Source organism: Streptomyces sp. NPDC111507 (assembly GCF_055638955.1).
Genome location: NZ_JBVKBU010000001.1, coordinates 305,090 through 362,339, shown reverse-complemented (window position 1 = coordinate 362,339; position 57,250 = coordinate 305,090). Strand labels below are relative to the sequence as shown.

Below are 57,250 nucleotides of genomic sequence, written 5' to 3'. Positions count from 1 at the left end.
CGGACCGAGCACGGTGAGGATCGGCTCGATGATCGCCATGTCGACCACCTGGCCGCGGTCCGACGCGTCGCGGGCGCGGAGCGCGGCCATGACGGCGTACGCCGTCGCCAGGCCCGCGATCGAGTCGGCCAGGCCGAAGGGCGGGAGGGTCGGCGGGGAGTCCGGTTCGCCGGTGATCGCCGCGAAGCCGCTCATCGCCTCGGCGAGGGTGCCGAAGCCGGGGCGGTGCGCGTACGGGCCGAACTGGCCGAAGGCGGTCACGCGGGCGAGGACGAGGCGGGGGTTGGCGGCCGACAGCTCCGCCCAGCCCAGGTCCCACTTCTCCAGGGTGCCGGGCCGGAAGTTCTCGATGATCACGTCGGCGGTGGCGGCGAGGCGCAGGAGGGTGGCGCGGCCGCCGGGCCTGGACAGGTCGAGGGTGATGGTGCGTTTGTTGCGGCCGAGGAGTTTCCACCACAGGCCGATGCCGTCCTTCGACGGGCCGTGGCCCCGGGAGGGGTCGGGCTTGGCCGGGTGCTCGACCTTGACGACCTCCGCGCCGAAGTCGCCGAGCATGGTGGCGGCGAGCGGTCCGGCGAACAGGGTGGCGAGGTCGAGGACGCGCAGCCCGGTGAGCGGACCGCGATCCGTCTCCGTCCGCGCACCCGTATGCCCGCTCATGAGGTGTGCCGGGTGTGCGAGGCGGCCTGGGCGTCGATCTCGGAGCGGTACGGCATCGAGGGCGAGGCGCCGACGCGCTGCACCGACAGGGACGCGGCCGCCGACGCCCATGCGAGGGCGGCGCGCATCGGCCGGCCCTCGGCGAGTGCGACCGCCAGGGTGCCGACGAAGGTGTCGCCCGCGCCGGTCGAGTCCACGGCGGTGACCCGGGGCGCGGGCACGCTGAGGGGTTTGGCGCCGCGGGCCGCGTACAGACTGCCCGCCGCGCCCAGGGTGACCACGACTTCCGGTACCTGGTCGAGCAGGGCGGTGGCCGCTTCGTGGGGGTCGGTGACGCCGGTGAGCGCGGCGGCCTCGTGCTCGTTGGGCACCAACAGGTCGATGGAGGCGAGGAGTTCGGGCGGCAGGGACTGTACGGGGGAGGGGGTCAGGATGGTCCGGACGCCGTGGCGGCGTGCGGCCTCGGCGCCCGCGAGGACGGCGGCCAGCGGGATCTCCAGCTGGAGCAGCAGTGCGTCGGCGCCGGCGATGAGGGCCTCGTCGCCGGGGGCGAGGTGGTCGACGGTGGCGTTGGCGCCGGGGATGACGACGATCGCGTTGCCGCCCTCGTCTTCCACGACGATGTGCGCGGTGCCGGACGGGCCCTCGGTGGTGCGCAGGTGGTCGGTGTCCACGCCCGAGTGCTCCAGGGTCGTACGGAGCTGGGAGCCGAAGGTGTCGGCGCCCACCGCGCCGATCATCGAGACGTCGGAGCCCGCGTGGGCGGCGGCCACCGCCTGGTTGGCCCCCTTGCCGCCGGGGATCGTACGGAACTCCCGTCCCGTCACGGTCTCTCCGCGCTGCGGGGCCTTCGCGACGTACGCGACGAGGTCCATGTTCGTGCTGCCGAGCACGGCGATAAGGGTCATGGGTGACGGGTCTCCCGATGCGTGAGCTGGTGGGTCAGCCGGTGGGTCAGCTGGGCGAGGGTGTCGAAGCCGACGCCGTCGAAGTCGGCGACGGAGGTGGCGAGGCGGTTCTTGAGGGGGGTGGTCCAGCGGTCGGGGAGCGCGGCGGGGGCGCCGGTGAGCAGGCCCGCGACGCTGCCCGCCGTCGCGCCGTTGGAGTCGGTGTCCCAGCCACCGGACACCGCGCGACAGATGGAGCCGGAGAAGTCACCGTTCGCGTGGGTGAGGGCGGCGGCGATGAGGGCGGTGTTGGGGAGGGCGTGGACCCAGTGGTAGGCGCGGTGGGTGGTGTGCAGCGCGTCGACGACCGTGTCGAAGTCCTCGGTGGCGCGGGCGAGGTGAACGGCGTGGCGGATCGCCTCGGCCAGCCGGGAGGCGGGGGGCACGACGGTGAGGCCGGTGCGCAGGCAGGCGTGGATGTCGCCGTGGCCGGTGGCCGCCTCGGCGATGGTGGCCGCCGTGAACATCGCGGCGTACACGCCGTTCGCGGTGTGGGTGAGGGCGGCGTCCCGGTGGGCCGCTTCCGCGGCGGCGGCCGGATCGCCCGGGTTGGTCCAGCCGTGGACGTCGGCGCGGATCAGGGCGCCGATCCATTCGCGGAAGGGGTTGCGGTGGTGGGCCGTGTGCGGGGGTTCGATGCCGGTGAGCAGGTTGCGGTAGGCGACGCGTTCGGCGGTGAACGTGCGGCCGGCGGGGAGTTCGTCCAGCCAGACGCGGGCCACGTCGGCGGTCGTGAAGTCCCTGCCGTGCCGCTGGAGCAACAGGAGGTTCAGGAGGGGGTAGTTGAGGTCGTCGTCCTCGGGCATGCCGTCGATGTTCTCGGCGAGGGAGGTGAGGGCGGAGCGTCTGTTCCAGGGATGGGCCCGCAGGAGGTCGTCGGGTACGCCCCGAGCGGTGAACCAGGTGCGCAGGGGCCAGTTTCCGCCGGCCCGGGCCAGGTCGCGGATCCCTTCGAGGGGGAGCTTCTCCACCGGTTTGCCGAGCAGACAACCGACCGCTCTACCGAGCCAGGCGGCTTCCAGGCGGGCCTGGGCGGGAGCCGGTGCGGGCCCCGGCCGAGCGGGCCAGTCCGGGCAGTGGGCCTTGATCCGCTCCAGGTCCGTCGGCTCTGTGTCCGCCAACCCGCTGGGCAGCTCCGCCAGTTCGTCCAGGAGGTCTCCCGCCAGTGCGCGCAGATACCGCGAGGCGGGAGTCGGGGACGTGCCCGCGCGCGGTGGGGCCTTTGCCCCGCCCGCCGCGTGCCAGCGGGCGGCGATCGCCTCCGGTGCGCGACCGTCCTGGTACGCCTGGGCGAGTTCGTGGCCGAGAAGGTCCTCGGGCTGGACCCAGGTCAGTCGGAGCGTCATGGGGTCCCCGTCAGCTCGGCGTACGCGGACTCGTGGGCGCGGCGACGGCCCACGTCACGGGCGAAGATCTCGCGGGTCACCCCGGTGAGGGTGGTCGCCGGGGCGTGCAGATCCAGGCGGCTGGACTCGGCGACCGTCTTGGCCCAGTCGTGGGGGATCTCGGAGCCGAGGGCACCGGCGAGGGCGCCGGACATGGTGGCGATGGAGTCGCAGTCGCGGCCGTAGTTCACCGAGCCGAGGACCGCGTGCCGGTAGTCGCCCCCGGAGACCACCAACATGCCCAGGGCCACGGGGAGTTCCTCGATCGCGTGGAGGCGGGAGGGGCGGCGGGCGGCGAGGGAGGGGGAGCGGTAGTCGGGGCCGACCGTGTCGTAGGGGGCCACCGCCTCGCGGAGCGGGATCAGCGCCGACTCGAAGTCCGTGTGACGGGCGGCGACTTCGCAGACCGCCTCGATCGCCGACCGGGTGCCGTCCTTCGCCAGGGACAGGCAGGCCGCGACGACCGAGTCCGGGCTCGCCCCGGGCGCGCACGCCGCCGCGACCCCCGCCGCGAAGACGCCCGCCGCCTCCCGACCGTACGACGACTGGTGGGCACCCGCGACGTCGAGCGCCTCGGTGTACGCGCCCGCCGGGTTGGCCGCGTTGACCAGGCCGACCGGCGCCATGTACATCGCGGCGCCGCAGTTGACGATGTTGCCGGTGCCGGCCTCCCGGGGGTCCACATGGCCGTAGTGGAGGCGGGCCACCAGCCACTTCTCCGCCAGGAAGATCCGCTGGAGGGGGATGGCGTCGGCCTCCAGTTCCGGGATCCAGCGCGGGCCCGTCATGAGGTCGGGGACCAGGTGCTCGGCGACGGCGTACGCGTCGAGGTGGTCGCGGACGGTGGCGTAGACGCGTACCAGCGCGTGGGTCATCAGGGTGTCGTCGGTGACGTGTCCGTCGCCCTTGTGGTACGGGGCGATGGGGCGGGCGGTGCGCCAGGCGTCGCCGTTCCAGGGGCCCACGATGCCGTGGATCCGGCCGCCGTGCCGTTCGACGATCTGCTCGGGGGTGTAGCCCTCGACGGGGCCGCCGAGCGCGTCGCCGACGGCGGCTCCGACGAGGGCTCCGGTGATGCGTTCGTCGAGGGTTCCCGATCCTTCTCCTTTGGGCGTCATGCCCGAATCATCCCTCTGGGGTGGCCAGTTCCGTCGCTTCCAGGAGGTCGGCGAGTCCGATCAGGTCCGTGCCCGTGAGCCGGGGCAGCGCGCAGCCGGACAGGATGCGGCAGGCGTCACGCCAGGAGGCGGGGATCGCGGCGCCGCCGCCCAGCGCGCCGGTGAGCGCGCCCGCGAGGGCCGGGGCCGAGTCCGCGACCCGGGACAGACAGGCGGCGGCGGGCACCGCCTCCGCGATCCGGCCGCGTGCGGCGGTGGCCAGGGCGAGGGCGACCGGCACGGTCTCCGCCGCCGCGATGCCGTAGCTGTAGACGTGGTCGACGATCTGGTGTTCCAGGAGGGGGACCAGGGCGAAGGTGTCCTCGCTGGCGCGGGCGAGCCGCAGTGCGTGCCGTGCGTTGCGGCCGATCTCCGTCGACTCGGGGAGCTCGGCGAGGGCGGCGTCCGCGCAGGCGTCGACGTCGGCCCCGGCGAGGGCGAGCGCGAGGGCCGCGGCCATCGCGCGGGCGCCGTGCACCCCGTCGCCGTCCTGGGTGTAGCGGGCGTCGAACTCGGCGAGTTCCGCGGCGAGTCGGGGGTCGCCCGGATGTGCCACGGCGAGCACACAGGCCCGTACGCAGGCCGCGTCGTCGAAGTAGTGCGGGTTGTCGTGGCCGGTGGCGGGCGGGCGCAGCCCGGTGGCGAGGTTGCCGAGGCCCGCCCGTACGGAGATCCGGGCGCGGAGGGGGAGCAGCGCGGACTCGACCTCGGGGGCGCGCTCGGCGGCCGCGGCGACCTCGCTGGCGACGGCGTTCCAGGACAGGTCGATGGACGCCCGCATCCGGCGTTCCCGGCTCAGGTCGCCGAGCGCGCTGCGGTCCCCGGCGCGCAGCACGGCCTCCGCCGCGAACGCCGCCCATTCCGCGTCGTCCGACGGGCCGAGCCGCAGGGGTTCCGGCGGCTGGTTCAGCGCGATGGGCACGGGCAGGGTCGTCGTCGCGTTCTGTTCCGCGAAGGTGTCCAGTTCGCGGGTCAGCCGCCGGGTCCACTCGGGCATCCGGGCCGCGCGGTGCCGGCCGGCGGGCCAGCCCGCGGCGTCGCCCGCGGCCAGCCCGAGCAGGAGGCCCTCGATCCGGCGGGGGCGCGGGGCCGGTGCGGGGGCCGCGTCCGGTTCGGTACGGGGAGCCGCGTCCGACGAGAGTGAGTCCCCGGTGCCGGTCGTCGTGGGGGAGTCCTCGATGTCGCGGATCGAGACCGATCCCCCGGCTTCCGGTGCCGAGGCCGATCCCGTACCGGGTTCGGCGCCCACCAGGCCGGGTCTCATGGCTGCACCTCGTCATCGTCGTCGGCAAGGATGTAATCGCTGGTGAGGGCGTACAGGTCGGGGGGAGGAGGTGCCGTGCTCCCGGTTCCCCACTTCCCGTCGTCCCCCGGTGTGAGCAGTTCCGCCACGTCCAGTACGTGGTGGCCCGCCATGGAGGGCAGGCAGCTGCCGCGTGCCGGGCCGATCGCCGCCGCCCAGTCCGCCGGGATCGCGGCGGCGCCCTGGGTCGACCCGGCCAGCGCGCCCGCCACCGCGGCCGTGGTGTCGGCGTCGCGGCCCATGTTGACGGCGGTCAGGACGGACTCGGTGAAGTCGCCGTCGGCTGCGGCGTACGCGCCGAAGGCGAGGGCGACGGCCTCCGGGGCCAGGTCGGTCCAGGGGTAGCCGCCGATGACGACCGCCGAGCGGACCGCCCGTTCCCCACGGTGGGCGACGGCCACCGCCCGGCGCAGGGAGCGGGCCGTCCAGGAGTCGTCCGGGATCACGGCGAGCGCGGAGGCGACGACCGCGATCGTGGCCGCACCCGCCATCGCCGCCGCGACCCCCGCGGCGACCGCCTGGCCGCCGTAGATGCCCTCGCCTTCGTGGCTCACCGAGCCGTCGATCGCCACCAGCCGCGCCGCCTCCGCCGGGCGGCCCGCCGCGAAGACGCCGAACGGGGCCGCGCGCATCGCCAGACCGTCGCTCCAGGCGTGCCGGTGCTGGGCGGAGATGGGGGCCGCGAGTCCCCGGCGCAGGTTCTCCAGGGTGCCGCGCTCGCTGAAGCCGGCGCCCCGGAACGGCCCCTCGTCGCGGTCGGCGATCCACTGGTGCCAGGCCGCCTCGACATGCGTCACGGTGAGCGCCGAGCCGTGCCGGGCCAGCAGCAGCCCCGAGAAGATCGCGTACTCCGTGTCGTCCGTCCCGGCCGGGTGCTCGGCGACGTACCCCGTGATCCGTCCCCACTTCGCGCGGATCTGCGACGGCCTCATGTTCTCGGCGGGCGCGCCCAGCGCGTCCCCGACGGCGAGGCCGAGCAGCGCGCCGCGGGCCCGCTCGCGCAGAGCGGCCGAGTCCCCGGGTGCCGGGACGGAGGGAATGCAGGCGATGGAAGCCATACGGTGCCTCTCCTCTCAGGGCGCAGAGCCCTTTGGGGATGTGTCCCACGGGAGGGGGCGGGGAGAGCCGTCCGCGGCTCCTCATTCACCCGGTCGACATCTGTGCATGATCCATCACGGATGAGCGCTTGAGGGTAAAACCGCAGGTTAGCCCAGCCTTTCCTTGCTGGCGGAGAAGAAATTCCAGGCGTAGTTTCGTGGTTGTCGAAAAGTAGAAACAGTCCAATCGAACGGATCCTGGGGGACCGGTATGTCCATCATCGAGACCGAAGCGACGCTGCACGAGGCGCACCGCGACAACCACACCCACCGGGATGTGAACGGCGGATGGCTGCGCCCGGCCGTGTTCGGCGCGATGGACGGGCTCGTGTCCAACCTCGCCCTGATGACCGGTGTCGCCGGCGGGTCCGTCTCCCATCGGACGATCGTCATCACCGGGCTCGTGGGCCTGGCCGCCGGCGCCTTCTCCATGGCCGCGGGCGAGTACACCTCCGTCGCCTCGCAGCGCGAACTCGTCCAGGCCGAACTCGAAGTCGAGCGCCGTGAGTTGAGAAAGCATCCGCAGGACGAGGAGCGCGAGCTCGCCGCACTGTACGAGTCGCGCGGCGTCGATTCCGCGCTCGCCCGCGAAGTGGCCAAGCAGCTCTCGCGCGACCCCGAACAGGCCCTGGAGATACACGCCCGCGAAGAGCTCGGCATCGACCCCGGCGACCTGCCCTCCCCGGCCGTCGCCGCCGTGTCGAGCTTCGGCTCCTTCGCCCTGGGCGCCCTGCTCCCCCTGCTGCCGTATCTGCTCGGTGCGACCGTCCTGTGGCCCGCGCTGCTGCTCGCGCTGATCGGGCTCTTCGCGTGCGGCGCGATCGTGGCCCGGGTGACGGCTCGAACCTGGTGGTACAGCGGAATCCGGCAGCTCGCGCTCGGGGGTGCCGCGGCGGGTGTGACATACGTCCTGGGCAGCCTGTTCGGTACCGCCGTAGGATGATGTCTCGCGCACTTATGCATGGGGCTGTATAAGTAGCCGTTACTCGCTGGTTTCGATTGCTTAACCACTGGGAATGAGCCGTAAGCGCTGCGGGCAATGAGGCCTGCGCCGCGCCAGTGCGGTGGGTGACGTTGCCCGCCGTACTCCGGGCCCACGGACACCGATCTGTCCGCTTAGGCCCCCTTAACTTCACTGTCGTGCGAGGTGCCCCCACGCCACCCCTGGGTGTCCGCATGTTGGAACGCAGTATCCGGTTCCCGAGAACCACTCCATCATGTAACCTGCACGAAATTTTGCACCCCTAAGCAGAGGGCCAACGTCGTCCCTCGGCACATGCATATGCCACGACGACGACGGGAGAGCCGATGCGTACGCCGCGCCAGCCGTCCCAGCACTCCACGAATGGCCAGAACTGGTCCTTCATGGATGCTCGCCCTGCTGCGCAGGGTATGTACGACCCCCGCAACGAGCACGACGCCTGTGGCGTCGGCTTCGTGGCCACCCTCACCGGTGAGGCGAGCTACGCGCTGGTCGAGCAGGCGCTCACCGTGCTGCGCAACCTGGAGCACCGGGGTGCCACCGGCGCCGAGCCCGACTCGGGCGACGGTGCGGGCATCCTGTCCCAGGTCCCCGACGCGTTCCTCCGTGAGGTGGCCGGATTCGAGCTGCCCGCGGCCGGCGCGTACGCGGTCGGTATCGCCTTCCTGCCGAAGGACGGCACCGAGGACGCCGTCTCACGGATCGAGACGATCGCCGGCGACGAGGGCCTGACCGTCCTCGGCTGGCGCGAGGTCCCGGTCGCCCCCGAACTGCTCGGCGCCACCGCCCGCTCCACGATGCCCGACTTCCGCCAGATCTTCGTCACGGACGGCGTCTCGACCGGCATCGAGCTGGACCGCAAGGCGTTCGTGCTGCGCAAGCGTGCCGAGCGCGAGGCCGACGTGTACTTCCCGTCGCTCTCCGCGCGCACCATCGTCTACAAGGGCATGCTGACCACCGGCCAGCTGGAGCCCTTCTTCCCGGACCTGTCCGACCGCCGCTTCGCCTCCGCGATCGCGCTCGTGCACTCCCGGTTCTCCACCAACACCTTCCCGAGCTGGCCGCTCGCCCACCCGTACCGCTTCGTCGCGCACAACGGCGAGATCAACACGGTCAAGGGCAACCGCAACTGGATGAAGGCCCGCGAGTCCCAGCTGGTCTCCGACCTCTTCGGTGACAAGGGCCTGGAGCGGGTCTTCCCGGTCTGTACGCCCGACGCGTCCGACTCCGCCTCCTTCGACGAGGTGCTCGAGCTCCTCCACCTCGGCGGTCGCTCGCTCCCGCACTCCGTGCTGATGATGATCCCGGAGGCGTGGGAGAACCACGACTCCATGGACCCGGCCCGCCGCGCCTTCTACCAGTTCCACTCCACGATGATGGAGCCCTGGGACGGCCCGGCCTGTGTCACCTTCACCGACGGCACCCAGGTCGGCGCGGTCCTCGACCGCAACGGTCTGCGCCCCGGCCGCTACTGGGTCACCGACGAGGGTCTCGTCGTCCTCGGCTCCGAGGTCGGCGTCCTCGACATCGACCCCGCGAAGGTCGTCCGCAAGGGCCGCCTCCAGCCCGGCAAGATGTTCCTCGTCGACACCGCCGAGCACCGCATCATCGAGGACGACGAGATCAAGGCCGCCCTCGTCGCCGACAAGCCGTACACGGAGTGGCTGGAAGCCGGCGAGATCGAGCTCTCCGACCTCCCCGAGCGCGAGCACATCGTGCACACCCACGCCTCGGTAACCCGCCGCCAGCAGACCTTCGGCTACACCGAGGAAGAGCTGCGCATCATCCTCGCGCCGATGGCCAACACCGGCGGTGAGCCGCTGGGCTCCATGGGCACGGACTCCCCGATCGCGGCCCTGTCCGCGCGCCCGCGTCTGCTCTTCGACTACTTCACCCAGCTGTTCGCGCAGGTCACCAACCCGCCGCTGGACGCGATCCGCGAGGAGCTCGTCACCTCGCTGCGCTCCTCGCTCGGCCCGCAGGGCAACCTCCTGGAGCCCACCGCCGCGTCCTGTCGTAGCGTCACCCTGCCCTTCCCGGTGATCGACAACGACGAGCTGGCCAAGCTCATCCACATCAACGCCGACGGCGACATGCCGGGCATGAAGGCCGCGACCCTGTCCGGTCTCTACCGGGTCAGCGGTGGCGGCGACTCCCTCGCCGCGCGGATCGAGGAGATCTGCGCGGAGGCCGACGCCGCCATCGAGAACGGCGCCCGTCTGATCGTCCTGTCGGACCGCCACTCCGACGCCGAGCACGCGCCGATCCCCTCGCTGCTGCTCACCGCGGCCGTCCACCACCACCTCATCCGCACCAAGCAGCGCACCCAGGTGGGCCTGCTGGTCGAGGCGGGCGACGTCCGCGAGGTCCACCACGTGGCCCTCCTCATCGGCTTCGGCGCCGCCGCGGTCAACCCCTACCTGGCGATGGAGTCGGTCGAGGACCTGGTCCGCGCCGACACCTTCCTGACCGGCATCGAGGCCGAGCAGGCCATCCGCAACCTGATCTACGCGCTCGGCAAGGGCGTCCTCAAGGTCATGTCCAAGATGGGCATCTCCACCGTCGCCTCCTACCGCGGCGCTCAGGTCTTCGAGGCTGTCGGCCTCGACCAGGCCTTCGTCGAGAAGTACTTCAACGGCACCGCCACCAAGATCGGCGGCGCAGGTCTCGACGTCATCGCCAAGGAGGTCGCGGCGCGGCACGCCAAGGCCTACCCGGCCTCCGGCATCGCCCCGGCGCACCGCGCCCTCGACATAGGCGGCGAGTACCAGTGGCGCCGCGAGGGCGAGCCGCACCTGTTCGACCCGGAGACGGTCTTCCGCCTCCAGCACTCGACGCGCTCCGGCAGCTACGACATCTTCAAGAAGTACACCGACCGGGTGAACGAGCAGTCCGAGCGCCTGATGACGCTCCGCGGCCTGTTCGGCTTCACGTCCGACCGGCAGCCGATCCCGCTCGACGAGGTCGAGCCGGTGAGCGAGATCGTCAAGCGCTTCTCCACCGGCGCCATGTCGTACGGCTCCATCTCCAAGGAGGCGCACGAGACCCTCGCCATCGCCATGAACCAGCTGGGCGGCAAGTCCAACACCGGCGAGGGCGGCGAGGACGCGGACCGGCTCTACGACCCGGCGCGCCGCTCGTCGATCAAGCAGGTCGCCTCCGGCCGCTTCGGCGTCACGTCGGAGTACCTGGTCAACGCCGACGACATCCAGATCAAGATGGCGCAGGGTGCCAAGCCCGGCGAGGGCGGCCAGCTGCCCGGCCACAAGGTCTACCCCTGGGTCGCCAAGACCCGGCACAGCACCCCGGGCGTGGGCCTGATCTCCCCGCCCCCGCACCACGACATCTACTCCATCGAGGATCTGGCCCAGCTGATCCACGACCTCAAGAACGCGAACCCGCAGGCGCGGATTCACGTCAAGCTGGTCTCCGAGGTCGGTGTCGGCACGGTCGCCGCGGGTGTCTCCAAGGCGCACGCGGACGTGGTGCTCATCTCCGGCCACGACGGCGGTACGGGCGCCTCCCCGCTGACCTCCCTGAAGCACGCGGGCGGCCCCTGGGAGCTCGGCCTCGCCGAGACCCAGCAGACGCTGCTGCTCAACGGCCTGCGCGACCGTATCGTCGTGCAGACCGACGGCCAGCTGAAGACCGGCCGCGACGTCGTCATCGCCGCGCTGCTCGGCGCCGAGGAGTTCGGTTTCGCGACCGCGCCGCTCGTCGTCTCCGGCTGCGTCATGATGCGCGTCTGTCACCTGGACACCTGCCCGGTCGGCATCGCCACCCAGAACCCGGTGCTGCGCGACCGCTTCGCCGGCAAGGCCGAGTACGTCGTGAACTTCTTCAAGTTCATCGCCGAAGAGGTTCGCGAGATCCTCGCCGAGCTGGGCTTCCGCACCATCGAGGAGGCCGTCGGCCACGCCGAGAACCTCGACGTGGAGCGGGCGGTCACCCACTGGAAGGCGCAGGGCCTGGACCTGTCCCCGCTCTTCCACGTGCCCGAGCTGCCCGAGGGCGCGGTGCGCCACCAGGTCGTCACCCAGGACCACGGTCTGGAGAAGGCGCTCGACAACGAGCTGATCAAGCTCGCCGCCGACGCGCTGGCCGCGAACACCCAGGCCGACGCCCAGCCGGTGCGCGCCCAGGTCGCGATCCGCAACATCAACCGCACGGTCGGCACCATGCTCGGCCACGAGGTGACGAAGAAGTTCGGTGGCGGGGGCCTGCCCGACGACACCATCGACATCACCTTCACCGGCTCCGCGGGCCAGTCCTTCGGCGCTTTCCTGCCGCGCGGTGTCACGCTGCGCCTGGAGGGTGACGCCAACGACTACGTCGGCAAGGGCCTCTCCGGCGGCCGGGTGATCGTCCGTCCCGACCGGGGCGCCGACCACCTCGCCGAGTACTCGACCATCGCGGGCAACACCATCGCGTACGGCGCGACGGGCGGCGAGCTCTTCCTGCGCGGCCGCACCGGCGAGCGCTTCTGCGTCCGCAACTCCGGCGCGACGGTGGTCTCCGAGGGCGTGGGCGACCACGGCTGCGAGTACATGACCGGCGGTCACGCGGTCGTCCTCGGCGAGACGGGCCGGAACTTCGCGGCCGGCATGTCCGGCGGTATCGCGTACGTCGTCGACCTGAACCGCGACAACGTCAACGCCGGCAACGTGGGCGCCGTCGAGGCCCTCGACGAGACCGACAAGCAGTGGCTGCACGACGTGGTGCGCCGCCACCAGGAGGAGACCGGCTCGACCGTAGCCGAGAAGCTCCTGGCCGAGTGGGACAGCATCGACGGGGGCGCGTCCCGCTTCAGCAAGATCATCCCCAGCACGTACAAGGCAGTGCTCGCCGCCAAGGACGCCGCCGAGCGAGCCGGACTCCCCGAGTCCGAGATCACCGAGAAGATGATGGAGGCGGCGACCAATGGCTGATCCCAAGGGCTTTCTGAACCACGGCCGTGAGGTCGCCAGGACCCGCCCCGTCGCGGAGCGCGTCAAGGACTGGAACGAGGTCTACGTTCCCGGTTCGCTGCTCCCGATCATCTCCAAGCAGGCCAGCCGATGCATGGACTGCGGGATCCCGTTCTGCCACAACGGCTGTCCGCTGGGGAACCTGATCCCCGAGTGGAACGACTACGCCTACCGCGAGGACTGGGGGGCCGCGTCCGAGCGTCTGCACGCCACGAACAACTTCCCGGAGTTCACGGGCCGCCTGTGCCCCGCTCCCTGCGAGTCGGCGTGTGTGCTCGGCATCAACCAGCCCGCCGTGACCATCAAGAACGTCGAGGTCTCGATCATCGACAAGGCGTGGGACACGGGCGACGTCGCCCCGCGGATCCCCGAGCGCCTGTCGGGCAAGACCGTCGCGGTCATCGGTTCGGGCCCGGCGGGTCTGGCCGCCGCCCAGCAGCTCACCCGGGCGGGCCACACGGTCGCCGTGTACGAGCGTGCCGACCGCGTCGGCGGCCTGCTGCGCTACGGCATCCCCGAGTTCAAGATGGAGAAGCGGCACATCAACCGCCGCATCGAGCAGATGCGCGCGGAGGGCACCCGCTTCCGCACCGGCATCGAGATCGGCCGCGACCTCAAGGCGACGGACCTGCGCAAGCGGTACGACGCCGTGGTCATCGCCGCCGGCGCGACGACCGCGCGTGACCTCCCGGTCCCCGGCCGCGAGCTCAAGGGCATCCACCAGGCCATGGAGTACCTGCCGCTGGCCAACAAGGTGCAGGAGGGCGACTACGTGGCGCCCCCGATCACGGCCGAGGGCAAGCACGTCGTGGTCATCGGCGGCGGCGACACCGGCGCGGACTGCGTGGGCACCGCCCACCGCCAGGGCGCGGCCTCGGTCACCCAGCTGGAGATCATGCCGCGACCGGGCGAGGAGCGGAACCCGGGCCAGCCCTGGCCGACGTTCCCGATGCTCTACAAGGTCACCTCCGCGCACGAGGAGGGCGGTGACCGCGTCTACGCGGTCTCCACCACCCACTTCGAGGGCGACGAGGACGGCAACGTCCAGTGGCTGCACCTCACCGAGGTCGAGTTCGTCGACGGCAAGCTGAACCAGAAGCCGGGCACGGAGCGCAAGATCCCCGCCCAGCTGGTCACGCTGGCCATGGGCTTCACCGGCACCGACGTCGAGAACGGCGTGGTCTCGCAGTTCGGCCTGGAGCTCGACGCGCGCGGCAACATCGCCCGCGACGCCGAGTTCGCGACCAACGTGCCCGGCGTGTACGTCGCCGGTGACGCCGGCCGCGGCCAGTCGTTGATCGTCTGGGCCATCGCGGAGGGCCGCTCGGCCGCCCGCGGGGTCGACCGCTTCCTGACCGGGGCCAGCGACCTGCCGGCCCCGATCCGCCCGACGGACCGCTCGCTGATGGTCTGACGCTCCACCCCGACAAACGTCCCGTACAACGGCGTACGGAACTGAACGCGGCGCCTGCCTTGTCCCCGACCGGACGGTGGTGGGCGCCGTGGTGCGTCGTCGGCAGGTCGGGCCGGCGGCGGGGCGTCGTGGTGGCCGGACTCAGTCGGCCGGGCGCCCGGTGTCGTCCGGCCAGACCCCGATGTGGTCCTGCTCCAGTTCCAGCATCACCCGGTCCTCCATCCCGAGGGCCGCGGTGTACTCGGCGGGCAGCTGGAGCCGGCCGGCCCGGTCCAGCGTCGCGAACTCCCGTGCCACCAGGGACTCCTGGCCCTGCGCGTCGACCTCCGTGCGGCGCAGCACCTCCGTCGAGGTACGGCCGTCACGGATCGCGACCGCGCGCCGGACCTCGCCGGCGACCGCCTGGTCGTGCGTGACGATCACGATCGTCGTGCCCAGCTCCTCGTTGGCCCGGCGGAACGCCGCGAAGACCTCCGCGCCGGTCGCCGAGTCGAGTTCGCCGGTCGGCTCGTCGGCGAGCAGCACGGACGGCGCGTTGGCGAGGGCCACGGCGATCGCGACCCGCTGCTGCTGCCCGCCGGACATCTGCGACGGACGGCGGCCGTGGCAGTCGGCGACGCCGAGCATCGCGAGCAGCTCCTCCGCCCGCTCGGCCCGCCGCTTCCCGCGGCCCCGGCCACCCTTCAACTGCATGGGCAGCGCCACGTTCTGGGCCGCCGTCAGATAGGGCAGGAGATTGCGGGCCGTCTGCTGCCAGACGAAACCGACCACCTCACGGCGGTAGCGCAGCCGGTCCTTCGCGTTCATGGTGAGCAGATCGCGGCCCGCGACCCGCGCGGCGCCCGCGGTGGGCACGTCGAGGCCGGCGAGGATGTTCATCAGGGTCGACTTGCCGCTGCCGGAGGCCCCGACCAGCGCCATCAACTCGCCCTCCCGGACCAGCAGATCGAGCCCCTGGAGCGCCTGCACCTCCACCCCCGCGGAGCCGCCGCGACCGGGGGAGCCGCCCCCGGCAGACCGGCCGGAGAAGATCCGGACCAGCCGGTCGCAGGCGATCAGGGCGTCCCGCCCGTACGCGGGCCGGTCGCGGCGCGCCGCCGCCCGATGCTCCAGCTCCGCCAGGCTCGTCCGCGAGGTCGTCGCACGGGTCATCGCATGCCTCCTGTCCTGAGTTCGGTGATCGACGTACGGCGCCCCGCCCACCAGGCCTGCGCGACGGCCACCGCCCACGCCAGCAGCACCGTGCCCGCCGCGGGCACGAGCAGCGACCACACGTCGGTACGCAGCGACGCGCCGACCACCGGAACCCGGCCCGCCGCGGTGGCCAGCGCGAGACGTTCCAGGTCGATGCCGGGAGCGAGCAGCCGGACCGTGGCCCAGCCGGCGAGCATCCCGCCCGAGGCCGCGAGCAGCGCCTGGGGCAGCGCGTCCAGGCTGAGCAGCCGACGGCCCTGGCGGGGTGTGAGGCCCATGGTGCGCAGCCGGGCCAGCAGCGCGGCCCGTTCCGGCGCGGACTGAAGGAGGGAGAGCAGCAGGGCGAGCACGGCGTACCCCGCACCGGCCAGGGCGGCCGTGGTGTAGATCCGCTCGGCGCCCACCTGCAACGGCGCATCGGAGAGCGCCGCCCGTTCCTCGCCGCGCAACGTCACGGTGAGGCCCTTCCCGGCGCCGCGCACGGCCGTCCGCAGGGCCGGTGCGTCGAGTGCGGCACCGGTCGCCAGCAGCGTCGTCGGGTCGGAGTGGGTGAGGCCCGCGGCGTCGACCAGCAGGAAGTCGGCACCGGGGGCGGCGGGGGTGCGGGAGCGTACGGCGGCGATCCGGACGGTGAGGTCACCGGCGAGGGACGTGATGCGACGCGGCGCGCGGCCCAGGCGCTCCGCGAGACCGGGGGAGGCGACGGCGTTCAGCACACCCCCCGTCCCCGCACCCTTTGCCCCCTTCGGCTTCAGCACATCCGCGGGGAAGGCCCCGAGGCCCGTCTGCCGGGCGAGCCGCGCGTACGACGCCGGCTCGACCCCGATCAGCGTCAGGCCCTCCTTCGCCCCTGCCCCGCCGGAGGTGAGCTCCGCCGTGCGCTCGATCCGCACGGCCGTCACCGCACGTACGCCCGCGACCTTCCGTACCGCCCCTGCCACGCCCGCCGGGAGCGGCGTCGCCTCGCCCGGTCCCGCGATCCGCGCGTCCGCGCCGGTCGCCAGCAGCGCGGCCCGGTCCCGGGCGTCGGACACCCCGGCGAGCACGGAACCGCCGAACGCCGCCGTCGTCAGGGCCAGCAGCAGCGCCAGCAGCGGCAGCGCGACGCCCACCGTCGAGGAGCGGCCCGCGCGGGCCAGCGACAGGAAACCGACCACCCCGCGCCCTCGCGCGGCCGGCCGGGCGGCCCACCGCAGCGGCAGCGGATACAGCCGTACGAGCACCAGCGCCGCGATCAGCCCGACCAGGACCGGAGCGGCGCTCACCAGGAGGTCGCCCGCGCTGGACGCGCCGCGCCGCCGCAGCGCCACGACCGAGCCGACGGCCAGCACCAGCACGGTGAGTTCGGCGACCGTGCGGCGTCTGCCGGGCCTGGCGTGGGCGAGATCGTCGCGCTCCGCGTGCGCCCGCGGCCTGCGGTGCGCCACGACCGCCCGCACCGGCAGCACGGCACAGGCGAGGAGAGCGACGGCGCACGCCCCGAGCACGGCGGGCAGGAGCCGGGCCTCGTCGACGCTGAGCACGGCGAGCAGCAGACCGGCGGCGGCCGCGGGCACCGCCACGACCGCGGTCTCGGCGAGGAGCCGTCCGGCGATCCCACGCAGCGAGCCGCCCCGCGCACGCAGCAGGGCGAGTTCGGCGGCCCGGCGGACGGCGACCAGCCCGCCGGCCATCACCAGGACGACGGCGGCGACCGCGCCGATCCCGAACGCCCCGACCGCCACGACGGGCGTGATCGCCGCGCGGGTCGTGGTGTAGGAGCCGACGACGGTCTCCAGATCGGTGGCGACGGCCGCGGTGCCCCCGGCCACCTCGCGCATCCGCAGCAGCTCGGGCCCGCCTTCGAGGGAGGCGATCCGGGAGACGAGCCCCGGGACGTCCTGTGCGGTGAGCCGTTCGGTGGCGGGGGCGAACCGCCAGTACAACTCCGGCTGTCCCTGGCTGCCGAGGAGCACCGGGGCGGCGCCAGGTGCCAGCAGGAGGCCCGCCTCCCAGTAGAACTGCGGCGGGAGGGACGAGTCCGCGGCCACGCCCGGGGTACGCAGGACCGGCTCCGCGGACCAGTAACCGCCCTGCGGATGCCGGGGCTCCACGATCCCGGTGATCCGCACGACCAGCGGCGCACCCCCGAAGCCGTCCACGTCGATGACGGAACCGACCCGCAGCCGCAGCGTCCGGGCGGTCGCCTCGGTCACCGCGGCCTCGACCTTCCTGGTGTCCGCCGTCACCTCCCCGGCGGCGATGGGGAGCCGCCCGCCGCGCACGGTGGAGTGGGCGGCGAGTTCCGACTGCGCGGCCAGCGTGAAACGGGGCGGCGCGTCGATCACCGGCAGCCAGGGGTTCAGCCCGACGAGGCTCTTGGAGGTCCGCACCCCGTAGGCCGACTCCCCGGCGTCCGCCCGCAGCGGCGCGGGCAGCCTGGCCAGCGCCGCGCGCCGGACGGCCGCGAGTGCCGGGGGCCGTACCGCCTTCTCCCGGGTGGCCTGCGCGATCTCCAACCCCGGCTGCGGTGCGCTCAGTTCCACCGAGGTGGCGGCCGGGGGCGCCCCGGCGATCTCCTGCCGCAGCCCTTTCGTCTCGTACGCGTCAAGGGCCCGCGGCAGCGCCGCCGCGAGGAACGCGGTGACCAGCACGAGCACTCCGAACGCGACGGCCGCCCCGGGGGCGGTCCGCAGCCGCGTACGCACCCAGGGCGCCGCACCGCGCTCCGTGCGCTGCCTCCACCGGGCCATCTCAGCTGTCCCCCTGGTGGCGGAGCGCGACCGCCGGGTCGGCGCGGCGCACGGCCGTCGCGGCACTGATCAGCAGGGGCAAGGCCGCGACGCCCACGAGGAGCAGCGCCACCTGGGACACCGGGAGTTCGACGAGGACGCGGGGGACCGGCCGCGCGGCCCCCGGGGTCAGCACGATCAGGGGGACGACCGCCCGGGTCAGGACGGTGCCGAGGCCGAGACCGGCGAGCAGACCGGCCCCGATCAGCAGGCCCTGCTCCACGGCGACCAGCCGGGCGAGTTCCCGGCGGCCCGCACCCAGGGCCCTGAGCACGGCGAACTCCGCGGACCGCTCGCGCCGGGAGCCCGCGGTGCCCACCGCGAAGCCGCCCGCGGCGAGAGCCGCGGCGGCCACCGCCACCGCCAGCAGCGCCGCGCGCGGCCCGGCGCCGAGCGGGTCGCCCAGCAGCCGGTCCGCGGCCTCGTCCCGTACGAGCACCTGGTCCGGCTCGATGTCGGGGCGCGCCCGCAACGCGGCCGCGACCTGTGCGGCCCTGCCGGGGGAGGTGCTCAGCCACCATTCGGCCGGAGCGAGCGGAGCGCGGGCGCGCTGCGCGAACACGGCGTTCACGGCGCGCAGATCCACCAACAGCGCACCCCCGTCCGCCATGTCCGCCCCGCCCTCGTCCGCCGCACCGTCCGATGCTCCCGCCGCGTCCGCGGTGGTCCCGGCCCAGGCCGCGCCCGTTCCGGTCGTCGGCAGCTCGCTCACCGACCGCACGATCGTCACCCGCAGCCGCTCCCCGTCCAGCGTCACGTCGATGCTCTCGCCCGGCTCGGTCCCGGCCGCGCGCAGAAACGCCCGGGTGGCGACGGCCGCGATCGGTGCCGGGGGTGTGGCCCGCGCGGCGTCGAGGCGGACGGTGAACTCCGGCGGGCCGGAGGGCGACTCCTCGCTCCCGGGCGCCTCGCCCGTCCCGTACGAGACCGTCAGCGGCGCCGTCCCCGACGCGGCCGGACGCAGGGCCGTCGACGGGAGCGCCGCTCCGTCCGCCGTCTCGGTCCTGCTGCCCCGCCAGCGCACCCCGGCGGGCACCGCGACCGCGCGAGCGGTTTTGTCGGGGCCCGTGGACAGCATCCGTACGACGGTGAGCCGGTGCTGCTCGGGCTCGCCCGCGGGAACCGTGCCGTCGAGCTGCAGCCCGGTCAGCCGCAGCGGCCCGGCAGGCGTGGCGCGGGCGCCCGAAGCCGACACGTCCAGGTCGAGGGTGACCCGGTGGACCCGGCCGTCGACGGGCAGCTTCCCGGCGCTCAGCCGGTACGCGATGCCGTAGCCGTCCTCGACGACGACGGTGACCAGGGGCGCGAGTCCGGAAGGAGAACGCCCCGCCTTCGCCCCCTCACCCGCGGCCGTCGTCCCGCCCGTCGCCGCCGTCTCGTCGGTGATCCGCAGGTCGAGCGCGAGCCGCCGGGTGCCGTCGGGCAGCGACACCGAGGCTCCGGCCGCCCTCTCCCGAGGCGCGAGACCCCCCAGCAGCCGCCCCACGGGCTCGTCGGCGAGATCGCCGCGCATCAGCATCCCCTCCCCGGCGTGCGCCGTGTCCAGAGCGAGCACCGTCGCCCTGCGGCCGCCGGAGAGATCCGTGGTGGCGCGGTAGGCGGGAGCGGCGTCCCGTACCCCGGGCAGCGCGGCGTACAGACCGGTCTGGCCGGGGCTGCCCGGCCTGCCGTCCAGCACCCGTACGGAAGCACCCGTCCCGAAGTCCGCCTGGTCGCCCTGCGACCGCTGCCACGACGCGCTCTGCCCGATCGCCAGCATCCCGGTCGTCACGGCCAGGACCAGCAGCAGCACCGGCCCCGCCCCACGCAGCGGACGCCGGCTGAACTGCCAGCCCGCCAGCGCTGCCGGCAGGCCCCGCCCGCTCGCGGCCCGCCGCTCCGCGAGCCGCGCCCCCAGCGGCAGCAGCCGCAGCGTCAGCACCGTGCCCGCCAGCAGTGCCAGTGCGGGCGCCGCGACCAGCAGCGGATCGATGCCCAGATCGCCCGCCCGGTCACGGCTGAGCCCGCCGCCACCGGACGAGCCGGTCTGCCGGTCGAGTTGCCAGTACGCCACCGCCGCGATCAACAGCAGCCCCACGTCGGCCCCGGCCCGCACCGGCGCCGTGCCCGCCGCGGCCCGCACGCGCCGCAGCCGCGGCGGCGCACCCGCCGTCGCGGCCAGCGCGGGCGCCACGACCGCCGCCGCGCAGCACACCGCGACCCCGGCCGCGACCAGCCACACCTGGAGCACCGGAGCGTCCCCGAGCCGCACCCCGGTCCGGTCGAGGGACGACCACCGGGCGAGCAGCCGCACCAGCGGGCCTGACACCAGCGCGGCACCCACCGCCGCCGGCACGGCGAGCAGCAGCGCCTCCAGCGCGGCGAGGCCCGTGATCCGGCGGCGCGAGGCACCCCGCGCCTTCAGCAGATCGGTCTCCCCCGCCCGCTCGGTGTCGAGCAGCCGGGCCACCAGCAGCAGCGCGTACCCGGCGAGCAGCACCAGCTGGACGGAGACGATCATCAGCGTGGACCGGGAGACGAGCAGGGCCCGCCCGGTCCTGTCGAGCACGGCGGGCAGCGCCGTCCGCACGGTCGCCCCGGCTCCGAACGCCGCGTCCTTACGCAGCACTTCGGGCTCGCGCGCAGCAGCCTCCCGCAGCGCGTCGATGCCGTCGGTGGTCAGACTCCGGTAGTCGGCCGTCGCCACCCACCCGGTGGTGCCCGCGGAGGTGCGGGAGGCGAGGACGGACGGGTCGGCGAGCAGCGGGCCGTAGGTGGTGAAGTCGACGGTGCGCACCCCGTGACCGCCGAGGGTGTCCAGCTGCCAGTACGGATCCGCGCTGTCGGCGGCCCGGTACACACCGGTGACCCGGACCGTCAGGGGCGCGCCGCCCAGCCGGTCGGTCAGGGCGATCCGCGCGCCGGGCCTCACCTTCAGCCGGTCGGCGGCGACTTCGGGCAGCGCGACGGGCACGGGAGCGGTGCGCGCCGCCGGGGCCGGGCCGGGCGGTGTGCCCGAGACCAGCCTGATCCGCGACCGGTCCAGGGCGGCGAAGTGGGTGAGGTCCGGTTGCCCCGTGCGGCCATCGGTGCCCTGGAGGGAACGGGGCAGCGCGTACGGCCCCGAGCCGCGCAGCGTCCGTACGGTCACCGGAAGCCCGGCGAAGGTGCGGCGCGCGCCGCTGACTGCCGCGTCCTGGGCCGCCTCCTCCCGGCCGCGGGGTACGTCGGCGCTGATGACGAGGGAGGCGGAGGTCGCGGCCGGGCCGCTCAGGTTCTGCCGGAGCGCCGCGTCCCCGACCGAGGCGGAGAACGCGGCGAGGGCGGCGAGCACCGAGGTGGTCAGCAGCACCGCGAGCAGGGCGGCGCCGAGCAGCAGCCGATGCGCCCGAACGCGCAGCAACAAGAAGCCCGTCACTCGTCCCCCACCCGATGGCCGAGCCACCCCCTCGCCAACCCGACATGAATATCATGGGATTCCGTTCCGGGTACATGAGTTCCATTCCGCAGGGGGTGCGTCGATGACGGAGAACACCGGCACGCGGTCCGGTGCCGCCCTCGTGGGCGAATCCGCCGACGAACCGATGGTGCGGGTGGAGAACCTGCACCACTCGTACGGCACGGGCGCCGTGGCCGTGCACGCGCTGCGCGGGGCCTCCTTCGAGCTGCGGCGCGGTGAACTCGTCGCCCTCAAGGGCCGGTCGGGCTCCGGCAAGACGACCCTGCTCCATCTGATCGGCGGCCTCGACCGCCCGGACCGCGGCCGCGTCCTCGTCGACGGCACCGACCTGTCCGCGCTCGGTGAGAACGAGCTGCTGGAACTGCGCCGCGACCGCATCGGCTACATCTTCCAGTCCTTCGGACTCATCCCCATCCTCACCGCGGCCGAGAACGTGGGAGTGCCGCTGCGGCTGCGCAGGGCCGATCCCCGCGAACGTGAGGAGCGCGTGGCCCTGCTGCTCGCCCTCGTGGGGCTCGCCGACCACGGGGCCCAGCGTCCGTCGGAGCTCTCCGGCGGGCAGCAGCAGCGGGTGTCCATCGCCCGCGCCCTCGCCAACCACCCGGCCCTGCTGCTCGCCGACGAGCCGACCGGACAGCTGGACGCGCAGACCGGCCTGGCGGTGATGGAGCTGCTGCGGGCGGTGGTCGTCAGTGAGGGCGTCACGGCGCTGGTCGCCACGCACGACCCCCAACTCCTGGGCCTGGCCGACCGCGTACTGGAACTGAGCGACGGCGAGGTCGTCGAGCACTGACGGCGTTTGGCCGACCGGGCGCAGGGGCGGCACCCCGGCGGAGGGGCCCCGGCACCGTGGGCGAGGGGCTACGGCACCTTGTACGTCTCCCCGTACACCTTCCACTCCAGCGGTGTGCGCAGGTCCAGGTTCCCGTCGTACAGGAACATCCGCTGGGCCGTGTCGATGCGGGTCGTGTCGCGGTGGGCGCTCTCGGTCTTCATCGCCGCGCGACGGACGTCGAGGAAGATGTCGAGGTAGTTCTTCTCGGAGCCGCCCTCGGCCGGGGTGTCGGCCTGGGCCATGGCACGGGTGCGCAGGTCGTAGAAGCCGCCCGCGCCGGTGCCGGGCCCGTGCATGACCATGGCGTCGTAGTAGATGAACTGGCCCAGCGTGCCGAGGCCGTCGAGTCTGGCGCGGCGCACCGCGGGGTCGAAGTAGACGCGGTCCCGCTCGGCGTCCTGCGCCCTGCGGAAGGCGGCCACCGAGGCCTCCTTGCGCCAGGCCGCCACGAAGCCCGGGTCGAGACCCTCGTGCGAGTTTGTCCCGTCGACCTTGCGCAGGGCGGGGAGGTAGCGGGCGAGGCCGTTGCCCGGGTGGTCTTTCGTGTAGCCCTCGACCAGGACGAGCAGATCGTGGGTGCCGGTGCAGAAGCCGATCAGGCCCGCCGTGTAGCCCTGGCCGTCGCCGATGTCCTCGATATAGGCATACGCGCTGCGCCAGTCGAGTGTGGAGTTCTCCGCGCTCGCCACGAGCTTCTGCGCCAGCTCCTTCTTGTCCGGGGCGGCGAGGCCCGCGCCCGCCGCGCGCCCGGCGGCCCCGCTCGCGTCCGTGAGTCCCGGGGCGAGGAAGCAGACCGCGACCGCGACCAGGGGCAGGACCGCGAGCAGGAGGAGCCGAGCACGTTTCATGGGCTCAGCCTAGGGAGCGCTCAGACCGCTCCGCTCGTCAGCTCGGACACCTTGCCGACGGTCGCGATGACCAGCAGCGCCAACAGCGCGGCGCACGCCACCGCTTGGACGAGCGTCCGGCGGCGGTCCCGGGGCGCGTACGCGTAGGCGAGAGTGACCACCCCGCCCGCCAGCAGTCCGCCGAGGTGCCCCTGCCAGGAGGTGAGTCCCGCCGAGATGAGCAGCCACAGCAGCAGGCCCGCCATGAAACGGTTGACGGCGCTCATGTCGGCGCCCAGCCGGCGGGCCATGACGTAGTACGCGGCCCCCAGCCCGAAGATGGCACCCGACGCACCGAGCGTGGGTGTGTACGGCGCGATCACCAGCACGAGGACCGAGCCGCCGAGGGCCGAGAGCAGATAGAGCGTGACGAAGCGGATCCGGCCGAGCTGGGCCTCCACCACCCGGCCCAGGTTCCACAGCGAGACCATGTTCATCACGATGTGCAGAATCCCGAACGTGCCCTCGGTGGGCGGCAGATGGAGGAACGCACCGGTCAGCATCCGGTACCACTCCCCGTCGACCACGCCCTCCGGGTGGAAGTCGTAGGGGTGCTGGGCCTGCCAGACGTAGTGTCCGCCGTCGGGCCCCGCCAGCCCCGCGCCCAGCATCTCGAACCGGTCCACGATCGCCGGGCGCACCACCTCGCCCACATAGGCCAGCACGTTGAGCGCGATCAGGACGTACGTCACCACGGGCACGGTCGAGATACGGCCGCCGAACGCCGTGCGAGCCTGGCGGACGGAGCGGGCGCCCTCCTTCACGCACTCCACGCACTGGTGACCGACGGCCGCCTCGCGCATGCAGTCCGGGCAGATGTAGCGGTCGCACCGGGTGCAGCGCACATGGGACTCCACCTTGGGATGGCGGTAGCAGGTGGTGACGGGGGATGGGACGGACTCAGTGGATTCGGTGGATTCGGATTCCACGACCGGCTCCTCGCGGGTACGGAGATCAGGGGGACGATGAGCCGGTGGGGTCGGCGGCGAACAAAATAGCGAACGCCCATGTGGGAGGCGGACGGCAGGGGCTGCCGGTGCCGTAATCTCGACGTCTCGGCGTTTCCGCAACCCTCGCGCGATGGGAGCCCCCGCATGGCCGGAATCAGCCTCACCAAGGTGGAGGAGACCGCGCCCGCGCTGGTCAGTCTGTACAAGAGCGCCGGCGTCTCCCTCACCAAGCACGGGCTGAGCGGACAGCGGGCCGCGGTGTACCTGGTCGTCGACTACTCCGGGTCGATGAAGCCGTACTACAAGGACGGCAGTGTGCAGGCGCTGGCGGACCGGGTGCTCGGCCTGTCGGCGCACCTCGACGACGACGGCACCGTCCCGGTCGTCTTCTTCTCCACGGACATCGACGCGGTCACGGACATCGCGCTCGACAACCATCAGGGGCGGGTGGAGAAGATCGTGGCCGGGCTCGGTCACATGGGGAAGACCAGTTACCACCTGGCCATGGACGCGGTCATCGACCACTACCTCGACAGCGGCTCCAAGGACCCCGCCCTGGTCGTCTTCCAGACCGACGGCGGCCCCATCAACAAGCTCGCCGCCGAACGGTACTTGTGCAAGGCGGCGAAGCTTCCGCTGTTCTGGCAGTTCATAGGGTTCGGTGACCAGGACAGCAAGCAGTTCGAGTTCCTGCGCAGACTTGACGAACTGCCGGTGCCGCAGAAGCGGGTCGTCGACAACGCCGGTTTCTTCCACGCCGGTTCGCAGCCTCGGGAGGTCTCCGACGCCGAGTTGTACGACCGGATCGTGGGCGACTTCCCCCAGTGGCTGACGGCCGCGCGCGAGCGGGGGATCGTCCGGTGACCGTGTGTGTCCTGCCGGCCGCCGGGCGGGTCGCCGTGCCCTGGAAGAACGGTGGCGGCGTGACGCGCGAGATCGTCGCGCGGCCCGAAGGCGCGGACATGGGGGACTTCGAGTGGCGGGTGAGCCTGGCCGACGTCGGCTCCGACGGGCCGTTCTCGGCGTTCGCCGACGTGGACCGGATCCTCACCATGGTCGAGGGCGAGGGCATGGACCTGACGGTCGGCGGTGAACAGCGCCGGGTGGACACGCGGTTCGTTCCGCAGCGCTTCCCCGGTGACCTGCCGACCGACTGCCGCCTGATCGGCGGCCCGGTCGTCAACCTCAACGTCATGTGGCGCCGGGGCGCCGCCGCGATCCCCACCGTCACGGTCGCCGACCCCCGGCGGTCCCTCGCCCTCCCGGCGGGTCCGGCCGTCCTTGTCGTCGCCCTCGACGGCGCGGCCGAGGCGGCCGGGGTGACTCTCGGGCGCTACGACGCCGTGCTCCTGACGAACGAGAAGACAACACTCCACGCAACCGCCCACACCGCCGTGATCACCCTCACGTCGAGCGCCTGAGCCCCCGCCCCCAGACCCCCGATCGGCCTGAACGGCCTCGTCCTCAGACGCCGGACGGGCTGAAGATGTGAACCGGCGCCGACAAGAGCGCCCCGCCAGGGGCGCGGGGAACTGCGCGATCAGCCCCCGCCCACCCGCAGGTTGAGGGCCCGCCCGGGGGGCTGGGGGCGGAGCCCCCGGGGATGGGACGGGTAGGGGCGGCGGGGGCGAGGGACACGTGGGCGGTGCCGCGCCGTTGGCTTCGGGGAGGTGTCGTGCCACTCTGGTGGGCCGAGGGGGTGGCCCATGGTCGCGGGAGAGATCAACTCCGGTCGGGGACAAGGGACTTCACGTGCGGGGCGAAGGGGCGAGACGCCGGCGGGTGAGCGGGTGGCGGACTGGGCCGACGGACGGCTCGGCCTCTACGCGCTGGCCAAGGCCAACATGCGCAAGGTCTTCCCGGACCACTGGTCCTTCATGCTCGGCGAGGTCTGCCTCTACAGCTTCCTGATCCTGATCCTGACCGGCGTCTACCTCACGCTCTTCTTCGAGCCGAGCGCCTCCGAGGTCGTCTACCACGGCCCGTACGAGCCGCTCAACGGCATCCTCATGACCCGCGCCTACGAGTCCACCCTCCACATCAGCTTCGAGGTGCGCGGCGGACTCCTGGTCCGGCAGATCCACCACTGGGCGGCGATCGTCTTCCTCGCCGGGATGCTCGTGCACATGATGCGCGTCTTCTTCACCGGCGCGTTCCGCAAGCCCCGCGAGGTCAACTGGCTGTTCGGCTGGACCCTGCTGATGCTCGGCCTGATCACCGGCCTGACCGGCTACTCGCTCCCCGACGACCTGCTCTCCGGCACCGGCGTCCGCTTCGCCCAGGGCGCGATCCTGTCGGTCCCGATCGTGGGAACGTACCTCTCCTTCTTCCTCTTCGGAGGCGAGTTCCCGGGCCACGACATCATTCCGCGCTTCTTCCCGATCCACGTCCTCCTGCTGCCGGGCATCATGCTGGGCCTGGTGGTCGCTCATCTGATCCTGGTCTTCTATCACAAGCACACGCAGTACCCGGGGCCCGGACGCGACCAGAAGTCCGTCGTCGGGATGCCGTTCATGCCGGTGTACATGGCCAAGGCGGGCGGGTTCTTCTTCCTCGTCTTCGGGGTGCTGTCGATGATGGGGGCGATCGCGACCATCAACCCCGTCTGGGCCTTCGGCCCCTACCGGCCGGATCTGGTGACGACCGGCGCACAGCCCGACTGGTACCTCGGCTTCTCCGAGGGGCTCATCCGGGTGATGCCGGGATGGGAGATCAACGCCTGGGGCCACACCCTCCAACTGGGTGTGTTCATCCCCTTCTCCCTCTTCCCGCTGATCATGACCGCCATCGCCGTCTACCCGTTCCTCGAGGCGTGGATCACCGGGGACAGACGGGAACACCACATCCTGGACCGGCCGCGCAACGTCCCCACCCGCACCGGGCTCGGTGTCGCCTGGCTGACGCTGTACGGAGTGCTCCTGGTCGGTGGTGGCAACGACCTGTGGGCCACCCACTTCCACCTCTCCATCAACGCCATCACCTGGTTCGTACGGGTCTCCTTCTTCGTCGCCCCGGCCCTCGCCTTCGTCGTCACGCGCCGGATCTGCATGGGCCTCCAGCGACGGGACCGCGACAAGGTGCTGCACGGAAGGGAGTCCGGGATCATCCGGATGCTTCCGCACGGTGAGTACGTCGAGGTGCACGAACCGCTCACACCGGCGCAGCGGTTCACGCTCACCCAGCACGAGCAGCCCCCGCCGTACGAGGTGGGACCGCTCGTGGACGCGAACGGCGTCGTCCGGCGGGTCGGCCCCGGCCGCAGGCTGCGCGCCCGGCTCGCCCGCGCCATGTACGGGCCCGACACCCAGATCCCGAAGCCGACGCCGGAGGAGTACCGGGAGCTCACCAGCGGCGAGCACCACCACTGAGCACCTCGGCCCGGCACTCGGCCGGAGTGCCCCACGCGGTACGCAGGGCACGGGCCTTGGCCAGCCACAGGGACAGGTCGTACTCCGCGGTGTAGCCGATCGCGCCGTGCAACTGGAGCGCCGTGCGCGCGGTGGCGTACGCGGCCTCGCAGGCCGTGACCTTGGCCGCGGCCACGTCGGCGGGCGCCATCGTCAGGGCCGCCCCGAACAGCAGCGGCCGCGCGAACTCCAGGGCGATCTTCGCGTCGGCGAGGCGATGCTTGACCGCCTGGAACGAGCCGACGGGGACACCGAACTGGGTGCGCTGCCTGACATACGCGACGGTCCGGTCGAGGAGCGCGAGACCGACGCCGAGCGCCTGGGCGGCGGTGGCGAGCCGGGCCCAGACGAGGGCATGGGCGACGGGAGGGGCGGTGGCGAGCAGTTCACCGCCTGGTGTGAGCGGTGTGAGGCGGCGGGCGGGGTCCAGACAGGCGCGGACCGGGCCGTGGCCGGGGGCCAGACGCAGTCCGTCGGCCGCCAGGGCGAGGCGGGTGGTCGCCGCGTCGCCGTCCAGCGCGTACGCCCCGTCGAGGGCCAGCGTCGCCGACGCCTCGCCCGAGGCCAGCGACGGGAGCAGCCGCCCGGCGGGCACGGGGTCCGCCAGCTCGGCCAGCAGGGCGGCCGCCGCGACCGTCTCCACCAGCGGGCCGGGCACCGCGTGCCGTCCCAGCTCGACGAAACCCACGGCCAGTTCCACCGGATGCGGGCCCATCCCCTCGTACGCCTCCGGCACCGCGAGCGCGAACACGCCCACCTTGGCGATACGGGACCACAGCGCACGGCCGCCGCCGTGGTCGCCGCGGCTCCAGTCCCGTACGACCGACGGGGTGTCCGCGGCCGTCAGCATCGCGTCCAGCGAGTCGGCGAACGCCCGCTGCTGCGGGTCGAGGAGGAAGCGCATCAGCGGCGGCCCTTCGGGAGGCCGAGCAGGCGCTCGGCGATGATGTCGCGCTGGATCTCGTTGGTGCCGGCGTAGATCGGACCGGCGAGCGAGAAGACGTACCCCTCGGACCAGTCCGACTCCGCCCACTCGCCGTCCGGGCCGAGGAGATCGAGGGCCGTCTCGTGCAGCGCGATGTCGTACTCGGACCAGAAGACCTTGTTCAGGCTGGCCTCCGGTCCGGTAGTCCCGCCGTCCAGAAAGCGGGAGGCGTTGGCGTAGGTGAAGAGCTGGTAGGCGCGGGCGCCGATCACCGCGTCGGCCACCCGGTCGCGCAGCGCCGTGTCCGAGGGGTCGGCGCGAGCGCGCCACAGGGCCTCCAGCCGGTCCGCGGCGGCGAGGAAGCGGCCCGGTGAACGCAGCGTCAGTCCTCGCTCGTTGCCCGCCGTCGACATGGCGACCCGCCAGCCCGCGCCCGGCTCGCCGATCACGTCCTCGTCCGGGACGAAGACCTCGTCGAGAAAGACCTCGGCGAAAGCCGGTCTGCCGTCCAGACGGCCGATGGGGCGCACGGTGACCCCGGGCGCGCGCAGGTCGAACATCAGATAGGTCAGGCCCTGATGAGGCCTCGGTGTACCCGGCTCACTGCGGAAGAGACCGAACGCGCGGTCGGCGAAGGCGGCCCGCGACGACCAGGTCTTCTGCCCGCTCAAGCGCCAGCCCCCGGCCGTCCGCACCGCGCGCGAGGTGAGCGAGGCCAGGTCGGACCCCGCCTCCGGCTCGGACCACGCCTGCGCCCAGACGACCTCCCCGCCGGCCATGGAGGGCAGGATCCGGGCGCGCTGCTGCTCCGTGCCGTGGTCGAAGAGGGTGGGCGCCAGGAGGTTGATGCCGTTCTGGCCGACCCGGCCCGGCGCACCCGCCGCGTAGTACTCCTCCTCGAACACCAGCCAGCGCACGATGTCCGCGCCCCGGCCGCCGTACGCCTCCGGCCAGGACACCACCGACCAGCGGTCCGCGGCGAGTTCGGCCTCCCACACGCGGTGCGCCGCGAAGCCCTCCTCGGTCTCCAGGGACGGAAGGGGCGTCCGTGGCACATGGGCGGCGAGCCAGGTCCGGGCCTCGGCACGGAAGGCCTCGTCGGCGGGGGAGAGGGTCAGATCCATCGGCAGCACCTTCCCTAACAAGTGTTTGGTAGGTTAGCGTGGAGGTATGAGCGACGTCGAGAGTCCGGCGTACGTCAGCGGGCACGGGCTGCTGACCGGGCGCACCGCCGTCATCACCGCCGCCGCGGGCGCGGGCATCGGCGGGGCGACGGCGCGCAGGTTCCTGGAGGAGGGGGCGCGGGTGGTCATCAGCGACGCCCATGTCCGCCGCCTCAAAGAGAGCGAAGAGGCACTCGCCGCGGAGTTCGGCGCGGCGCACGTCGCCTCGCTGCCGTGCGACGTGACGGACGAGCAGCAGGTGGAAGCCCTCTTCGCCCTGGCGGGAGAGCTCCACGACGGCCTGGACATCGTCGTCAACAACGCGGGCCTCGGCGGCACCTGTGCCCTCGTCGACATGACCGACGAGCAGTGGTCGAGAGTGCTGGACGTGACACTGAACGGCACGTTCCGGTGCACCCGGGCCGCCCTGCGCCGTTTCAGGGACCAGGACCGCGGCGGAGTCGTCGTCAACAACGCCTCCGTCGTCGGCTGGCGCGCCCAGGCCGGTCAGGCGCACTACGCCGCCGCCAAGGCGGGCGTCATGGCGCTCACCCGGTGCGCGGCCGTCGAGGCCGCCGCGTACGGGGTGCGCGTCAACGCGGTGTCACCGAGTCTCGCCATGCACCCGCACCTGGTGAAGGTGACCACGCCCGAGCTGCTGGAGGAACTGACGGGCCGCGAGGCCTTCGGCCGCTACGCCCAGCCCTGGGAGGTGGCCAACGTGATGGTGTTCCTGGCGTCCGGCTACTCCTCGTACATGACCGGCGAAGTCGTCTCCGTCAGCAGCCAGCATGCGTAGGGCGCCGTCGGCCGGCACCCCTGGGACCACAATGGAACCGTGCCTACCAAGAAGAAGCCCCAGGTGACCGCCACCCCCGAGCGGCGCCGCGAACTCCTCGACACCGCCGCGGAGGTCTTCGCCGAGCAGGGCTACAACGCCACCACCGTACGCAAGATCGCGGACGAGGCCGGGATGCTCGCGGGCAGCCTCTACTACCACTTCGACTCCAAGGAATCGATGCTGGAGGAGATCCTGCGGACCTTCCTCGACGAGCTCTGGGAGGGCTACGACGCCGTCCTGGACGCCGAACTCGGCCCGCGCCAGACGCTGGAGGCCCTGGTCACCGAGTCGTTCCGGGAGATCGACCGGCACCGTGCCGCCGTCGCCATCTACCAGAAGGAGTCCCGGCACCTCGCCGCCCAGCAGCGCTTCGCCTTCCTCGCCGACTCGCAGCGCAACTTCGAGAAGGCGTGGCTGAGCACGCTGGAGCGCGGCGTGGCCGCCGAGGTCTTCCGGGCCGACCTCGACATCCGGCTCACCTACCGCTTCGTGCGCGACACCGTGTGGGTCGCCGCGTCCTGGTACCGGCCCGGCGGACAGCACAGCCCCGAGGAGATCGCCCGGCAGTACCTCTCGATGGTGCTGGACGGCATCTCCGTACGCGAATAGCCCATATCTGCGATACCCCATGTCTGCGAGGGAGTTGTCATGGCCGAGGCCTACATCGTCGAAGCGGTCCGTACGCCCGTCGGGCGGCGCGGGGGAGGCCTGAGCGGTGTCCACCCGGCCGACCTCGGCGCGCATGTCCTCAAGGCCCTGGTCGAGCGCTCCGGAGTGGACCCGGCCGCCGTCGAGGACGTCGTCTTCGGCTGTCTGGACACCGTGGGGCCGCAGGCCGGGGACATCGCCCGCACCTGCTGGCTGGCGGCAGGACTCCCCGAGGAGGTGCCGGGCGTCACCGTCGACCGGCAGTGCGGCTCCTCCCAGCAGGCCGTGCACTTCGCCGCCCAGGGCGTCCTGTCCGGCACCCAGGACCTGGTGGTCGCGGGCGGAGTGCAGAACATGAGCCAGATCCCCATCGCCTTCGCCTCCCGTCAGGCCGCCGAACCCCTCGGTCTCACCGAAGGCCCCTTCGCGGGCAGCGAGGGCTGGCGGGCGCGCTACGGCGACCGGCCCGTCAACCAGTTCGCCGGCGCCGAGATGATCGCAGCCAAGTGGGGCATCAGCCGCCGCGACCAGGAGGAGTTCGCCCTGCGCTCGCACCGGCGGGCGATCCGCGCCCTCGACGAGGGCCGCTTCGCCCGCGAGACCGTGGCCTACGGCGAGGTGACCGCCGACGAGGGCCCGCGCCGGGACACCTCACTGGAGAAGATGGCGGGCCTGAAGCCGGTCGTCGAGGGCGGCACCATCACCGCCGCCTGCTCCTCCCAGGTCTCCGACGGCGCCGCCGCGATGCTGCTCGCCTCCGAGCGGGCGGTGCGAGAGCACGGGCTGACCCCGCGCGCCCGCGTCCACCACCTCTCCGTACGCGGCGAGGACCCCATCCGCATGCTGTCCGCGCCCATCCCGGCCACCGCGTACGCCCTGAAGAAGACCGGCATGTCCCTCGACGCCATCGACCTCGTCGAGATCAACGAAGCCTTCGCCCCGGTCGTCCTCGCCTGGCTCAAGGAGACCGGCGCCGACCCGGAGAAGGTCAACGTCAACGGCGGCGCCATCGCGCTGGGTCATCCGTTGGGGGCGACGGGTGTGAAGCTGATGACGACGCTCCTGCACGAACTGGAGCGCACCGGCGGCCGGTTCGGCCTCCAGACGATGTGCGAGGGCGGCGGCCAGGCGAACGTGACGATCATCGAACGGCTCTGACACACAGAGGACCGCCCGACTCGGCGGACGGAGTCCGGCGCAGGCTGCCGAAGCCTGTGAGGCCCCTTGGGGCCGAGCAGCGCGAGGGGGCCGTTGGGGATGGTGCCGATGTGCGAGGGCGGCGGGCAGGCGAATGTGACGATCATCGAAAGGCTCTGAGGTCCCCGGATCGAACGGCTCTGAACCTCGGGGGCGCGCGCCGGCCCCCGAGGCTGTCCGGCCGACTCGGTCACCCGGGCGTCGAAGCACCCACGACCGCCAGGGCGCCGAGGGTTTCCCGGGCTTCCGCCATCACCCGGTCGACCAGCTCCTTGCACGACGGCAGATCCTCGATCACCCCCGCGACCTGCCCCGACGCCATCACCCCCAGGTCCGTGCGCCCGTCCACCATCGATGACTTCAGGAGCATCGGCGTGTTCGCGGCGAGCAGCACCTGGCTCCAGGTCAGCTCCTTGCCGTGCTTCATGGCGAGTCCGTCGCGGACCATCCGTGACCAGGTCAGGCCGGAGATCCGCCGGAAGCCGGCGGCCCGGCGGACGGCCTGGACGAGGGCCCGCGTCCGGCCGGACCTCTCCAGGGAGTCGACGAAGTCCGTACGCAGCATGCGATGGGGGAGGCCGTCCACGGCCGTCGTGACCGTGACGTCCCTGACCGTCGCCGCCAGGTACTGCGCCTTCACCGCGGCTGGCACGGTCGAGTCCGAGGTGAGCAGGAAACGAGTGCCCATGGCGATGCCCGCCGCCCCGTACGCCAGCGCCGCGACCAGCCCCCGCCCGTCGTGGAAGCCGCCCGCCGCGACCACCGGGATGTCCACCGCGTCCACCACCTGCGGCAGCAGCACCGTCGTCGCGACCTCGCCGGTGTGGCCGCCGCCCTCGCCGCCCTGCACGATCACCGCGTCCGCGCCCCAGGCGGCCACCTTCTCGGCGTGCCGGCGCGCCCCGACGGAGGGGACGACGACCACACCCGCCTCCTTCAGCTCGGTGATCAGCTCGCGGGAGGGCGCGAGGGCGAAGGACGCGACCCGTACCCCCTCGTCGACGATGATCCGTACCCGCTCGCCCGCGTCCCCGGCGTCGGCGCGCAGATTCACCCCGAACGGCGCGTCCGTACGGGACCTGACCTCGCGTATGGCCTCTCTCAGATGGTCGAGGGTCATCGTCGCGGAGGCCAGGATGCCCAGCGCTCCCGCGTTCGCCGTCGCCGACACCAGGCGGGGGCCCGCGACCCAGCCCATGCCGGTCTGCACGACGGGGTGACGGACACCGACGAGGCGGGTGAGCGCGGTCTCCATCAGCTCCTGACCTCTCGGTCCCGGGCGCCGCCCGGATCGATGACCTCGCGGATCAGTCTCAGTTCCTCGGGAGTCGGTTCGCGGGTGCGGGGCACCTCGTCGGGGACCGTCAGCCCAAAGCCCGTGGCCTCCCGCACCTGTTCCACGGTGACGCCCGGGTGCAGTGAGGCGAGCCGCATCGAGTGGTCGGGGGTGGCGAAGTCGAAGACACCGAGGTCGCTCACCACGCGCGGGATGCGATGGAAGCGGGTGGCGCTCGGGCCCGCGGCGGCCGCACGGTCGTACCCCACCCCGCACACCAGGTCGACCCGCTCGACGAAGACGCGCGGCGAGTGCCTGGGGACCCAGTAACTGGTCGGGTTGTTCAGGGTGTTGACCGGCGCGCCGCGCACGCCGAGCAACTGGCGCGTGGGCCTGGACCAGTCACCGATGCAGGAGATGTTCTGGTTGCCGAAGCGGTCGAGCTGGCTCGCGCCCATCATCACGTGCCGACGTCCGCCGGTGACCATGGTCAGGTGCTGACGGTAGGGCAGCCAGCCCTCCGGGGTGCCGTCGAGGCCGACGAGCATCGCCTCGCCGTCGGTCAGCAGCAGATCGGGGGAGAAGGTGCGCTTGGCGAGACGGGCGCCGATGGAGGGGATGGAGCCCATGGGGCTGGCGAGCACCTCGCCGTTGTCCCGCCAGGCCTCGGCACAGGCGATCACGCAGTACTCGGCGCGGGTGACCACGGCTGCGGGGGTACCGGGGGCGGGGGTGGACGCGGGACTCATCGCTGCTCCTTGTGCCAGGCCCGTACGGCGGACTGGTAGGCCTGTTCGTCGCCGGCGAGGAAGCGCGCGGCGAACTCGGCGTACGGCGTGGTGGCGTACAGCTTCTGGAAGGGCTCGTCGCGTCCGTGGTCGGGGGCGCAGGACGTGAAGTGCGCGCCGTTCGCAGTCTCGACGACGCCCGTCACGCTCGACCGCTTGAGCAGCAGGGTCTGCGGGGCGGCCTCCTTGGTGAGCTCCGCCGTGTCGACCACGCGCTCGCACGAGACGTACGCGGCGTCGGCCGCCTCGCAGAACAGGTCGTCGAAGTACGGGTCCGGGCCCAGATACTGACCGTTGCCCAGGCGGTCGGCGCGGTTCATGTGGACCAGGGCCGCGTCCAGGCGCAGGGCGGGCATGGCGACGAGCTCCTCCCGTACCCCCGAGGAGGCATCGGCGTACGGCGAAGTGACCGTGCGCAGGCCGGGGTTGACCCGCATCACGTCCGAGCCGAGCCCGGCCCGGACGGGGAGGAAGGGCAGCCGGTTCGCGGCGGCGTGCAGGCCCCACATGAACATCGCCTCGTCGACCTCCATCAGCTCGAACGCCCCGCGCTCGCGCGCCGCCCGGTAGTGCGGTTCGAGCGGGATCGAGTCGAGGGTGGTGAAGGCGGTGACGAGCCTGCGGATCCGGCCCGCGGCGGCGAGCAGGCCGACGTCCGGGCCGCCGTACGACACCACGGTGAGATCGGTGATCCCGGTGCGCAGCAGTGCTCTCACCAGGGCCATCGGCTTGCGGCGCGAGCCCCAGCCGCCGATGCCCAGGGTCATCCCGCTGTGGAGCCGGGAGACCACCTCGTCGGTGGTCATCGTCTTGTCGCTCACCTGTCGACCCCCTCCTTTCCGAAGGTGTCGCGGACCCGGTCGGCGACCCCGCCGAGGTTCGCCTCGAAGGTGAAGCCCTGCTCGAATCGGTAGCTGCGGCGCACGTCCACGGGGTCGATGCCGTTGAGCGCGGCCTTCGCGAGCCGGATCAGCTCGCCGTCCTTGGCGGCGATCTCTCGCGCCAGGTCCAGCGCGGCGCCCAGGAGTTCACCGCGCGGCACGACCCGCCACACCGAGCCGTGCGCGTGCAGCTCGGCGGCGGTCGCCGTGCGCGAGGTGTAGTACAGCGCGCGCACCAGGTGGCCCGGGACCAGGCGGGCCAGATGCGTGGCCGCGCCGAGGGCGCCACGGTCCAGCTCGGGCAGGCCGAACGTGGCGTCCTCGCTCGCCACGATCGCGTCCGCGTTGCCCACCAGCCCGATCCCGCCGCCCAGACAGAAGCCGTGCACCGCCGCGACGACGGGGACCTCGCACTCGTAGACCGCGGCGAAGGCCTCGAAACAGCCGCGGTTCGCCCCGATGAGCGCGCGATGGCCCCCGCTGTCCCTGGTCTCGCGCTGCATCTCCTTGATGTCCACGCCCGCGTTGAAACCGCGCCCCACGGCCGTCAGCACGACGCACCGGACGCCGGGGTCGCGGCCCGCCGCGCGCAGGGCGTCGGCCAGGTCGAACCAGCCGCGCACCGGCAGCGCGTTCACCGGTGGGAAGTCGACCGTGACGACGGAAATCCCCTTTTCCGGGGACGAGGTGGAGACACCCATGGACGCATCAGCTACCTTTCCACCTCAGGACATTCCACCAAACGTTTGTTAGGCGCACTCTCGAAGCTAGCAGTGAATGCATCCGGGCGGGAGGCCCTGTGGACAACCTGGATCTCGGGGGCAGGACCGTCGTCGTCACGGGCGGCACCCGTGGGGTGGGGGCCGGGATCGCCCGGGCCTTCGTCGAGGCGGGCGCGGACGTGGTGGTCTGCGCCCGCAGACCCCCCGACGTACCGCTGGAGGGTACGGAGTTCGTGTCGGTGGACCTCCGCGACCCGGCCGCCGTGCACGCCTTCTTCGCCGCGCTGCCCCGGCTCGACGTGCTGGTGAACAACGCGGGCGGCGCGCCCTACCGTCCCCTGACGGAGGCGGACGCCGGACGCCACGCGCGCGTGATCGAGCTGAACCTGATCGTGCCGCTGACCGCCTCGCTCGCCGCGTACGAGCACCTCAGGCGGGCCCGGGGATCGATCGTGATGATCGGCAGTGTGAGCGGAGCGCGGCCGTCGCCCGGGTCGGCGGCGTACGGGGCGGCCAAGGCGGGCCTGGAGAACCTGGCCCGTTCGATGGCCGTCGAGTGGGCTCCCGACGTCCGGGTCAACACCCTCGTCGTCGGCATGGTCCGCACCGAACTCTCCCATCTGCACTACGGCGGCGAGGACGGCATCGCGGCCGTCTCCCGCACCGTCCCGCTGGGCCGTCTCGCCGACCCGTCCGACATCGGCGGGGCCGCGGTCTTCCTCGCCTCGGAGGCGGCGAGGTACATCAGCGGGGCCTCACTGCTCGTCCATGGCGGCGGCGAGCGGCCCGCCTTCCTGGACGCGGCGACCGCCAACAGGGCCGGCACGTCCGACAAGGAGGACTGAGATGAGTGGACCGCTGCTGTGCGAGGGGCGGGTCGTGATCGTCACGGGCGCCGGGCGCGGACTCGGCCGCGCGCACGCCCTCGCGTACGCCGCCGAGGGAGCGCGGGTCGTCGTGAACGACCTCGGGGTGGGCCTCGACGGCACGCCCGGCCCGGACAGCCCGGCCGCGCTGGTCGTGGCGGAGATCCGGGCGGCGGGCGGACAGGCGGTGGCCCACGGCGGCGACATCGCCACCACCGACGGCGCCGCTTCCCTCGTACGCACCGCGCTGGAGACGTACGGACGCCTGGACACCCTCGTCAACAACGCGGGGTTCCTGCGCGACCGGATGCTCGTCAACCTCGACGAGGACGACTGGGACGCCGTGCTGCGCGTCCACCTCAAGGGTCACTTCCTGCCGCTGAAGCATGCGGCGGCGCACTGGCGGGCGGAGGCGAAGGACGGCCGCACGCCCCGGGCCAGGGTCGTCAACACCAGCAGCGGGGCGGGTCTGTTGGGTTCGGTCGGACAGGGCAACTACAGCGCCGCCAAGGCCGGGATCATCGGCCTGACCCTGGTCGCCGCGGCCGAACTGGGCCGCTACGGCGTCCAGGTCAACGCGATCGCCCCCGCGGCCCGCACCCGGATGACCGAACGCACCTTCGCGGACACCATGGCGGCCCCCGACGCCGACTCCTTCGACGCGATGGCCCCCGGGAACGTCTCCCCCCTCGTCGTCTGGCTCGGCGCGAGCGCGAGCACCGGAGTCACCGGCCGCGTCTTCGAGACCGAGGGCGGCCGCATCACCGTCATGGAGGGCTGGCGGCCGGGCCCCACCGCGGACAAGGGCGCCCGCTGGACCCCGTCCGAGGCCGGCGACACGGCCCTGAAGCTGCTGGCGGAAGCGGAGGTTCCCGGGGCGGTGTACGGGGCGGGGTAGCGGACGCCTCCCTCCGTGAGGACGTATCCCTGAAGACGGTCCCTGAGGTCGTATCCCCGAGGACGTGTCCCTGTGGGCGCGTGGTTCAAGGACCGGACGGGCCGAGGGAGTCCAGCCGCGCCAGCGCGCTCGCCGCCCGGTCGCGGATCACGGGGTCGGTCGCGCCGGTGAGGACGCGCAGGATCGGCAGGCCGTGGGGGTTCCCCAGGCGGCCCAGTACGTCCGCGCCGAAGGCCTGACGGAGGGGGTCGGGGGCGGCGCACCACTCGACCGCCGCCCGGAACGTCTCCTCGTCGCCGCGCAGGCCCAGCGCTGTCGCCGCCTCGGTCCAGTCGTCGTTGCCGGGGTCGGCGGGACGCAGGGCGCGGGCGGCCAGTTCGGCGGCGGGCGCGGTGATGTCGAGGGCGGATTCGAGAAGGGTCGCTATCGCGGCGTGGCCCGTCTGCTGATCGTTGCTCGCGACGGGATTCCCGGCCGGGTCGAGGAGTTGGACCTCCACGGTGATGCCGCCGTCCTGCGGGTAGCGGTGGGTGACGGAGGGACGGCCCGGGCCCCAGGTCTCTTCCAGGCCCGCGCGCACCTCGGTCTCCACATCGGCGGTGAGCCGGCGGTGGGCCTCGGCGAGCGCCGCCGACCGCGCCCGCGCTCCGTGCCGCAGGAGGGCGCGTACACAGCCGGGTGAACCACGGCGGGCGGCCGCGACGAGCGGGGGCTCACCGGTCGGGCCCGGACGGTCGGGGTCCGCGCCCGCCGCGAGGAGTTCCCTCACCACCGCGACCCGCCCCAGCCGCACCGCCCACGTCAGCGCCGTGAACCCGAACTCCTCCACCGTGTCCGGCGCGGCCCCGGCCGCCAGCAGGGCGCGTACGACCTCCGTGTGCCCACCGCACGCCGCCCCGCACAGCGGCGCGTCCGTGCCCTGGCTGAGCCGGTCGGGCGCGGCCCCGGCCACCAGCAGCAGCCGTACGACGCCGGGCCGGTCGCTCACCGCCGCGAGATACAGCGCCGTCTGGCCGTCCTCGTCCACCGCGTCCGGGCTCACACCGGAGCGCAGCAGCCGTACCACCGCGTCCTCGTCACCCCCGTGCACAGCCGTGAAGAGGTGTGCCGCGGGGTCGTTCGTGCTCATCCTTCGACCCTCGCTCGCGAAGGACGCGAGAGGCAAAGTCTTTGGGGGTGTTGTGTCTCACCTCCCCCCACGCACACCCGCGTGCGTCGCATGTCCTACGTGTCGCACTCCAGCACCGTCCTGCACAGCGTGCAGCGCGCCCGTACCCGGCCCCGGACCGGCACGCGGATCCGCTGGTGACAGGTCGGGCAGGGGAAGGAGACGCGCAGGGGACCGCGGCTGTCGGGGCTGAACGCGTAGGGGACACCGGGGTGCGGGCCCGGTGTGTGCTGGTCCTGGGCGTGCCGTCGGTCCTTCGCGTAGCGGCGGCGGCCCGCCCAGCCGGCCGCGGTCAGCGGGGGCTGCTGCTCGTCACGGCGGGCCTGCGCCATGCCCTGCGTGTACGCCGTGTACGCCTGCGGGCTGGTGAACCAGATCGAGGGGTCCTCGCCGAAGACCAGGGCGCGTTTGGCGAGGACGTAGCCGAACTCCTCCGGGGTGAGGTAGCCGAGTTTCTGCGAGGAGTCCGCGTCCTCCCGGTAGGCGTCGAGAAGCAGCCAGCCCGCGCCGAGGTAGGTCGCCGCGGTGTCCGTGAGGATCTCGTTGTCGCGCGTGCCGGGGAAGTAGAGGTCGAGGCGGTGCAGATAGACGTGCATCACCTCGTGGGCGAGGGCCGCGCCGATGTCCCGGCGGTGGGAGCGGAAGCGGTCGTTCAGTTCGACGAAGTACTCGGGGCCCGCCGTGAGTTCGACGTTGGCCGCCTGGGTCATCTCACGGAAGCCGATGATCAGCCGGGCGTCCGGGAGGTGGTAGTGGCGCACCATCTCGCGGGCCACGCGCTGCGCGCCCAGATGCAGGTCGTCGATGTCGCCGAAGGCCACGTCGGCGGGGGCCACGCTGGTCGCGAAGGTGTGGATGGTGTCGTACGAGAGCCGCTTGTAGAGCGCGGTGATCGATGCCCGCACCGTGTCCAGATGCGGGAAGCCGTGCTCGACGGGTCCGCCGTTCGCCACGTCCGTACCCCCTGAAGACGCCGGGCCTCCTGCGTTCCACTCTAAGCGCCGTTCCGGTGGGTGGCGGGGCGCTGCTGGCTGAAATGGGGTCCTTGTCGGAGTGCCGCCGTGTCTAAATAATTCGCAAAGGCTTGGCGGGTGCATGTCACTCGGTGTGTGCGACGACGGTCGTGTCGCGCGGCCTCGGTGTGACCCCGTCGGGCTTCCAACCCCCCACGAGAGGAAGCACGTTGAAGTCTTCGAAGAAGTTCACGGGCATCAAGAGAGTCCTCGCCCTCGGCGCGGTCACCCTCGCCACCGTCTCGCTCCAGCCCGTCTCCGCGCAGGCCGCGCCCACGCCCGTCGTCGGCGGCACCCGCGCGGCGCAGGGAGAGTTCCCGTTCATGGTCCGGCTCTCCATGGGCTGCGGCGGTGCGCTCTACACCCAGCAGATCGTCCTCACCGCCGCGCACTGTGTGAGCGGCTCCGGCAACAACACCTCCATCACCGCCACCGCCGGCGTCGTCGACCTCCAGAGCAGCAGCGCGACCAAGGTCAAGTCGACCAAGGTGCTCCAGGCGCCCGGCTACAACGGCAAGGGCAAGGACTGGGCGCTGATCAAGCTCGCCTCGCCCGTCAACCAGCCCACACTGAAGATCGCCACCACCACCGCGTACAACAACGGCAACTTCACGATCGCCGGGTGGGGCGCCGCGCGTGAGGGCGGCGCCCAGCAGCGCTACCTCCTCAAGGCCACCGTCCCCTTCGTCAGCGACGCCACCTGTCAGCAGGCGTACGGCGGCGATCTTGTGCCCGGCGACGAGATCTGTGCCGGGTTCGTGCAGCAGGGCGGGGTCGACACGTGCCAGGGTGACTCCGGTGGGCCGATGTTCCGCAAGGACGACTCCGGGGCGTTCATCCAGGTCGGGATCGTCAGTTGGGGGCAGGGCTGTGCGGAGCCGGGGTATCCCGGGGTGTACTCCGAGGTCTCGACCTTCGCCGCCGACATAGCCAGAGCGGCGTCCACCCTGTAGGGGCTGCGCCCCTGCGATCCCCGGTGAGTTTCTTGGGCGCGGGTGAGCGGTGGCGGATCGCGCCGTTCCCCGCGCCCCTGAAAGCCTCGGGCGTCCGGGGTTCGAGGGCCGCCCAGCGCCCGTGGCCGAAGGCCGCACCCCACCCACCCCGGCCCGCTTCTTTCAGCCCGTCCGGCGTCTGAGGACGAGGCCGTTCGGGCCGATGGGGGGGCTGGGGGCGGAGCCCTCAGGTGGGGGATGGGGCGGGTAGGGGCGGCGGGGGCGAGGGAGGCGGTTGTGGTTACACCGGGACGCTGAGGACGGGCGCCGTCGGCGACGCTTCCTGGAGCTCCAGGACCCACACCTCGTTGGTACCCTCACGCAGCACCGGCCCGGGAACGTACAACGACCGCTGCGGCCCCACCGACCAGTACCGCCCGAGACAGAACCCGTTGACCCACACGAACCCCCGCGTCCAGCCCGGAAGTTCCAGGAAGGCGTCCCCGACGCCACGCACCTCCACGGTGCCCCGGTACAGCCCGCGACCGCCCTCCACGGGCAGCCCCCCGAACGGCACCCGTCCCACACCCTCACCGTCGAACGCGTCAAGCCGCAGCCCCCGCGCCCGCACCCCGTGCAGATACTGCCGCTCGTGCAGCATCCCCCCGGTGATGCCCTTCGGCTCACCCGAACGCGGACCGTAGTTGACCCTCCCCAGGGACTCCACCCACGCCTCCACGCGCGCGTGCCCCGCGACTGGCTCCTTGAGCTCCGGATCGTCCTCGGTGAGCACACCGGCCGCCACACCGTCGACGTACACCACCGCCAGGTCCCGCAGCCCGCGCAGCAGGAAGGGGTACGGCGCCCGCGGACCGGGGACGGTCACCTCGTACTTCACCAGGCCCCGGTCGACGTCCAGTTCCTCGAAGGTGGGCGGGACGGGGTACTCGGCGTCCCGGCCGCCCAGTGTCTCCAGTACGGCGTCCAGAGCGGCCCACTCCCGAAGATCGACGCCCGCGCCCGCACCGAGCGGCGCGGGCGCCGGCGGCAGCTCCGGCAGCGGCCCGTCCGCGTACGCGCCCAGGACCTCCCTGAAGCGCCAGAACTTCTCGGTGGGACGCCCCAGTTCGTCGATGGGCGCGTCGTAGTCGTAGGAGGTGACGTCGGGCTCCAAAGGGCCCTCGTGCAGCGCGCCCCCGCCCCGGTTCGCCCCCGCCCAGCCCGCGAAGTTGGTACCCCCGTGCGCCATGTACAGGTTGACCGAAGCCCCACACTCCAGGATCTCGCGCAGCGCCTGTGCCGCGTCCCCCGCATCCCGTACGACATGCTCGCCGCCCCAGTGGTCGAACCAGCCGCACCAGAACTCCATGCACATCAGCGGCCCCTCGGGCCGGTGCCGGCGCAGTACCTCGAAGGCCTCACGCGCGCGGGAGCCGAAGTTGACGGTCGCGAGGACACCGGGGATCGAACCGCCGGTGAGCATGTGGTCCTCGGGACCGTCCGAGGTGACCAGCGCGGCGCTCACGCCCTTGGCCCGCAACACGTCCGCCAGGCGCCGCAGATACACCTGGTCGGAGCCGTAACTTCCGTACTCGTTCTCGACCTGCACCATCAGCACCGGCCCGCCGCGGTCGATCTGCCGCGGCACGATCTCGTGCAGCACCTGGTGGAACCAGCGCTCCACGTGCCCCACGTACTCCTCGTCCCGGGTGCGCAGCCGCCCCGTCAGCCAGTGCGGCAGCCCCCCGTTCTCCCACTCCGCGCAGATGTACGGGCCGGGGCGCACGATCGCCCACAGGCCCGCCTCCCGCACGGCGTCCAGGAACCGGCCCAGTGCCTGGACGTCCCGGTACTCACCCTGGCGCGGCTCGTGCAGATTCCACGGGACGTACGTCTCCACACAGTTGAGCCCCATCGCCCGCAGCATCCCCAGCCGATGCCCCCACTGCTCCTCGTGCACCCGGAAGTAGTGCAACGCGCCGGACAGCAGCCGCACCGGGCGCCCGTCCAGCAGAAAATCCGTGTCCCCCACCGTGAACTCGCTCATGAGCTCACCCTCACCTCTGGCGGCGGCCACGTCCATGGACAAAGATCAGCTCTGGTTGGACCAAAGAGTGACGCCGGCGGCAAGGGCGCCAAGGAGGGGAGGCGCGCGGATGCACCACACCTGGATGCGCTATTTCTCCCCCGCTCCCGTCCACCACCGGCTCGGCCTCGCCTGCCTCGGCGTAGGCCTGCAGTACGGCGAACTGCCCACCGTCGGGCCCCGCACCCTCGACCACCACGTGGCCGTCGTCGTCAGCGCGGGCGGCGGCTGGTTCCGGGGCCCCGACGGACACCACCACACCGTCACCGCGCCCGCCCTGCTCTGGCTCACCCCCGGCGTACCCCACCACTACGGACCCGACCCCAGCTGGGACGAGTGCTTCGTCGACTTCACCGGGCCCGCCACCGCCACGTACACCGAACTCGGCTACATCGAACCCGACCGCCCCGTCGTGCCGCTCTCCGACGCCACCGGCGCCCGCGCCACCGTCGGCCGCATCGCCCGCGCCGCCCGCCGCGACAACCCCCTCCTCGAAGTCGAGACCGGCGCCGCCGTCCACGAACTCCTCGTCGCCCTGCGCCGCGCCCGCGCCGACCTCGCCCCCGACGGCGACCCCGTCCTGCACGCCCTCGCCCGTGACGCGTTCCAGCCACTGTCCGTCGCCGAGCACGCGGCCCGGCACGGCATGACCCCCACCGAACTGCGCGCCGCCGTCCGCCGCGGTGCCGGCCGCAGCCCCAAGGACTACCTCCTCGGCATCCGCCTGGGCCGCGCCAAGGAACTCCTCGCCGCCACCGAACTCCCCGTCGCCGCGGTCGCCCGACGCGTCGGCTACGACGACCCCGCCTACTTCTCCCGCCTGTTCACCCGCCGAGTCGGCATGGCCCCCGTCCGCTTTCGCGAACAGCAGGGCCGCACCCTCCCCGGCGGCTGGAGCGACCGCATACCCGACCCCGACGATCCACCCATGATCGAGCCCCCGCACGCCACGTAAAGTTGCTCCTCATGACCACCAGCGACACCAGCGACACCAGCGACACCAGCAACACCAGCGACGGGGCGGGCGGCGAGGTCGACCCCGCCGTGCGCGCGGAACTCGCCCGGCTGCGCGACAGCATCGACAACATCGACGCCGCCGTCGTCCACATGCTCGCCGAACGCTTCAAATGCACCCAACAGGTCGGCCATCTCAAGGCGGCCCACCAGCTGCCGCCCGCCGACCCGTCCCGCGAGGCCCACCAGATCGCCCGGCTGCGCCGCCTCGCCGAGAGCGCCAAGCTGGATCCGGCCTTCGCGGAAAAGTTGCTGAATTTCATCATCGCCGAGGTCATCCGGCACCACGAGAGCATCGCGGACGGTGCCGGGCGGGGCGCGGCGGCCACGGGGGAGTGACACCGGGCGCTCCCGGCGTGCATCCTGCGTGAGCACTCCCTGTCAGGTGTCAGGCCAATGGCACATGCCGGCCGACCCTCCGTACGGGCCCCGGGGCACCCGCCACCCGCCATCCATGGCACCCGCCCCCCCGCCCGTACCGGCGCGGGCCGGCATGTGGCCGATCGAGGGGACGTCGGGCCATGCCGTCGGATGCCAAGATCCTCATCGTCGACGACCACGAGGACACGCTGTACGCGCTCGAAAGCGCCCTCGCCCCGCTGGGCCACCTCGTGACCCGCGCGACCAGCGGCGACGACGCCCTCAAGGAAGTGCTGCGCGGCCAGGTCGGACTGCTCCTCCTCGACGTGCGCATGCCCGGCGTCAGCGGCCTCGACGTCGTGCGCTACATGCGCCGCGTGGAACAGACCCAGCACATCCCGGTCATCCTGCTCACCGGCTTCGGACCGGACACCGAACTGTCCGCCACCGCGTTCGCCCTCGGCGTCGCCGACCTCGTCATGAAACCCGTCGACCCCTGGACCCTGCGCACCAAGGTCCGCTACCTGTACGACACCCACCAGCGCCGCCGGGCCCTGGAGGCGGAGGTGCGCGAGTTGCGCGCCCGGACCGCGGACCGCGCCTCACCGCCCGCCCCGGGCCGCCTCCACCCCGATACCCGCGTCCCCCCACAACGCGACGGCCACACCGACGCACGGGAGGCGCGGGAGGCGCGAGAGATACGGGAGGTACGGGAGGTACGGAACGCGCGGGAACAGGACCGCACCGCCTGAGTACGCCGATCCCGCCGCGACCGTGCCGAACAAACGCCGCATACCGGACCGACCCTGTGTCCTGTCCGAGCCATCAGGCAGCATGTCCCCCATGTCCGTACTGACGCGCGACGAAGCGCAGACCCGTGCCCAGCTCCTCGACGTCCACCACTACGGGATCGCACTCGACGTGACCCACGGGGACGAGACCTTCGGCTCCCTGACCGTCATCCGGTTCACCGCCCGCGCCGACGCGGACACCTTCGTCGAGCTGAAGCCCGCCGAACTGCGCTCCGTCACCCTCGACGGCCAGCCCCTCGACCCCGAGACCCTCGACGAGAACCGGCTGCCCCTCAAGGGCCTCACCGCGGGCGAGCACGAACTGCGCGTCGACGCGACGATGCGCTACTCCCGCACCGGCGAGGGCATGCACCGCTTCACCGACCCCACCGACGGCGAGACCTACCTCTACACCCAGCTGTTCATGGAAGACGTCCAGCGCGTCTTCGCCGCCTTCGACCAGCCCGACCTGAAGGCCGTCTTCGAACTCTCCGTGACCGCCCCCGGCGGCTGGACCGTCCTCGCCAACGGCGTCACCGAACACCTGGGGGAGGGCCGCTGGCAGGTCGCCCCCACCCCGCTGATCTCCACCTACCTCGTCGCCGTCGCCGCCGGCCCCTGGCACTCCGTCCGCACCGAGCACCGCGGCCTGCCCTTCGGCATCCACTGCCGGCGCTCACTCGCCCCCCACCTCGACGCCGACGCCGACGAGATCCTCGACGTCACCCGCGCCTGCTTCGACCGCTACCACGAGAAGTTCGACGAGCCCTACCCCTTCGACTCCTACGACCAGGCGTTCGTCCCCGAGTTCAACGCCGGCGCCATGGAGAACCCCGGCCTTGTCACCTTCCGCGACGAGTTCGTCTACCGCTCCGCCGTCACCGACACCGAACGCCAGACCCGCGCCATGGTCATCGCCCACGAAATGGCCCACATGTGGTTCGGCGACCTCGTCACCCTGCGCTGGTGGGACGACATCTGGCTGAACGAGTCCTTCGCCGAGTACATGGGCTACCAGACCCTCACCGAAGCCACCCGCTTCACCGACACCTGGACCGACTTCGGCGTCACCCGCAAACCCTGGGGCTACGACGCCGACCAACGCCCCTCCACCCACCCCGTCGCCCCCGACCCGGACGCCGTCCCCGACACCGCGTCCGCCATGCTCAACTTCGACGGCATCTCCTACGCCAAGGGCGCCTCCGCCCTGCGCCAACTCGTCACCTGGCTCGGCGAGAAGGACTTCCTGGCCGGCATCAACACCCACTTCGCCCGCCACAAGTTCGCCAACGCCACCCTCGCCGACTTCATCGACAACCTGGCCTCCGCCACCGAACGCGACGTCCACGCCTGGGCCGACTCCTGGCTGCGCACCACCGGCGTCGACACCCTCACCCCCACCCTCACCGCCGGACCCGACGGCACCCACACCCTCACCGTCGAACACCACGGCAGCCGCCCGCACCGCATCGCCGTAGGCCTCTACGACCACGACCTCGGCGTCCAAGGCCGCCTCACCCTGCGCGACCGCCTCGAAGCCGACGTCCCGGGGACCGAGCCGACCGTGATCGGCAAGCGCCCCGCCCTGCTCCTCCTCAACGACGGCGACCTCTCCTACGCCAAGGTCCGCTTCGACCCCGAGTCCTTCCAGGCCGTGCGCACCGCCCTCGCCGGACTGCCCGAGCCCCTCACCCGCGCGGTCGTCTGGAACGCCCTGCGCGACGCCGTCCGCGACGGCGAACTGCCCGCCATGGCCTACATCGACGCCGCCCGCGCCCACCTTCCGCACGAGAGCGACCTCGCCCTCGTCCAGGGCGTCCTGTCGTTCGCCGCCGCCCAGGTCGCCGACCGCTACCTCCCCGCCGAGGACCGCCCCACCGCCCTCGCCACCCTCACCGACCTCTGCCGCGACCTCATCCGCCGCACCGAGGACGGCTCCCACCCCGGCCTGCGCCTCACCGCCGTGCGCCACTACATCGACGTCGCCGCCCACCCCGACACCATCAGCGCCTGGTTCTCCGAAGGCACCGTCCCCGGCGGACCCGAACTCGACCCCGAACTGCGCTGGCGCATCCTCGGCCGGCTCGCCGTCCTCGGCGCCATCGACGACGCCGTCATCGAGGCCGAACTCGTCCAGGACCCCAGCGCCACCGGCCAGGAAGGCGCCGCCCGCTGCCGCGCCGCGCTGCCCGACCCCGAGGCCAAGCGCCGCGCCTGGGACGAGATGTTCACCTCCGACCACCTCTCCAACTACCTCTTCACCGCCACCGCCCAGGGCTTCTGGCAGCCCGAACAGACCCACCTCGTCCAGGAGTACGTCGAGCGCTACTGGGCCGACGCCGTCGCCGTCTCCGCACGTCGCGGCCCCGCCATCGCCGACGCCGCCGGGCGCTACGCGTTCCCCGTCTACGCCGTCACCCTCGACACCCTTGCCCTCGGCGAAGCGTGCCTCCGCGACGCCGACCCCATCCCCGCCCTCCGCCGCAAACTTGTCGACCAACTCGACGACCTGACACGAGCCTTGAAGGTACGAACCGCATAACACGACCTTGGTCCGCGGGCGGCCGGGGACTGGTCGCGCAGTTCCCCGCGCCCCCGAAAGCCTTCAGCCCGTCCGGCGTTTGAGGACGAGACCGTTCAGGCCGAGGGGGTCTGGGGGCATGCCCCCAGGGATGGGACGGGCAGGGGCGGCCGGGGGCGAGGAAAGGTGGCTCCCGGCCCGGCGCGGCGTCTAGCAGCTTCACCCCCCACTCACATTTCCTCCGCCCACCAGTACCCCCATACGGGTCGGATCGTTGACCTTTCAGGGCGCGCAGGCCCATCCCCGTACAGGCTGGTACCCCCTGCCGCGCGCCCACCGGAGGACACCTCATGAGCACGCCGCCCCTCGCCTCAGGCCCCGAAGGTCCCGGCGCGCTGCGGCCGCTGCTCGACACCGTCCTCGACGCACTGCGCGAAGGCGGCGAGGCACGCGGGGGACCACTGCCCGCCGGCGGACCGCAGAGCGTGGCCCGGCGCGTACGGGACGCGCTCGGCGACGTACTGCCCGAGCAGGGAACCGAAGACGCCCTGCGCGTCGTCGTACGGGCTCTCGCCGAGGGCGCGGCCGACCCCGCCGACCCCCTGTGCGCCGCCCACCTGCACTGCCCACCCCTCGCCGTCGCCACCGCCGCCGACCTCGCCGCCTCCGCCCTCAACCCCTCCATGGACTCCTGGGACCAGGCCCCGGCCGCCTCGGAACTGGAGGCACTCGTCACCCGGGCCCTCGCCCAGGAGATCGGCGCCGGCGACGCCCTGGTCACCACCGGCGGCACCGAGTCCAACCAACTCGCCCTCCTCCTCGCCCGGGAGGCACACGCCGGCGTGCGGCTCATCCACGGCGCCAACGCCCACCACTCCCTGCCCCGCTCCGCCTGGCTCCTCGGTCTGCCCGACCCCGTCGTCGTCCCCGCCCCCGCCGGCACCATGGACCTCGCCGCCCTCGACGAAGCCCTCACCGAACTCCAAGGCCTCCGCGGCTCCCTCCTCGTGGCCGCCACCGCAGGCACCACCGACGCCGGACTCATCGACCCCCTGCCCGACATCGCCGACCTCTGCGAAGCCCACGGCACCCGCCTCCACATCGACGCCGCCTACGGCGGAGGCCTCCTCTTCAGCGACCACCACCGCGGCAAACTCGACGGACTCGACCGCGCCCACACCGTCACCCTCGACCTGCACAAACTCGGCTGGCAGCCCGTCGCCGCAGGCCTCCTCGCCGTCAAGGACCCCCACGACCTCGACGCCCTGAGCCACCGCGCCGACTACCTCAACGCCGACGACGACACCGAAGCGGGCCTCCCCGACCTCCTGGGCCGCTCCCTGCGCACCAGCCGACGCCCCGACATCCTCAAAGTCGCCGTCACCCTCAAAACCCTGGGACGAACGGGACTCGGCGCGCTCGTCGACCAGGTCTGCGCCCGCGCCGTCGAGCTGGCGGACCTCGTCGAAGCACACCCCGGCTTCGAGCTCTACGACCCGCCCACCCTCAGCACCGTCCTCTTCCGCCCCGCCGAGGCCTCCGACGAAGCCGTCGCCGCCGTACGCCGCACCCTGCTCCACGAAGGACGCGCCGTCCTCGGCCGAGCCCTGCTCGACGACCGGCTCTGGCTCAAAGCCACCCTCCTCAACCCCCACACCCGGCCGGGCGACCTGGCCGCGCTCCTGAAACTGGTGGAAGGACACACACCCCGATGAGCCCGACGCCCCTCCCCCCACCCCACGAACCCGACGCGCCCCGCGACCTCGTGGGCATCGGCATCGGCCCGTTCAACCTCTCCCTCGCCGCCCTCGCCCACCCCCTCCCCGAACTCGACAGCGTCTTCTACGAACAGCGCCCCGGCTTCGACTGGCACCCAGGTCTGCTCATCGACGGCGCCACCCTCCAAGTCCCCTTCCTCGCCGACCTGGTCACCCTGGCCGACCCCGCCAGCCCCTGGTCCTTCCTCAACTACCTCAAGGACCGCGACCGCCTCTTCCCCTTCTACTTCGCCGAGCGCTTCCACATGCAGCGCGCCGAGTACGACGCCTACTGCCGCTGGGTCGCCGGCCGCCTCCCCGCACTCCACTTCGGCCACCAGGTCGACGCCGTCCGCTGGAACCCCGAACGCGCCCTGTTCGAAGTCGACTTCACCCAGCTCGACAACGAGGGAGAAGCCGAGGCCCTCGGCCGTACCTACACCCGCAACATCGTCCTCGGCGTCGGCACCGCACCCCACATCCCCGAGCCCCTCAAACCCCTCGTCGATGCCCCCGGCGTCCCCGTCATCCACGCCGCGGACTACCTCGCCCACCGCGAACGCTTCCTCACCGCCGAACACATCACCGTCATCGGCGCGGGGCAGTCGGGCGCCGAGGTCTTCCTCGACCTCCTGCGCAACCGGCCCGCCGGCCACGAGAAGATCCACTGGCTCGCCCGCACCGAGGCGTTCGCCCCGATGGAGTACTCCAAGCTCGGCCTCGAACACTTCACCCCCGACTACACCCGCTACTTCCACGCCCTCACCGAGCCCGTACGCGACCGGCTCGTCGCCGCCCAATGGCAACTCCACAAGGGCATCGACGCCGACACCATCGCCGCCATCCACGACGAGCTCTACCGGCGCACCCTCCACGGCGGCTGGCCCGACGCCGTCCTCACCCCCGCCGTCACCGTCCGCACCGCGGGCCGCGTCGCCACCACCAAGGTCGAACTCCACCTCGAACACGGCCAGCAGGGCGCCCGCACCCGCCTCACCACCGACGCCGTGGTCCTCGCCACCGGCTACCGCGAACGCCCCCTCGGCCAGATCCTCGCCGGACTCGACCCCTACCTGCACCGCGACAGCGCCGAGCGCCCCCGCATCGACGACCAGTTCCGCCTGGCCCTCGACCCCTCCGTCACCGGCCGCGTCTACGTCCAGAACGCCGAACTCCACACCCACGGCGTCGGGGCCCCCGACCTCGGCCTCGCCGCCTGGCGCAGCGCAACCATCCTCAACTCGCTGACGGGCAAAGACCCCTACCCGCTCCCGCGCCGTACGGCCTTCACCACCTTCGGACTCGAACCCCAGTCCCAGGTCCCGCCCGCCCGCCACACCGCCCAGACCCTCACCCCGCTCGTCGACGGACGGTAAGAAGAAGACCCCGGACACACGTCCGGGGTCCAGAAGACCAGCATGCTGGAACAGGCGGGCTAGAAGACCGGCGTGCCGTCCCGCGTGAGCTTCCAGTCCACCGAAGCGAACTCCTTCGGGTCGAGCACACCCTTCGCGGTCACCCACTCGGCGATCCGGGTACGGATCTCCGTCGACTCCGACCAGACCTCCTTCGCGGACGCCACATGCGGGAAGGCGCCGCCACCGTTCGCCCGGTAGTTGTTCACCGCGAACACGAACTGCTGCGCGTCGTCCAGCGCCGCACCGTTGTACGTCAGGTTCTTGATCCGCGAACCCTCCGCCTGCGCGATGTCGATGTCGTAGCGCAGCCCCGACACATAGTCGTAGTTGTAGTCCGGACGGTTGTTCGCGTTGGTCAGCTTCTCCGTGTCGATCACCGCACCGGCCGCCGTCCGCACGAAGTAGTTCGCCGAGTACTCCAGGTACGCCCGCACCTGCGCCCCCGTCAGCACCTTCGCGACCAGCGTGTTGTCGTACACGTACAGGCTCGACAGATCCCGGATCGTCACCTTGCCGGCCGGGATCTCGGAGGTGCGCGAGAACGGCGAGGCCTGCGCGATCACGGGCAGCGACGCGTACTCCGTGCCCACCAGCGCCGCCTTGACCACGTCCTCCTGCACCTTGGTGATCAGGTCGATGATCGGGGCGTCCTTGTAACGCGCCTCGACCGTCGTCAGCGTGTCCGTGGCCGTGCCGACCACCTGGTTGACGTACGCCACCACCAGGTCGTGCTCGTCCTTCAGCAACCGGGTGATCTTCGGGTCGTCGGCGACCGAGTTCGAGTTGCGGACCGTGGCCGCCACCGACTCGACCTGCCACTTCCCCTTCTCGAGGACCAGTTCGAAGTCGAACACCGACAGCCGCTCCGCATACGCCAGCGGCTCCGACAGCACCACCGTCCTGCCGGTCTCGGCGTTGGTGACCTTCAGCTCCGGGATCTCCACGTGCGCGTGCCCGACGAGAATCGCGTCGATCCCCGGCACCTGCTGGGCGACGAGCGCCGCCGAGTTCTCGACGTACGGCAGCTGGTCACCGTAGGAGGACGTGCCGGACGAACCGGAGTGCGCCGACACGACGACCACGTCCGCACCCATCGACCGTAGCTTCGGCACCCACTTCGCCGCCTGCTCCTCCAGACCCGGGAACGTCAACTTCCCCTGGACGTACGCCTTGTCCCAGATCGCGATACCCGGGTTCGTCAGACCGAGCACCGCCACCTTCACCGACGGCGCGCCCGGCACGTGGAACGTCTTCATGAAGTACGGAGGGAAGGCCGGCTTCAGCGTCTTCGCGTCCAGCGCGTTCGCACCGAGCAGCGGGAAGCGGCACTGCGACTCGAACTTCCGCAGCGTCTCGATGCCGTAGTTGAACTCGTGGTTGCCCAGCGCCACCGCGTCATAGCCGATCGCGTTCATCGCCTGCGCCATCGGGTGCACCGGACCACCCTTGGCGGTGATCGGGTCCACCTTCGCGTAGTAGTACGTCAGCGGGGTGCCCTGGATCGTGTCGCCCGCGTCCAGAAGGAGGGTGTTGCAACGCCCCTTCTCCTCGCGGATCTCGTTCACCAGCGTCGAGATCCGCGCCAGACCCTGCGCGTTGCCCGCCGTGTCCTTGTACTCCGCGTCCTTGAAGTAGTCCCAGTTGAAGACATGTCCGTGCAGGTCCGTCGTGCCCATGACGGTGAGGGAGTGCCGCTTCACAGGCTTCTTCCTACCCCCTGCCGCCGCCGAGGTCGCCGCCTGCGCGGACGGAGCCGCGACCGCACCGGTCAACGCCACCCCCGCACCCGTCACGGCGGACTTCTTCAGGAACTTCCGGCGGTTCAACGGCATGTCTATGGCTCCTTGGGAATTGGTCAACGACGCGCGTAGATTCTGACCTACGCATGACACTCCAGAACAGGTCCGGGAGGTTTCCATCTGGTGACCACCGGGCACCACGCCCGCCCTTCCGGTGACAGAGTGGGGCGTATGGCCCCCACCGCAGAGGAACCCCGACCCGCAGTCCCCTACGGAACCCCCGCATCACCCCGCATCGCCGTCCGCGGCGAAGCCCACCTCGAAGTCGACCCCGAGATCGCCCGCATCGGCATCACCGTCAGCGCCCGCGGCACCGACCGACGCGAGGCCCTCGCCGACCTCACCCGCCGCAACGCGACGGCCATGGACCTCGTGAAGTCCTACGGAGACGCCGTCGAACGCCTCGAAACCGGCGCCTTCTCCATCAGCCCGGAACTCACGAAACACGGCCGCGGCGAACGCGTCCGCGCCTACCACGGCCGCGTCCACCTCACCGCCGAACTCACCGACTTCACCGCACTCGGCGAGCTGACGACACGCCTCGCAGACCTCGACCTCACCCGGGTCGACGGCCCCTGGTGGGCCCTGCGCCCCGACTCGCCCTCCCACCGCCAAGCCCGACAGCAGGCGGTCCGCGAAGCCGTCCAACGCGCCCGCGAATACGCCGAAGCCCTCGGCACCACCCTCGCCGCGCTCGTCGAACTCGCCGACATCGGCGCCGAGAACGCCCAGCCCTACCCGGCGGCCCCCGGCCGCGCCATGCGCTCCATGTCCTTCGCCGGCGGCGCCCCCGAAGAAGCCGCCCCCCTCGACCTCGAACCCGAGCGCCAACACGTCTACGCCCAGGTCAACGCCCGATTCACGATGGCACCGCCGGAACTGTAAAACGCGGACCGGTCGCCATGAAGTACCGACGCGCTCATCAGAGCACCCCGGCGCACAATTCAACTGTTGTCAATAAGGCTTCACGTAAAGGTTGTTGAGTAGTCATGCTGGACCAATTCTCTACCGACCGGTAAGGCCTAGGCTCAAACCATGCGCCGAGCAAAAATCGTCTGTACATTGGGCCCCGCCACCGACTCGTACGACCAGCTCAAAGCACTGGTCGACGCCGGAATGGACGTAGCCCGCTTCAACCTCAGCCACGGCACCTACGCCGAACACGAGGAGCGCTACCACCGCGTGCGAAAGGCCTCCGACGAGACCGGCCGCAGCATCGGACTGCTCGCCGACCTTCAAGGCCCGAAGATCCGACTCGGCCGTTTCACCGAAGGCCCCGTACTCCTTGAACGCGGAGACACCTTCACCATCACCGTCGAAGAAGGCGCCGAGGGCGACCGCCTCACCTGCGGCACGACGTACTCCGGCCTCGCGGCCGACGTCACCCCCGGCGAACGCATCCTCGTCGACGACGGCAAGGTCTGCCTCGAAGTCACCGCCGTCGACGGCCCCCGCGTCCACACCACCGTCGTCGAAGGCGGCATGGTCTCCGACCACAAGGGCCTCAACCTTCCCGGCGTCGCCGTCTCCGTCCCCGCCCTCTCCGACAAGGACGAAGCGGACCTCCGCTGGGCCCTGCGCACCGGCTTCGACGTCATCGCCCTCTCCTTCGTCCGCAGCGGCCGCGACATCGACGACGTCCACCGCATCATGGACGAGGAAGGCCGCCGCCTCCCCGTCATCGCCAAGGTCGAGAAGCCCCAGGCGGTCGACGCGATCGACGACATCGTCGCCGCCTTCGACGGCATCATGGTCGCGCGCGGTGACCTGGGCGTCGAAATGCCCCTCGAACAGGTCCCGATCGTCCAGAAGCGCGCCATCAAGCTGGCCAAGCGCAACGCCAAGCCGGTCATCGTCGCCACCCAGATGCTCGACTCGATGATCGACAACTCCCGCCCCACACGAGCCGAGGCGTCCGACGTCGCCAACGCCGTCATCGACGGCACGGACGCCGTGATGCTCTCCGGCGAGACGAGCGTCGGCAAGTACCCCGTGGAGACCGTCCGCACGATGTCCCGCATCGTCGAGGCCGCCGAGGAGGACATCCTCGCCAAGGGCCTGCCGCCTCTGACCGACCGCAACAAGCCCCGCACCCACGGCGGTGCCGTCGCCCGCGCGGCGGCGGAGATGGGCGACTTCCTCGGCGCCAAGTTCCTCGTCGCCTTCACCCAGTCCGGCGACACGGTCCGCCGCCTGTCCCGCTACCGTTCCCCGATCCCCCTGCTGGCCTTCACTCCCGACCCCGCCACCCGCTCCGAGCTGAACCTGACCTGGGGCGTAGAAACGTTCCTGGGACCGCACGTCGGCTCCACCGACGCGATGGTCGACCAGGTGGACGAGCTGCTGTTGAAGTACGGCCGCTGCGAGAAGGGCGACATCGTGGTCATCACGGCCGGCTCCCCGCCCGGCGTCTCGGGCACCACGAACCTGGTACGGGTGCACCACATCGGCGAGGACGACAGCCCCAAGTAGGACCGGCTGTCAGTACTTGGGCCCGACGTGGGCGTCCATGAGGGCGACGGAGGCTTTGCGGGCGACGGAGATGTTGAACGGGTTTCCGTTGCGGGTGCAGTGCGTCCACTGGATGCCGAGCTTGTCGAGTGTGTCGGTGTAGAGCTGCCGGATGTCGTCGGAGACGTTGGTGAAGAAGTACCGGGGGTATTCGTAGCGCTTGCGCTCACCGGCGATGACTTTCTCGGTCCAATTGGTGATCCGGCAGCCGTCGGAGTGGATGAGCCCGCGGATGAATTCCCAGGGGTGAGCGTCGACGATTTCTTGTTGCCAGGGTTCGAGGGCGATCGGGCGTTCGTGCTTCTTGCCGGGGCCGTGCTGGGGGAAGAGGCAGGGCCAATGCCGGCTGTATCCGACGACTGAGACGTACCCGACTGCTTGGACCCGGTTCGACTTCTTGCTGGGGTTGATGGCTTCGACGGCGGCAGCGCAAGCTTCGATGAGGCCTGGCCAAGTGTTGGCGCATGCGATGCGGAGAACGTAGCCCGCTCGCATGCCGGGGCTGATACAGCCGTCACCGAGGTAGAGCCCCAAGAGGTAGCTGTACGCTGCCGTGTTGGAGGGTCGCTCAGCCACTGGGCCGCATCTTGAGCATGGTGTGCGCTGTATGCGCGGTAACGGGTCGATGCGTGATTGCCAGCAACGGATCGCTGACCTGGATACCCCGGTCTCCTTGCTCACGGAGTTCAGGCTGCGCCCCTGAGCGACAAGTGTCAGAGCTCGCTCGCGTGTGCCCATGTCGTACATGTGGCTACTTTGTGCGAGCGATCACTACCGTGTGCAGCAAAAAGCGGATGTTCACGAGAACGGGAACATCCGCTTTTCCGTGGCGACCTTGGAATCCAAGGAAAAGTGCCCCGAGTCGGATTCGAACCGACGCTGTATGGGTTTTGAATCCATGGCCTCTACCGCTGGGCTACCGGGGCCCCTTCGAAACGAAGGTCAGCGGTCACCCGCCGTGACACCACCATACCGCAGCTGGGTAGGCTCTTGTCAGCAGTACCCCGCCCTGAACGAGGAGCCCCCGTGACCGCCCCCGAGTCGCCCCAGCCCGTCGCCGACGACGACAAGTCGCACGTGCCTCCGCTGACGACCCGTGTCGTCATCGCCGAGGACGAGGCGTTGATCCGCCTCGACCTCAAAGAGATGCTCGAGGAAGAGGGCTACGCCGTCGTGGGCGAGGCGGGGGACGGGGAGCAGGCCGTCGAGCTGGCCCGTGAGCACCGGCCGGACCTGGTGATCCTGGACGTCAAGATGCCCAAGCTGGACGGGATCTCGGCCGCCGAGAAGATCGCCGAGGAGAGCATCGCCCCCGTGCTGATGCTCACCGCGTTCTCGCAGCGCGACCTCGTCGAGCGGGCCCGTGACGCGGGTGCGATGGCGTACCTCGTGAAGCCCTTCAGTAAGAGCGACGTCGTGCCGGCGATCGAGATGGCCGTCTCGCGGTTCACGGAGTTGAAGCAGCTGGAGCAGGAGGTTGCGGACCTCAGCCAGCGCCTGGAGACCCGCAAGCTGGTTGACCGTGCCAAGTCCGTGTTGCAGACGCAGTACGGACTGACGGAGCCCGCCGCGTTCCGGTGGATCCAGAAGACCTCCATGGACCGCCGTATGTCCATGCAGCAGGTCGCCGAGGCGGTCATCGCGGACGCCGAGGAGAAGAAGTCCGCGAAGGGTTAGAGGACAGGCCCGCGCGCTGGTGCCCGCGCGAGCCCGGCGAGCGCGTGTCAGGCTGGTTCCGGGGCCGCGTGGCCTTCGGGTCGGTAAGGCAGCAAAGGAGACGGCGCGTGGAAGAGAAGGCGTTCGTCCAGGCGGTGTCGCAACGTACGGGCCTGACTCGGCAGGAGTCGGCCGATCTCACGCGTGCCACGCTCGAGACACTCGCCCATCGGCTGAGTTCGGGCGAGGCACGGAACCTGGCGCTGGAGCTCCCGGAGGGTCTGGCGGAGTCCGTTCGGCGGGGTGCCACGGCGGAGATCGAGCGCTTCGACTACGACGAGCTCGTGCGGCGTGTGGCCCAGCGCAACGTGCTCAGGCCGGACGAGGCCGACAGCGGCGTCCGTGCCGTGTTGGTCACGCTCCGTGAGGCGATCAGTGAGAAGGAGTTCGGCCACGCGATGTCGCAACTCGGTGCCGACTTCTCCAGGCCGATCGAGAATTTCGTCGGCTGATTCCGAAGAGGCCCGGGGGGCCCAACCGGGGGGCGGGGGGGCCCTCGTGGCGCGGCGGTGCGGTCGTACGGCGAGAGACCAGGCTCCGCCCTTTCCCACGTGGAACTCTTGT

The 57,250-nt window shown here is 71.9% G+C and carries 45 protein-coding genes and 1 tRNA gene (1 of these 46 only partly in view); 23 read left to right on the top strand and 23 right to left on the bottom strand.

The window, feature by feature from the left end:
* The 6 genes in view from ACZ7M2_RS01620 to ACZ7M2_RS01595 are tightly spaced (at most 7 nt apart) and all read right to left on the bottom strand, a layout consistent with a single transcriptional unit that may run on beyond the window.
* Positions 1-660: the 5' portion of a CaiB/BaiF CoA transferase family protein gene (locus ACZ7M2_RS01620; protein WP_471593714.1), read on the bottom strand. Its footprint begins 561 nt before the window's first position; the window shows 660 of its 1,221 coding nt (coding positions 1-660); it begins with the start codon at positions 658-660; its stop codon lies off the left edge, out of view.
* Positions 657-1,568 (bottom strand): ribokinase, encoded by a 912-nt coding sequence (rbsK, locus tag ACZ7M2_RS01615; protein ID WP_471593713.1) that lies wholly within the window; start codon positions 1,566-1,568, stop codon positions 657-659. Before rbsK ends, ACZ7M2_RS01620 begins: the two co-directional genes overlap by 4 nt.
* A complete protein-coding gene (locus ACZ7M2_RS01610; protein WP_471593712.1) occupies positions 1,565-2,953 on the bottom strand; it encodes an ADP-ribosylglycohydrolase family protein in 1,389 nt (462 codons plus the stop codon). The genes rbsK and ACZ7M2_RS01610 overlap by 4 nt, the downstream gene beginning before the upstream one ends.
* The gene (locus ACZ7M2_RS01605) at positions 2,950-4,110 is read right to left on the bottom strand and encodes an ADP-ribosylglycohydrolase family protein (RefSeq protein WP_352046545.1); all 1,161 of its coding nucleotides are present in this window, start codon (positions 4,108-4,110) and stop codon (positions 2,950-2,952) included. Before ACZ7M2_RS01605 ends, ACZ7M2_RS01610 begins: the two co-directional genes overlap by 4 nt.
* A gap of 7 nt (positions 4,111-4,117) precedes the next feature.
* Positions 4,118-5,413: an ADP-ribosylglycohydrolase family protein gene (locus tag ACZ7M2_RS01600; RefSeq protein WP_471593711.1), complete on the bottom strand. Its 1,296-nt coding sequence runs from the start codon at positions 5,411-5,413 to the stop codon at positions 4,118-4,120.
* Complete coding sequence (locus ACZ7M2_RS01595) at positions 5,410-6,510, bottom strand: ADP-ribosylglycohydrolase family protein (protein WP_471593710.1); 1,101 nt, start codon at positions 6,508-6,510, stop codon at positions 5,410-5,412. The genes ACZ7M2_RS01600 and ACZ7M2_RS01595 overlap by 4 nt, the downstream gene beginning before the upstream one ends.
* A 250-nt stretch (positions 6,511-6,760) precedes the next feature.
* On the opposite strand from ACZ7M2_RS01595, the gene ACZ7M2_RS01590 reads away from it, so the two are divergent.
* The 3 genes from ACZ7M2_RS01590 (at position 6,761) to ACZ7M2_RS01580 (ending at position 13,912) form a co-directional block, all read left to right on the top strand.
* Positions 6,761-7,492 carry a VIT1/CCC1 transporter family protein gene (locus tag ACZ7M2_RS01590; protein WP_471593709.1) on the top strand — a complete coding sequence of 244 codons (732 nt, stop codon included), beginning with the start codon at positions 6,761-6,763 and terminating at the stop codon, positions 7,490-7,492.
* A 365-nt stretch (positions 7,493-7,857) separates the two neighbouring features.
* A complete protein-coding gene (gene gltB / locus ACZ7M2_RS01585) occupies positions 7,858-12,459 on the top strand; it encodes a glutamate synthase large subunit (protein ID WP_471593708.1) in 4,602 nt (1,533 codons plus the stop codon).
* A complete protein-coding gene (locus ACZ7M2_RS01580; RefSeq protein ID WP_471593707.1) occupies positions 12,452-13,912 on the top strand; it encodes a glutamate synthase subunit beta in 1,461 nt (486 codons plus the stop codon). Before gltB ends, ACZ7M2_RS01580 begins: the two co-directional genes overlap by 8 nt.
* Positions 13,913-14,053: 141 nt before the next feature.
* Here the strand turns inward: ACZ7M2_RS01580 and ACZ7M2_RS01575 are convergent, their stop codons facing one another.
* From ACZ7M2_RS01575 to ACZ7M2_RS01565, 3 genes are read right to left on the bottom strand one after another with little or no spacing between them, the layout of a single operon-like run.
* Positions 14,054-15,064 (bottom strand): ABC transporter ATP-binding protein, encoded by a 1,011-nt coding sequence (locus tag ACZ7M2_RS01575; protein WP_471593706.1) that lies wholly within the window; start codon positions 15,062-15,064, stop codon positions 14,054-14,056.
* Positions 15,061-17,838, bottom strand: coding sequence for an ABC transporter permease (locus ACZ7M2_RS01570; protein ID WP_471593705.1), 2,778 nt, complete (start codon positions 17,836-17,838; stop codon positions 15,061-15,063). Before ACZ7M2_RS01570 ends, ACZ7M2_RS01575 begins: the two co-directional genes overlap by 4 nt.
* 1 nt (position 17,839) lies before the next feature.
* Positions 17,840-21,274, bottom strand: coding sequence for an FtsX-like permease family protein (locus ACZ7M2_RS01565; RefSeq protein WP_471593704.1), 3,435 nt, complete (start codon positions 21,272-21,274; stop codon positions 17,840-17,842).
* 103 nt (positions 21,275-21,377) lie between these two features.
* On the opposite strand from ACZ7M2_RS01565, the gene ACZ7M2_RS01560 reads away from it, so the two are divergent.
* The gene (locus tag ACZ7M2_RS01560; protein WP_471593703.1) at positions 21,378-22,109 is read left to right on the top strand and encodes an ABC transporter ATP-binding protein; all 732 of its coding nucleotides are present in this window, start codon (positions 21,378-21,380) and stop codon (positions 22,107-22,109) included.
* 68 nt (positions 22,110-22,177) lie between these two features.
* Here the strand turns inward: ACZ7M2_RS01560 and ACZ7M2_RS01555 are convergent, their stop codons facing one another.
* Both ACZ7M2_RS01555 and ACZ7M2_RS01550 read right to left on the bottom strand, forming a co-directional pair.
* Positions 22,178-22,999 carry a chitosanase gene (locus ACZ7M2_RS01555; RefSeq protein WP_471593702.1) on the bottom strand — a complete coding sequence of 274 codons (822 nt, stop codon included), beginning with the start codon at positions 22,997-22,999 and terminating at the stop codon, positions 22,178-22,180.
* A 20-nt stretch (positions 23,000-23,019) separates the two neighbouring features.
* Positions 23,020-23,967, bottom strand: a complete 948-nt coding sequence (locus ACZ7M2_RS01550) for a rhomboid family intramembrane serine protease (RefSeq protein WP_471593701.1) — start codon at positions 23,965-23,967, stop codon at positions 23,020-23,022.
* Between the two features lie 165 nt (positions 23,968-24,132).
* Between ACZ7M2_RS01550 and ACZ7M2_RS01545 the strand changes: the two genes are divergently transcribed.
* From ACZ7M2_RS01545 to qcrB, 3 genes are all read left to right on the top strand, one after another.
* On the top strand, positions 24,133-24,852 hold the full coding sequence (locus ACZ7M2_RS01545; protein WP_471593700.1) for a vWA domain-containing protein: 720 nt from the start codon (positions 24,133-24,135) through the stop codon (positions 24,850-24,852).
* Positions 24,849-25,409, top strand: coding sequence for a HutD/Ves family protein (locus ACZ7M2_RS01540; protein ID WP_471593699.1), 561 nt, complete (start codon positions 24,849-24,851; stop codon positions 25,407-25,409). The genes ACZ7M2_RS01545 and ACZ7M2_RS01540 overlap by 4 nt, the downstream gene beginning before the upstream one ends.
* Before the next feature lie 285 nt (positions 25,410-25,694).
* Positions 25,695-27,356 carry a cytochrome bc1 complex cytochrome b subunit gene (gene qcrB / locus ACZ7M2_RS01535; RefSeq protein WP_471593698.1) on the top strand — a complete coding sequence of 554 codons (1,662 nt, stop codon included), beginning with the start codon at positions 25,695-25,697 and terminating at the stop codon, positions 27,354-27,356.
* Here the strand turns inward: qcrB and ACZ7M2_RS01530 are convergent.
* Positions 27,331-28,299, bottom strand: a complete 969-nt coding sequence (locus ACZ7M2_RS01530; RefSeq protein ID WP_352046530.1) for an acyl-CoA dehydrogenase family protein — start codon at positions 28,297-28,299, stop codon at positions 27,331-27,333. The genes qcrB and ACZ7M2_RS01530 overlap by 26 nt on opposite strands.
* Positions 28,299-29,444, bottom strand: coding sequence for an acyl-CoA dehydrogenase family protein (locus ACZ7M2_RS01525; RefSeq protein ID WP_471593697.1), 1,146 nt, complete (start codon positions 29,442-29,444; stop codon positions 28,299-28,301). The genes ACZ7M2_RS01530 and ACZ7M2_RS01525 overlap by 1 nt, the downstream gene beginning before the upstream one ends.
* Positions 29,445-29,490: 46 nt before the next feature.
* Between ACZ7M2_RS01525 and ACZ7M2_RS01520 the strand changes: the two genes are divergently transcribed.
* Genes ACZ7M2_RS01520 through ACZ7M2_RS01510 form a run of 3 tightly spaced genes read left to right on the top strand, consistent with a single transcriptional unit; the run spans position 29,491 to position 32,130 of the window.
* Positions 29,491-30,282, top strand: coding sequence for an SDR family oxidoreductase (locus tag ACZ7M2_RS01520; RefSeq protein WP_471593696.1), 792 nt, complete (start codon positions 29,491-29,493; stop codon positions 30,280-30,282).
* A 39-nt stretch (positions 30,283-30,321) separates the two neighbouring features.
* Complete coding sequence (locus tag ACZ7M2_RS01515) at positions 30,322-30,933, top strand: TetR/AcrR family transcriptional regulator (RefSeq protein ID WP_352046527.1); 612 nt, start codon at positions 30,322-30,324, stop codon at positions 30,931-30,933.
* Positions 30,934-30,972: 39 nt separating this feature from the next.
* Complete coding sequence (locus ACZ7M2_RS01510) at positions 30,973-32,130, top strand: acetyl-CoA C-acetyltransferase (protein WP_403693201.1); 1,158 nt, start codon at positions 30,973-30,975, stop codon at positions 32,128-32,130.
* 229 nt (positions 32,131-32,359) lie between these two features.
* On the opposite strand, the gene ACZ7M2_RS01505 is transcribed toward ACZ7M2_RS01510, so the two are convergent.
* From ACZ7M2_RS01505 to ACZ7M2_RS01490, 4 genes are read right to left on the bottom strand one after another with little or no spacing between them, the layout of a single operon-like run.
* Positions 32,360-33,424, bottom strand: a complete 1,065-nt coding sequence (locus tag ACZ7M2_RS01505) for an NAD(P)H-dependent flavin oxidoreductase (RefSeq protein ID WP_471593695.1) — start codon at positions 33,422-33,424, stop codon at positions 32,360-32,362.
* The gene (locus ACZ7M2_RS01500) at positions 33,424-34,194 is read right to left on the bottom strand and encodes a CoA-transferase subunit beta (protein ID WP_471593694.1); all 771 of its coding nucleotides are present in this window, start codon (positions 34,192-34,194) and stop codon (positions 33,424-33,426) included. The genes ACZ7M2_RS01505 and ACZ7M2_RS01500 overlap by 1 nt, the downstream gene beginning before the upstream one ends.
* A complete protein-coding gene (locus ACZ7M2_RS01495) occupies positions 34,191-35,054 on the bottom strand; it encodes a CoA transferase subunit A (RefSeq protein ID WP_471593693.1) in 864 nt (287 codons plus the stop codon). The genes ACZ7M2_RS01500 and ACZ7M2_RS01495 overlap by 4 nt, the downstream gene beginning before the upstream one ends.
* Positions 35,051-35,815: an enoyl-CoA hydratase family protein gene (locus ACZ7M2_RS01490; RefSeq protein WP_352046522.1), complete on the bottom strand. Its 765-nt coding sequence runs from the start codon at positions 35,813-35,815 to the stop codon at positions 35,051-35,053. The genes ACZ7M2_RS01495 and ACZ7M2_RS01490 overlap by 4 nt, the downstream gene beginning before the upstream one ends.
* A 107-nt stretch (positions 35,816-35,922) precedes the next feature.
* Here ACZ7M2_RS01490 and ACZ7M2_RS01485 point away from each other — a divergent pair, with 107 nt between their 5' ends.
* Together ACZ7M2_RS01485 and ACZ7M2_RS01480 are read left to right on the top strand one after the other, a co-directional pair.
* Entirely contained in the window at positions 35,923-36,681 is a 759-nt protein-coding gene (locus tag ACZ7M2_RS01485; RefSeq protein WP_471594497.1) for an SDR family oxidoreductase, read from the top strand.
* Between the two features lies 1 nt (position 36,682).
* Positions 36,683-37,600 (top strand): SDR family oxidoreductase, encoded by a 918-nt coding sequence (locus ACZ7M2_RS01480; RefSeq protein ID WP_352046521.1) that lies wholly within the window; start codon positions 36,683-36,685, stop codon positions 37,598-37,600.
* Positions 37,601-37,685: 85 nt separating this feature from the next.
* On the opposite strand, the gene ACZ7M2_RS01475 is transcribed toward ACZ7M2_RS01480, so the two are convergent.
* Positions 37,686-38,729: an ankyrin repeat domain-containing protein gene (locus ACZ7M2_RS01475; protein ID WP_471593692.1), complete on the bottom strand. Its 1,044-nt coding sequence runs from the start codon at positions 38,727-38,729 to the stop codon at positions 37,686-37,688.
* A 95-nt stretch (positions 38,730-38,824) separates the two neighbouring features.
* A complete protein-coding gene (locus ACZ7M2_RS01470) occupies positions 38,825-39,721 on the bottom strand; it encodes a hypothetical protein (protein ID WP_352046519.1) in 897 nt (298 codons plus the stop codon).
* A gap of 230 nt (positions 39,722-39,951) precedes the next feature.
* On the opposite strand from ACZ7M2_RS01470, the gene ACZ7M2_RS01465 reads away from it, so the two are divergent.
* Positions 39,952-40,734, top strand: coding sequence for a S1 family peptidase (locus tag ACZ7M2_RS01465; RefSeq protein ID WP_352046518.1), 783 nt, complete (start codon positions 39,952-39,954; stop codon positions 40,732-40,734).
* 280 nt (positions 40,735-41,014) lie between these two features.
* On the opposite strand, the gene ACZ7M2_RS01460 is transcribed toward ACZ7M2_RS01465, so the two are convergent.
* Positions 41,015-42,760, bottom strand: coding sequence for a glycoside hydrolase family 35 protein (locus tag ACZ7M2_RS01460; protein ID WP_471593691.1), 1,746 nt, complete (start codon positions 42,758-42,760; stop codon positions 41,015-41,017).
* A gap of 109 nt (positions 42,761-42,869) precedes the next feature.
* Between ACZ7M2_RS01460 and ACZ7M2_RS01455 the strand changes: the two genes are divergently transcribed.
* The 6 genes from ACZ7M2_RS01455 (at position 42,870) to ACZ7M2_RS01430 (ending at position 50,618) form a co-directional block, all read left to right on the top strand.
* Positions 42,870-43,754 carry a helix-turn-helix domain-containing protein gene (locus tag ACZ7M2_RS01455; RefSeq protein WP_471593690.1) on the top strand — a complete coding sequence of 295 codons (885 nt, stop codon included), beginning with the start codon at positions 42,870-42,872 and terminating at the stop codon, positions 43,752-43,754.
* Between the two features lie 11 nt (positions 43,755-43,765).
* The gene (locus tag ACZ7M2_RS01450) at positions 43,766-44,152 is read left to right on the top strand and encodes a chorismate mutase (RefSeq protein ID WP_471593689.1); all 387 of its coding nucleotides are present in this window, start codon (positions 43,766-43,768) and stop codon (positions 44,150-44,152) included.
* A gap of 182 nt (positions 44,153-44,334) precedes the next feature.
* A complete protein-coding gene (locus ACZ7M2_RS01445; protein ID WP_471593688.1) occupies positions 44,335-44,925 on the top strand; it encodes a response regulator in 591 nt (196 codons plus the stop codon).
* Between the two features lie 82 nt (positions 44,926-45,007).
* Entirely contained in the window at positions 45,008-47,506 is a 2,499-nt protein-coding gene (gene pepN, locus ACZ7M2_RS01440) for an aminopeptidase N (protein ID WP_471593687.1), read from the top strand.
* Between the two features lie 329 nt (positions 47,507-47,835).
* The gene (locus ACZ7M2_RS01435) at positions 47,836-49,200 is read left to right on the top strand and encodes a pyridoxal phosphate-dependent decarboxylase family protein (RefSeq protein WP_471593686.1); all 1,365 of its coding nucleotides are present in this window, start codon (positions 47,836-47,838) and stop codon (positions 49,198-49,200) included.
* Complete coding sequence (locus ACZ7M2_RS01430) at positions 49,197-50,618, top strand: lysine N(6)-hydroxylase/L-ornithine N(5)-oxygenase family protein (RefSeq protein WP_471593685.1); 1,422 nt, start codon at positions 49,197-49,199, stop codon at positions 50,616-50,618. Before ACZ7M2_RS01435 ends, ACZ7M2_RS01430 begins: the two co-directional genes overlap by 4 nt.
* 59 nt (positions 50,619-50,677) lie before the next feature.
* On the opposite strand, the gene ACZ7M2_RS01425 is transcribed toward ACZ7M2_RS01430, so the two are convergent.
* Entirely contained in the window at positions 50,678-52,492 is a 1,815-nt protein-coding gene (locus ACZ7M2_RS01425) for a bifunctional metallophosphatase/5'-nucleotidase (protein ID WP_471593684.1), read from the bottom strand.
* A 138-nt stretch (positions 52,493-52,630) separates the two neighbouring features.
* Here ACZ7M2_RS01425 and ACZ7M2_RS01420 point away from each other — a divergent pair, with 138 nt between their 5' ends.
* Both ACZ7M2_RS01420 and pyk read left to right on the top strand, forming a co-directional pair.
* Entirely contained in the window at positions 52,631-53,344 is a 714-nt protein-coding gene (locus ACZ7M2_RS01420; RefSeq protein ID WP_471593683.1) for an SIMPL domain-containing protein, read from the top strand.
* Positions 53,345-53,494: 150 nt separating this feature from the next.
* Positions 53,495-54,931, top strand: a complete 1,437-nt coding sequence (pyk, locus tag ACZ7M2_RS01415; RefSeq protein WP_471593682.1) for a pyruvate kinase — start codon at positions 53,495-53,497, stop codon at positions 54,929-54,931.
* A gap of 9 nt (positions 54,932-54,940) precedes the next feature.
* Here the strand turns inward: pyk and ACZ7M2_RS01410 are convergent, their stop codons facing one another.
* The gene (locus ACZ7M2_RS01410) at positions 54,941-55,717 is read right to left on the bottom strand and encodes a transcriptional regulator (RefSeq protein ID WP_471593681.1); all 777 of its coding nucleotides are present in this window, start codon (positions 55,715-55,717) and stop codon (positions 54,941-54,943) included.
* Positions 55,718-55,823: 106 nt separating this feature from the next.
* Positions 55,824-55,896: transfer RNA gene (locus ACZ7M2_RS01405), tRNA-Leu, on the bottom strand.
* Positions 55,897-55,996: 100 nt separating this feature from the next.
* Here ACZ7M2_RS01405 and ACZ7M2_RS01400 point away from each other — a divergent pair.
* Both ACZ7M2_RS01400 and ACZ7M2_RS01395 read left to right on the top strand, forming a co-directional pair.
* The gene (locus tag ACZ7M2_RS01400; protein ID WP_471593680.1) at positions 55,997-56,647 is read left to right on the top strand and encodes an ANTAR domain-containing response regulator; all 651 of its coding nucleotides are present in this window, start codon (positions 55,997-55,999) and stop codon (positions 56,645-56,647) included.
* Between the two features lie 107 nt (positions 56,648-56,754).
* A complete protein-coding gene (locus ACZ7M2_RS01395) occupies positions 56,755-57,138 on the top strand; it encodes a DUF2267 domain-containing protein (protein ID WP_403693168.1) in 384 nt (127 codons plus the stop codon).
* Positions 57,139-57,250 lie beyond the last annotated feature (112 nt).

Bases quoted from the DNA above. Each gene is read 5' to 3' on its own strand.
- rbsK (WP_471593713.1), bottom strand. From the start codon at position 1,568: ATGACCCTTATCGCCGTGCTCGGCAGCACGAACATGGACCTCGTCGCG.
- ACZ7M2_RS01610 (WP_471593712.1), bottom strand. From the start codon at position 2,953: ATGACGCTCCGACTGACCTGGGTCCAGCCCGAGGACCTTCTCGGCCAC.
- ACZ7M2_RS01605 (WP_352046545.1), bottom strand. From the start codon at position 4,110: ATGACGCCCAAAGGAGAAGGATCGGGAACCCTCGACGAACGCATCACC.
- ACZ7M2_RS01600 (WP_471593711.1), bottom strand. From the start codon at position 5,413: ATGAGACCCGGCCTGGTGGGCGCCGAACCCGGTACGGGATCGGCCTCG.
- ACZ7M2_RS01595 (WP_471593710.1), bottom strand. From the start codon at position 6,510: ATGGCTTCCATCGCCTGCATTCCCTCCGTCCCGGCACCCGGGGACTCG.
- ACZ7M2_RS01590 (WP_471593709.1), top strand. From the start codon at position 6,761: ATGTCCATCATCGAGACCGAAGCGACGCTGCACGAGGCGCACCGCGAC.
- gltB (WP_471593708.1), top strand. From the start codon at position 7,858: ATGCGTACGCCGCGCCAGCCGTCCCAGCACTCCACGAATGGCCAGAAC.
- ACZ7M2_RS01580 (WP_471593707.1), top strand. From the start codon at position 12,452: ATGGCTGATCCCAAGGGCTTTCTGAACCACGGCCGTGAGGTCGCCAGG.
- ACZ7M2_RS01575 (WP_471593706.1), bottom strand. From the start codon at position 15,064: ATGACCCGTGCGACGACCTCGCGGACGAGCCTGGCGGAGCTGGAGCAT.
- ACZ7M2_RS01570 (WP_471593705.1), bottom strand. From the start codon at position 17,838: ATGGCCCGGTGGAGGCAGCGCACGGAGCGCGGTGCGGCGCCCTGGGTG.
- ACZ7M2_RS01560 (WP_471593703.1), top strand. From the start codon at position 21,378: ATGACGGAGAACACCGGCACGCGGTCCGGTGCCGCCCTCGTGGGCGAA.
- ACZ7M2_RS01555 (WP_471593702.1), bottom strand. From the start codon at position 22,999: ATGAAACGTGCTCGGCTCCTCCTGCTCGCGGTCCTGCCCCTGGTCGCG.
- ACZ7M2_RS01545 (WP_471593700.1), top strand. From the start codon at position 24,133: ATGGCCGGAATCAGCCTCACCAAGGTGGAGGAGACCGCGCCCGCGCTG.
- qcrB (WP_471593698.1), top strand. From the start codon at position 25,695: ATGGTCGCGGGAGAGATCAACTCCGGTCGGGGACAAGGGACTTCACGT.
- ACZ7M2_RS01530 (WP_352046530.1), bottom strand. From the start codon at position 28,299: ATGCGCTTCCTCCTCGACCCGCAGCAGCGGGCGTTCGCCGACTCGCTG.
- ACZ7M2_RS01525 (WP_471593697.1), bottom strand. From the start codon at position 29,444: ATGGATCTGACCCTCTCCCCCGCCGACGAGGCCTTCCGTGCCGAGGCC.
- ACZ7M2_RS01520 (WP_471593696.1), top strand. From the start codon at position 29,491: ATGAGCGACGTCGAGAGTCCGGCGTACGTCAGCGGGCACGGGCTGCTG.
- ACZ7M2_RS01510 (WP_403693201.1), top strand. From the start codon at position 30,973: ATGGCCGAGGCCTACATCGTCGAAGCGGTCCGTACGCCCGTCGGGCGG.
- ACZ7M2_RS01505 (WP_471593695.1), bottom strand. From the start codon at position 33,424: ATGGAGACCGCGCTCACCCGCCTCGTCGGTGTCCGTCACCCCGTCGTG.
- ACZ7M2_RS01500 (WP_471593694.1), bottom strand. From the start codon at position 34,194: ATGAGTCCCGCGTCCACCCCCGCCCCCGGTACCCCCGCAGCCGTGGTC.
- ACZ7M2_RS01490 (WP_352046522.1), bottom strand. From the start codon at position 35,815: ATGGGTGTCTCCACCTCGTCCCCGGAAAAGGGGATTTCCGTCGTCACG.
- ACZ7M2_RS01480 (WP_352046521.1), top strand. From the start codon at position 36,683: ATGAGTGGACCGCTGCTGTGCGAGGGGCGGGTCGTGATCGTCACGGGC.
- ACZ7M2_RS01475 (WP_471593692.1), bottom strand. From the start codon at position 38,729: ATGAGCACGAACGACCCCGCGGCACACCTCTTCACGGCTGTGCACGGG.
- ACZ7M2_RS01460 (WP_471593691.1), bottom strand. From the start codon at position 42,760: ATGAGCGAGTTCACGGTGGGGGACACGGATTTTCTGCTGGACGGGCGC.
- ACZ7M2_RS01455 (WP_471593690.1), top strand. From the start codon at position 42,870: ATGCACCACACCTGGATGCGCTATTTCTCCCCCGCTCCCGTCCACCAC.
- ACZ7M2_RS01450 (WP_471593689.1), top strand. From the start codon at position 43,766: ATGACCACCAGCGACACCAGCGACACCAGCGACACCAGCAACACCAGC.
- ACZ7M2_RS01445 (WP_471593688.1), top strand. From the start codon at position 44,335: ATGCCGTCGGATGCCAAGATCCTCATCGTCGACGACCACGAGGACACG.
- pepN (WP_471593687.1), top strand. From the start codon at position 45,008: ATGTCCCCCATGTCCGTACTGACGCGCGACGAAGCGCAGACCCGTGCC.
- ACZ7M2_RS01435 (WP_471593686.1), top strand. From the start codon at position 47,836: ATGAGCACGCCGCCCCTCGCCTCAGGCCCCGAAGGTCCCGGCGCGCTG.
- ACZ7M2_RS01430 (WP_471593685.1), top strand. From the start codon at position 49,197: ATGAGCCCGACGCCCCTCCCCCCACCCCACGAACCCGACGCGCCCCGC.
- ACZ7M2_RS01425 (WP_471593684.1), bottom strand. From the start codon at position 52,492: ATGCCGTTGAACCGCCGGAAGTTCCTGAAGAAGTCCGCCGTGACGGGT.
- ACZ7M2_RS01420 (WP_471593683.1), top strand. From the start codon at position 52,631: ATGGCCCCCACCGCAGAGGAACCCCGACCCGCAGTCCCCTACGGAACC.
- pyk (WP_471593682.1), top strand. From the start codon at position 53,495: ATGCGCCGAGCAAAAATCGTCTGTACATTGGGCCCCGCCACCGACTCG.
- ACZ7M2_RS01410 (WP_471593681.1), bottom strand. From the start codon at position 55,717: ATGTACGACATGGGCACACGCGAGCGAGCTCTGACACTTGTCGCTCAG.